Genomic DNA, 42,339 nt, shown 5'->3' with positions numbered 1-42,339 from the left:
CCTTCAGATGGAATGGCTTTTATCTCACAATGCTTAACCCGAACTCAGGTTATTTTAGGCTTGGGTGTATTTAAGAATATCGTGAGAGTTGCGAGTTACCTAAAAATTGTGAATAAGGATAATTAGCTAAACAGCACCACTGTTTCTATTAAACAGAATAGCTATAGTTTTGAAAATTAGCTTTAAATCGTACACTAAACTCCAATTTTTTTGATACTGCAAATCCAGACGAATTACATCTTCAAAACTACGGACTGTAGAACGTCCATTTACTTGCCATTCGCCAGTCATGCCGGGTTTTACATCTAAACGTTGCCACTCCGGTACTTCATAGCGTTCCACTTCATCGGGTGTAGGTGGTCGAGTGCCTACTAAACTCATCTCTCCTTTGAGGACGTTCCAAAATTGGGGTAATTCATCAAGACTAGTTCGCCGTAAAAAGCGCCCTACCTTAGTAATTCTGGGGTCATTCTCATTCTTGAAAAAAGCACCTTGCACTTGGTTTTTAACTTCAGATTTCTTCGCTTCTGCATCCACACACATAGAGCGGAATTTCCAAATTTTAAACCGCTTACCCATCCAACCACAACGAATTTGACTAAAGAAAATGGGCCCGGGATCGTTAATTTGAATCGCGATCGCAATTGGAATAAATAAAATTCCTGTAATTAATAAACCAATCACTGACCCGACAATATCTAAGAACCGTTTCATCCAAGATGCCATAGAAGGGTGAGTAGTGGGTAACTGCTCTACTTTACGGGAAGTTGTCTTCCGATTATCTACTACGTCATCTTGTTCTATTAACGACCCATCCCCCAGAAGCTCTAAAGCAAAAACCTGATCCAACCCTGTGAGTTTTAGGACTGCCATGACTTGAGGTGTTACATTCCGCAGTGTTAATGTAATCCCCTTAGTCTGAGCGTATTTAAAATTACTTACCAGGGCACCTAAACCACTACTATCGATAAAAGTAGTTTGGTGAAAGTCAATGATGATTTGCTTAGGATGTGAATTGGGCCCAATTAAGCCTTGGCAGGTTTGCTTAAAGCCTAAAGCCTCCAGCACGCTCAACCGCGTCGGCACCTGCACTATAGCCATGTCGTTTAGGGAATTAACTGGAAAATCGACCTCTGTCGGTTGGCTAGTCATGAAGCTCTGCACTTTCGTTGCCATGTATAATGTAATATGCCAAACATTACTTTGTCCTACAAAATTACTTAACCTAATATCGGAATTAGTGGTAATCAGGACTAACTGCTATTTACCGGGGCTGAGATTGGAGATCGCTAGCGACGATTCACAATAGAACAAGAAGCCAAAAAACATCCTTGCTGTTGTGCCGACGCAGCGCGATCGCGTTGCTCTGATCAAATGATTGCTAAAAATACGGTTACACCTACCGCACGCCTGATTGAGGTCTTTTCTGCCATTCAAGGGGAAGGACTGAATGTAGGGACACGTCAGATATTTATTCGTTTTGCTTTGTGTGATTTGCGCTGTCACTTTTGTGATAGTGCCCACACTTGGAGTGCACCTACTACTTGTCGGATAGAGCGATCGCCTGGATTGCGCGACTTTAAAATCTACTCTAACCCCGTTCCATTACCCACATTAATCGAATGGGTGGAACAGCAAAATCTGCCTTCTCTACACGATAGCATTAGCTTAACTGGCGGCGAACCACTTCTTCATGCCTCATTTCTAACGCAGTTTCTACCACAAGTGCGAGCCATAACTGGTCTACCTATATACTTAGAAACTGGCGGACATCGCCCAGAACAACTAGCAATGATTATCCCATACTTAGACTCTGTAGGTATGGATTTCAAATTGCCCAGTGTTAGCGGCGAAAGTCATTGGCAAGAACATAGTAAATTTCTCCAGTTATGTCATGACTCATATTTAAATGTTTTTGTCAAGATAATTGTGTCTCAAAACACAGATCCCGCCGAGTTGGAACGTTCAGCTTCGTTGGTGGCAAAGGTTAGTCCAGATATCCCAGTATTTTTACAACCTGTTACGCCTTTGGCAGTATCAGAACAATTTTCTCCAATACCTGTACTTGCGCCTTCCAGCGATCAAGTTTTGACGTGGCAAGCTTTGATGAAGGGGTTTGTCAGGCACGTGCGCGTGATCCCCCAAACGCATAAAATGCTGAACCAGTTGTAAAATTTTAGTTTGATAAAGATGTAGTCAAGAAAAAAGTAAGATTTTATGAAATGGTAATTGGGCTGTTGCCGCTAATTAGGCAGGCAGCGGCCCCCTTAGTAGGCAGTCTCATGAGCCGAATCAAAAGACCCTAAGCAATACTTCTCGCTTTGTGCATTTTTAACTCGGAATCGGGTTTGGGGTAAAGGGTAAAGGGTAAGGGTTAAAGGTTTTTCTTTCCCTTTTCCCTTTCCCCTTTTCCCCAAAACCCGAGAAGTATTGAGACCCTAAGAGGTTTTATTACGTAAAATCTTGCCTCCCTGACTCGGAGAGAAACTTGAACTAAAGTTCAAGGCAGGGAGAGGTTCGTCAAACTCAAATTGATTTAGGTATTTCGGGGGTAGGCAATACCCACCCAACCTAATTTCTGGTTGCTATAGTGCGCCCTCATCTGGAGCTTTGGATTTAGCTTTTGCCTTATTGGCACTGCGTTTGAGGGCAGAGAGTCTTGCTTCGTATCTCGCTCGTTGGCGCTTACTAGGAGTATTATCAATCAGGGTTTTCAAGGCGCTACCAAGACTCTTGTAGGCATTGGGAAGGCTATAACCAAAACGAGTTGCTAAAGCGATCGCTTTCTCATCAGCATTGAGCAATTCTCTTAGTTGCTTTTCCCCATTATTCTTTTGGTAGAGTCGCCAGCCTGACACGCCACAAAGCGACAAAGCTAACACCAGCAGCAATCCATCTTGTACCCACAATTCCCCTACAGCACCACCTAAACCGATGGCTAGAGCTGCCATTTCCCAACCATCTTTAGGAATTGTGTCATTTTGAACGCGAGCAACCTCATGCCAGAACAGCAGATTACGCTGATCCATTGCGAGGGCATCCCATTTCACTAAATCAATTTGAATTTCTACCTGGTCTTTCCCAATTTCTTCGCAGCGAACCAGGGGTGGATTGACCTCAGTTGTGCCTTCTACCGTAACCCAGCTTTGCAGTTCTGGTGGTAGTAAGGTTTTCAACCGCCGGAGTTCGCTCATTTCCGCTTTGGCAGAGGAGGTTGCATAGGATGTCATAATATCCAGCCCCAGAAAATTTCAGTATATAGTGAGGGTATCACTTTGGAGTATAGCTATTTAAGTGATGATCCGTCTCACTCACTAGGAAAACTTCCTCGCTTTTTTCGTGCTTCCATTGCTTTTTCTAGTAAATCTAACAATCCTGGGGCTTCTTCTTGAATACTGAGTAACAGTCTTTCCCCAAGTTCTATATTCCCCGGATCGAGACCTGTTGCCATCACTTCTGTCAAGCGAGGTATTGCTATGCCATCCACAATCTGAATTAATCCACTCAGACAACGGTGAAATTGTTTTTCTGTAAGAATCGAGTCTTCTAAAGGAAACTCAATAATGGCACGAATTTCACCATCGGATGGGTCATACTCCCATTGCAACATTTTGGTTTCCCAGGAAATGGCAAGCATTGTCTGAAGGATAGCTGCCTTGTGAGGATGGTCTTGGATTCCTCCCAGAACTTGAGGGGCAAATACCCGAAAAAATTTTCCTTCTTCATCCAGTTGGACAACTATTAGGAAATCTTCTAGGTTATCAGCCTCTACACCTGTTATAATTCGGTCTTCTTCATCATCAAAACGGTAGTCCCAACCAAGGTTGTCTAAATAGTTGGCAATCTGTTTGAGGTTAGCTCCCATAAAAGCCTCATAAGGAACGTGGAGCAGTTGTTACCAGACCTAGTTTAACCTGGTAGGGGTATTTGTTTGGGTTGGTGTGGATACTTCTAATCCCATAGAAGTATGCAATTAAGGTATTGAGCATAGGTTATGGGGCATAGGGCATTGAAGATGAGAAAAATAGAAGATTGTTCGGCGCTATGAATGATATTTTTTGAATGACTCTTACTCATTATTTAAGAAGCAATAATTACTATTTTTCAAATCTTAGCCAGTGAAATATATAGCACTAACTTGGATAAAGTTTAATTTTTTATAATTTAAATGAATGTATTGCTAGAGCAAGCATAGTGGCAGGATTTGTAGGCAAATTGAAATATAAAGCTAAGTTTAAATAATTTATACATAATATCTGAGTTTTTTAAAATATCCATAAAACCCTCAATTACTACTTTTAAAAGTGAATAATATAGCATATTAAATGATACATTTTTATATTATAATTAACAAATTATTTCCACATAATTATTGTAGCTAGCAATACTTTTTTTAGTATGAATATCAAGAAATTTTATGCGTAAATCAGCATTAATAATAGCGATTGCACCTCTAGTTTTTGTTACAAATTCTCTAAAACCTCTGCGCTACCTTGCGCCTCTCTGCGTTTATATATTTATAGATAATTGAAACTTATAAAATATCAAAAAGATGGAACTGCGACATCTGCGCTACTTTATTGCTGTCGCTGAAGAACTGCACTTCAGTAGAGCCGCCGAGCGATTGCACATTGCTCAACCGCCCTTAAGCCAGCAAATTCAGCAATTAGAGAAGCAATTGGGAGTAGAACTGTTTCACCGTAAAACCAAACGACAAGTACAACTAACAGAAGCAGGGGAAGTTTTTTTGCAAGAGTCTTATCAACTTTTAGCTCAACTCCAAAAAGCAATTGAGCTAACCCAAAAAACGGGAAGAGGTGAAAAGGGACAATTACGAATTGGGTTTACCAGTTTGGTAACTTACGATTTGCTTCCTGTGATTTTGCGGCGGTTTAGAGAACAGTTTCCAGAAGTAGAGTTGGTATTGCAAGAATTAACCACAACTCAGCAGGAGCAAGCGCTACAGAATCGGCACATTCATGTAGGTTTTGCCCATCCGCCCTTAGAAGACAAGACACTCAATCAAGAGTGCATTCAGCAAGAAGCGTTAATTGTCGCTATGTTGGAAACTCATTCTTTAGCTGAACAAGAAAAGATTTCAGTGCGATCGCTAGTAAACGAAAACTTTATCATGTTCCCTCGCCATTTGGGCCCCGGACTTTACGACCAAATCGTAAGCCTTTGTCAGCAAGGAGACTTCAGCCCAAAAGTAACTCAAGAAGCGATTCAGATGCAGACGATTATCGGATTGGTTTCAGCAGGAATGGGGATTGCGATCGCACCGTCTTCATTGCAAAATCTTCAGAGAACTGGTGTAGTTTATCGTACTCTGGAGGAGAAAACACCATTAGTAGAAACGGCCATAGTCTGGCGGGAAGAAGATATAACACCTGTGCTAAGGGAATTTCTACAAATTGCGTTTTTAAAATAGCAAAATATTATAAGTTATACAGATTTTTAAACCATATTAAAAAGGTCTGCACCTTTGGATGTTGAGAATTCAAAATTTCATACTTTATTGCTTGATGCAGTTGTCTTCCTGGCTCTTCTTGCCATGCTAGCCAAGTGTAAATTTTAGCTTTATCAAGATAAGAATCTTTGAATGATGCTCCTTTGCTTTTTGCTTCTTGTGCTACTTCCTGAGCATATTGCCAAATAGTTTCGCTTTCATCTCTAATCATATAACCTAAAAAGCTCTCTAACATACCTCTCATTTGGTTATCTGGCATAATCCAGATACCAAACTTAATTCCATTTTTTGTAACGTGAATAAGTCCTGCCTCTGATATTTCTTCAGGAATGTCGGGGATACTTGGCAAACAAGCATTTCTTATGCTTGTCCAACGTGCAGGCAAATCTTCATCTGCGTCTATTATCACGCCTAAATGGGTGAGTCCTGATGCTTGTAATTCAGTAGATATAAGGTTTGCATCAATGTTTTCGTAACCTTCGCAATCTTGTATTGATACAATTGCTTCCCTTTTATTCTCACCCCAACGAATTCCGTTTTTTTCTATTAATTCTGGTATAACTCGTAAATCTTCTTGTCCTTCTACTAACAGTTTCTTGGGTTTATAAGCTTTTGCCATTACTAACGTACCTCAATTTCTCTTTCGGCAGCAATGACAATTTGAGGTTCAGTGAAGACTACACTTGTTTCTTTACCTTTCTCAATTCTGTGAATTCTAATACCATCCTCATTTGCGTTTTCCTGCTCTGCAATAGTAGCTAAACTTGTCCAACAATCACTATTGTGTGTAGTTGCGAAAACTTGCACATTTAATCTTTTGGCTGTTTCCCAAATCAGTTTCCACATATCAGACATAGCTGTAAAATGGAGTCCGGTATCAATCTCATCAACAAATAAGTATCCATCTTTAGCACACACTGTAGCGAGTGCGAGTCCTAAGATACGCCAAATACCATCACCCATACTACCAATTGGTACACGCTGATTACTATCAGAAAGAAGTACAAAAAAACCGCCCCTCGAATCTAAGGAATACCTGGACTTTCGAGAACTAACTGGAGCAATCCGTTGAATTTTAGAGTCTATTCTATGAAGTGCCTGCTCTACAAGTTTTTCTTCAGGCGTTAGTACTATCTGATCAAATAGTTCTATCATCTTCTCGGTTTCTAAAGAAGATGATGTTATAAATTGTATTTTTGGTACTGAATTTTTAGTATATTTACGCAATTGGCGAGGATAATCCTCTATAGGAAGTCCACCATTAGCTGATAGCGGTAATCTCCAAGGCTTTTCTTCTCGCCCATAATTCCAGTTAATACTGAAGTCTAGTTCCCTTAATGCATCTGACACTTCATCATATAGAAACTCAGGCAATAAGCTAAGTTGCTCTGTTGAAGAAATTTTGCGTTCTTCTATTGATACAACAAGCTCCTCTTGAATATTGCCATTAGTACCTGTTATTGAAAATTTGCTCCCCAGTTCAATTTCGTGACCATAAAAAAGGTGGCGAACATCAAGGTCTTGATCTGACCTTAACCTACGTTCACTACGCTCATCATCAAAAAAATATTCACTCCGGTTAGTCATTGTCTTACGTAGTGGATCAAGATTATTCCGTGAGCATAAAAGTTGAATTGCTTCTAGTATTGATGTTTTACCGATATTATTTTTACCAACGAGCAGGTTTACTCTACCAAGCTGCTGAAGCTCGAAAGATTGAAAACTACGGAAATTCTCTATTTTTATCGTCTTCAACATAATTTTGCTAGCCGCAGACAACAAAGATTTAATGACTAGTATTTAGTATAAGCACTCTTAACACTTCTCACTTGAGCAAAAACAAGCGATCGCCTTTGTCAATTGAGATAAATTAAGCGATATCTTCGATGGGCTACGCCTACGCACTTTACCCCAATCCCTCAACATCAGCACTTTCGCCTTCTGGCTCAACAGCCTCAAACTTCACCTTATTGTATAAATCTTGTAGAGAAATCTCAAATGGTACAGTTACAAGTGCGATCGCTTCATCTTCTTCATCATATTCACGAAGCGCCCATTGCTTTTTCCCAGTTTTGGAAAATTGATCTACATGAATTCGTGTTTGGTCAATTAATAGATATTCTTGGAAAGTGGAAATAGTTCGGTAAGCCTGAAATTTATCTTCGCGATCGTAGTTTTTAGTAGATTTAGACAAAACCTCAACAATAACTTGGGGATTTGTAATAATATCTGTACGGTTGTTAAAAAATTCTGGTTCACCGACTATTACTGTCACATCTGGATACGTGTAGATACGCTTTTGGTGTATCCACAGACGCATATCGCTATTAAACACTTCGTATTCTTCTTGTCTGAACGCGAAGTTTAACACAGCATAGAAATTACCAGCTATACGATTGTGATTTGCTGTTCCACCCGCCATAGGAATTATTTGCCCATCAATGTATTCACTTTTGTAGTCAGCAGATTCTTCTAGCTCTAAATATTCCTCTGGGGTATAGTATCGCTGTTTTGTTATTTGCATAATTTTATCGGGTAGCAATGTTTAACGATATGGATTGTCTAATGAGCCATATTTACTGAACAGTTTAACGTGGTTAGATAAAGATGTTATGTGCTTTTTACAAAGTGAGCGTAGGCGCAGCCGACTGTAGGCATCGCTATCTCAATTCACATAGTCTTTTAACTTCTTTTCCTATTGATAACCGGCGGCTTGTAAGAGAAACAATTTGGCATAACGTCCTCCTAGCTGTAACAATTCTTCGTGAGTTCCCTGTTCTATAACTTCGCCGTTTTCTATAACTAGAATTTTGTCAGCCATTCGTACCGTCGAGAAGCGATGGGAAATCAAAAGTACCATCTGATTTTGAGTAATAGCGCGAAAATGATTGAAAATCTCAAACTCAGCTTGGGCATCTATTGCTGATGTTGGTTCATCTAAGACCAAGATATCTGCTTGCGATCGCATAAAAGCACGAGAAAGAGCAATTTTTTGCCACTGTCCCCCAGAAAGTTCTTGTCCTCCTTTAAACCAACGACCAAGTTGAGTCTGAAAGCTTTGGGGTAATTGGTCAATAAAAGATTGGGCCATGCCTTTTTCAGCAGCAGTTTTCCACTGTATTTTGTTTTCAAGATGTTCTACATCGCCCACGCCAATATTCTCCCCCACAGTAAACTGGTAGCGGACAAAGTTCTGAAAAATCACACCAACACGACGCCGCAACACATCCACATCCCATTCCTGCAAATCCAAGCCATCTAAGAAAATTCGCCCTGAGTCTGGCGTGTAAAGTCGGGTAAGTAGTTTAATTAAAGTAGTCTTACCGGAACCGTTTTCACCCACAATTGCCAGTTTTTCTCTGGGTTTGAGATGCAGCGAAATATTTCTCAATGCTGGCTTGGAACTTCCCGGATAAGTAAATGAGACATTCTCAAAACGGATACCATCTTGGGGATTTAAACCAATGGTTGCCTTTCCCCAAGATTTTGGTACTTCTTCTTCCAGAAAATCGTAGAGATTTGATAGATATAGGTTATCTTCATACATCCCTCCAATAGAGGTGAGGGCATTGGAAAAAGTAGATTGTCCTTGGCGAAAAACGGTGAGATACATTGTCATATCTCCCAAGGAAATCTTACCTAACACTGTTTCCAGCACAATCCAAGCATAAGCTAAGTAAAAAGCACCAGTACTGACCAAACTCAAGAGATATCCCCACAATCCTCGCCGGAGAGTTAAATCACGGTCTTCACCATATAGTTGTTCAAATAGGCTGCGATAACGTCCTAGCAGCATCTCTCCCAACTGGTAAAGTTTGACTTCTGTGACAAAATCTTCTCTTGCTAATAGATTTTCTAAGTAGTGCTGTTGTCGGGTTTCTGCCGCACGCCAACTAAATAAGCGAAAGGCTTCTCCAGCAAATTTTGTTTCGGCAATAAATACAGGCATAGCTGCCAGAATCAGTACCACCACTGCCCAAACTGAGAAATTTACTAGCAAAATACCGTAAGTAATCAGGGAAAGGGCATTTTGCACCAATCCAAAGGTGCGGTTTACTAGGGAAAGGGGACGAACCGATGCTTCTCGTCGGGCATTGGTCAATTTGTCATAAAATTCTGAGTCTTCAAACTGCCTAAGATCCAGTGTCAGCGCCTTTTCTAAAATGAGTACATTTACTCGCTGACCCATTAGCGCCCGCAATAACGACTGACAAATGATGATTCCTCGCTGACTGCCTGCTAGTAAAATTACAGCGATCGCTTCTAATCCTACATAAAACAACGAGGGATAAATATTGACAAAACCATCGCTTTGTAGATTAGGTTGAGATGCAAATACCACTGCATCAACAATTAACTTACTAATGTAGGATATTGCCGCCGGTAAAAGACCAGCCATTAAAGTTAAACTAGCCAGAAAAATAGTAAGCGATCGGCTAGTAGTCCATATCAAGCTTACAGCCCGTCCACTGTAGCGGAAAACCGTTAGTGATTGGCGTAGAATATTTCTTTTTTTTTAATTTTCATCTTTTTTTCCGCGAGATACCCCAGGTGCAGCGGATCTTCCTGACTTTATTTAATCTTTATAAATTTTACCAAAAAAGAACTCAGAATTCAGGAGCTAAAATGACGGTGTGCGACTGAGTGGTTACTTCCATACTTAAGTTAACCGATATTCAGAATTCTGAATTCTGACTCCTGTTTACATTTTTATCCCCACAATCTCCTACCTGCTTTCCCATTTAATTTTTGGTGAGTATCTTTTAACAAAGCTGGAATATCTAACTTTTCTGGACAGCGAGGCAAGCAATCACCGCATTCTGTACAACGGTTGCCTTTCATTCCAGGGAACCAATGGCCTGCATTTTCAAACATTCCGTAACGATATTGGCCATAGTCTTTCATCTCGTATGCCACGGCAAGATTACGTAACCGCAATACCTCTGGAATATTGATATTTTCTGGACAAGGCAAACAAGCATAACACTGGCTACAATTATCAGTTTCCAAAGCAAGTTTTTGGTGATTTTCTAACCGTTGGAAAGCGGAAATTTCTGCTGATGTTAACTCTCTATCATGGTCAGCAACTTGCAAAGGTTCTCTTAATTCACCTGGGTTAGCTGGTCCTATACTCAAAGTAGTAATACGGTGATGGGAAAGTAAAAATCGATAACTCAATTCTAAGGGTAAATACGGAGAACACAGGTCTTTTAGAGTTTGTGGTGGTGTGTAGAGGCGTCCTCCTTTATCAGCAGGGGAAATAATGAAAATGCCCATATCCTTTTCGGCAGCTAGTTGAATTGCTGGTGCGTGCCGTTGGAAGAAATAGTAATAATGCAGATTGACAAATTCAAATAAATCTGTGTTGATTGCTGCCTGAATTACCTCTAATGGTCCGTGGGTGGAAAAACCAACGTGTCGTACTCGGCCATCAGCAACAGCTTCCTCTACTGCTTGCATACAGCCATTTTTGGCTTGCACCCACTCTAAATGTTGCCAAGTGTTCAAACCATGAACACCCAAGCAATCTAAATAATCAAGCTGTAATCGTTCTAGGGATTCGTCGATGCACCGACGCATGGTGTCAGCATCTGCTGTGGCTGAGATTTTGGTAGTGACATAAAGCTTCGTTCGGGGTACTGACAACCCAGCTTTTAGCGCTCTACCAAGATACTCCTCGCTTTTGCCGTAACCTCTGGCGGTTTCTAGATGATTAATTCCTAGCGCTAAAGCTTGTTCTATGGTCTGGTGAGCATTTTCAAAATCAGCCAGGTAGCGCATTGTTCCCAAGGAAAAAACTGAGAGGCGCAGATTCGTTTTTCCAAAGCGTCGATATTGCATAAATTCAGTTCTGAGTAGTGAGTGCTGAGTGCTGAGTATAAATACGATTAATATTGTCTGTACAAGAGTGAAAAAGAAAGAATAAAGAAATTTATTTTATTCTCTAGATTCTCTATTCTTTCTCAGCACTCCCCACTCAGCACTCAGAACTCTCCTAGCTGTCGTCATTACCAAACCGCTTGATCAAATCTTCAGGACGGAGATTAGAAATAAATTCACGGAAGGCTTGCTGTTCGGCTTCATCTGCATCGCGATCTACAGGGATAGAAGCATCGGCAATAACTTCTTCCATTACCCAAATGGGAGTATTTGTACGGAGGGCAATAGCGATCGCATCGCTAGGACGCGCATCAATTTCTTTTTTGACCTCGCCTTGCTGGACAATTAAAGCTGCATAAAATGTATCCTTTTGCAGGGAATGAATGATCACCTTTTCTAGAGTCATATTCCAAGTCTCTAGAAGATTCACAATCAGGTCGTGGGTTAAGGGTCTGGGAGGCTTTTGATTCTCCAGCGCACCCATAATTGCCCTAGCCTGTTCCTGACCAATGTAAATTGGCAAAGCCCGCCGATCTGAAGAATCTTTCAAAAGGACAATCGGGCTACGGGTTATGGCATCTAATGCTATGCCAGCGACTTTCATTTCAATCATTGCCTAAGCCTCTACAATGCTTCGAGAGTCTTGGATGCCGTGTAATAAATAGCACCCATTTTTAGGCGGTTTGGTGACAGTAATAAACATAAGCATTCGTTCTCTATAATTGCTTCTATTAAACTCCGAACTTGTGGTGAAAACCAGAGTAAGTCAAATTGGTCTTCTTAGACAATAACCTTCTTACCCAAGTATGCCCTGTGAAGGATGCTAATGTGTTAATATTCCTATGCGAAAAAAAGTCAGAAAATATACTTGGATATTCGAGATTTCTGTGACAATTACCAATTGATTTCAGGCAAAATTAGGCAATAAATAGAGTTAGTTTGACAAAAAAGCCGTGTTTACAGGATTAATCCAGGCATTAGGAACGATGGAACCCTTGGGGGGTGATTCTTGGCAAATTACTTGTGTAAGCCAGTCGGGTGAAGTAATTATGCAAGATTTGGCTTATGGTGACAGTGTTGCTGTAGATGGTGTTTGCCTGACAGTAGAACAAGTTTTAAAAGACGGGTTTATTGCCACGGCTTCACCGGAAACTCTACGCCGGACAACCTTGGGAGGTGAGCAAACCCAAAGGAGATATGTCAATTTAGAAGCGTCGCTCAAGGTAGGCAGCAAAGTTGGCGGTCATTTTGTGATGGGTCATGTAGATGGCATCGGTCGATTGCTAGTGGCACAACAAACGGCTAGTTCTTGGGAAATGACCTTTATTGCTTCCGTTGCGATCGCACGCTACATTGTCCCCAAAGGTAGCATTGCCGTCAATGGCATCAGTCTCACAGTCGCCGATTATGAACCAGAACTTTCCCAATTCAAAGTAGCGGTAATTCCCCTGACATATAGCGAGACAAATCTTCGCTATTTGGTTGCTGGGAGTTTGGTGAATCTAGAAGGGGATATTCTCGGCAAATACGTGGAAAAATTCCTTTATTCTGGCAATCCCCACACTAGAGCCACTGATGACAATAGTATAGATGGCATTACACCCGCATTCTTAGCAGAACACGGGTATTTGTAACTCAAGAAGTTAGGAGTTAAGAGTTAGGAGTTAGGAGTTTTAAATTCATAACTCTTCACTCTTCACTCCTCATTCCTAACTTTCTTCTAACTGCCTGGTTCTTGGCTTACCTGAGCGGTTTGCAAACCTCGCACTAACTGACTGAGGGCACTTTGTAAATGCACACCTGGGTCAGTAGCAACCCACCCGTTTGGTGACAGGTGACGGACTTCAAAGTGCAGGTGAGGGCCTGTGGAGTTACCAGTACTGCCAACTTGACCGATGACAGTTCCAGGTTCTACCCACTGACCGGGTTTAACAAAGATTTCTGACATGTGACCGTAGAGGGTTTGTTGAGCCGATTTGTGATTCAGGGTAACGGTTAAACCATAACCGCCCAACCAGCTAGCAGTTTCTACTTGACCAGCAGCAACTGCCAAAACTGGCGTACCCGTAGGCGCACCTATGTCTGTACCAGCATGGAAGCGTTGATTACCTGTGATTGGATGAACTCGCCAACCAAATACAGAAGTGATGGAAGCGGGAATAGACAGAGGATACATCATTCCCGTACCACTATATGCAACTCTCCCCATGTAGGGGATTTGCGGCAATACTGATGCCAGCGAGAAGTCGTAAGTTACGTTGCTGGGGCGGGGTGCAATGTTACCATCTGCCATTGGTGGCGGTAAAGTCCCACCACTTGGTGCAATGGGAGTTGCACTCACTCTTGTAGGGCTAAACTCGCTGGGAGTCGGGATAAACCGATTCGAGCGAAATGCGCTCTTGGTGACACTGCTAGAACCACTTTGAGCAGCACCCCATTTACTGGTGTTGCCAGTAGTTGCAATTTTCCGCGCTGGTGAAACTACTGCTAATTGGGCGTTTTGACTTCTTCTGAGCCAATTAGGTGCTGGTTTACCATTAGAATCAGCTACACTCCTCTGCGGTACTTTGGCGCAAACGCCGCCTAATACGCTTTGCCCTGACGGCAAAATGGCTCGACAACCACTGGAGCGTTCTGTAACAATTACAGAGTTTGGTGCTTGATAAGTACCTGTTGCACCACTGTCATAACTATTAGGATCGATATAAGCGTTATTATAATCCTTGGTTTTTTCCGCCGTTGCACTGACAGGGTTGTTAGAGTTATTTGATGGTTGAGCAACTACTGGAAGTTTTTCAGGTGCATAGCGGGCAGGGGTATTGGGTTTTTCCTGTCTCACCCTTACAGGAGTAACCTGGGAGGCTTCTACTTTGGGCTTTGACTGTCTGATAATCACCACAGGTTCAGCAGCTTCGATTTTGGGTGTAGACTGCCTAACTGGCTCTTTTGATTGAGCAACCTCCGGCTTGCCTAGTCTCTGTCTGAGTCTGGCTCGTCGTTGGGAAAATTCCGGTTGCGCTTGAGGCGTTTCCAGTGCAACAGCCTGTTTTTTAACACTTCGGCTTCTCTGCGAGACGCTGCGCGAACGCTCAGTGTTAACTGGATTTGTAACTGCTGTTGGTTGAGAACTTTCAACAGTGGGAACGATGTTGTCTATTTGTGTTTCCGTTTGGGCAAACACAAAGCCGCCGCTAAGGAGGCTAACGCTACTCAGCCAACAGAGGCTTTGAGCTGGTAATGTTGAAGCAAAACGTTTTTTTGTTAGACCTTGCTGCCATAAGTAATGCAAACGATGATGGGCAGAATTATTGCGCTGCGTCATTTGTTCTCTCAGTTGTGTGTAATTAGCCTAAAGAGATGATGCTAGTGGTTTGTCTTGCCCAAAGAGCGGAATTTTGAACAAACCTCAAATTGAAACGGAAGATTTATGGTACCCCAAACTGATTGTACCGGGTTGAATATAAATTTCCGGTGTAATTAGTCCCTTTGGATGATGTGTTTCTAAATAAACTCGTAAATTTCCTTGAGGAGTTACCCCAACTACTGTACCTGAAAGATTATTAACATACACGCGATCGCCCATGTTTGTAAGCAAATCTAAATAGCGAGACAAGAGTATGCTTACTCCTTCTTGAAAAAGGCACTCTATACCGGATTCTATTCCCAGCAAGACTCTAGAGGTGAGCATTTCCAGACAAGAAATTGGTCTAATATCTTGGGAAGCTTGCCACGATTCCAGATTGATTCCAGTTTCTGGGACTGGGTTCGTCCAGTTAATACCAACACCGATTACTGCTTGGGTAATTTGTCCTTTGTTTACTTTGGTTTCTGTCAAAATGCCGCCTAGTTTGCGACCATTTAAAACTAAATCATTGGGCCATTTTATCCCAACATCTATACCGCATTGGCGCAATTGCGACGCAATTCCCCAAGCAGTAGCGAAAGTTAGCTGATAGCTGTCAGTAGCTTCTATTTTGTGGTCGAAAGAAATCGCCACGGAAACATATAATCCGCCAACCGGAGAAATCCACTGGCGGCCCCATTGTCCCCGCCCAGCAGATTGCACAGTTGCGATTACTACTGTTCCTGAAATAGCCCCTTGGTTGAGTAAGTTCCAAAGAGTTTGGTTGGTTGAGGAGACGTTTTCAAAAAAATGAAGAGAAAATGGTAAATATGTATGCTTACGCCCTGCTTGCAAGGCTGCTTCCAAGTTTTGCAGATTAAATTCCACAGCAGTTAACCCAAATTCCGTTGTTCAAGTTAGCATTGATTGGCTGATGAGTGATTTCTGTTTAGGTTTGGTTGAAGATGCACACTTGGCACTGGCGCAATTGGGAAGGACTGCCCTATCTAACTTGTAGTATTCTGGAACGTTGGCATCACGGCTTCTTTACCCAGCAGTTTTGGCCGCGATCGCCACAAGTTATCACAGAAGTATTGCAACCAGAGGCATCAGTCTATCGCTTAAAGCAGGTTCATGGCAATACTGTTCTCACCCCCCAAGAAGTTGAAAGTTTCTTAAGCTCTGCTGAGGAGGATTTAGCGTCAGCGGATGGTTTAATGAGCGAGCAGCCTCTACAAGCCGTTTGGGTAGCTAGTGCAGATTGTACACCCGTGTTGATTGGGGATGTACGAACTGGACGGGTGGCGGCATTACACGCGGGTTGGCGGGGGACTGCTAAAAAGATTGTTCCCTTGGCGATCGCTCGATTACAATCTCAAGGCAGTAAACTCGATGATTTACGCATTGCGATGGGCCCAGCGATCGCTGGTGAGGTTTACCAAGTCTCAACCGAAGTGGCTGCCGAAATTGGGGCTAGTATTATATCACATAATGATGAAGAAAAAATTGTCACTGCACTACGTGAACTACCAAATTCACCTTTGCGAGAAGATCCAGATCCAGGAAAAGTAAGGTTGGATGTGCGGCGAGTGAATACCTTACAACTGGAAAACATGGGGATTAGTGCAGAACAAATTGCGATCGCACCTTATTGTACTTTCCAAACTCCAGAGCATTTCTTTTCTTATCGTCGCGAAAAAGAGAAAAAAGTACAGTGGTCAGGGATTGTCAGCAAGAAAACGAGTTACTAGCCTATATTCTCATTACAGGATAGTTAGGATGTTTTAGATGGGAGCATCTCAATGAGTGTAAAAACACCTGCCCTGGCGAATTGAATAGAGCCTCCGGCACGCTGACGCGAATGCGGCTATACAGACAAAAGCTACCGATCCTGGGTTTCAAATTCTTTAAGTTTGCGTATGCGGACTTCTCTGCGAGACGCACTTGCGTTCGTTTGTGTAGCTGCGATTTCTAATCGCCTGGTATATTTGCTTTTCCTAAGTTTTGACTGAATTTTGTAAGTAGATTAATTCCTATCTACCATTTCAAGGGTTAATATTCCTTTTGGTTTATTAACGACCAACTGCATAATGTCCAGCCACAACGAACCTATTATGGTATCAGGAATGTCATCTCCGACATGGACGGGAATTATAACTTCAGTTCCATCAATAATAAGTTTGCCTTCATAGATATCGAATCGTGCTTCCCCTCGTGCTGTCCGCATTTCAATTTGTGCGGTCATCAATGACCACTCCAATACTTCCAAGTCTTGAGTATTGATAGCTAACCAACCATCTGTAAACCCAGTATCTAGTAAAGCTTCAACAGAAAATTTGTCATTATTAGCAGCAACAAGCTGAATTTCAAATAATAGTTCGCCATTATCGCCAAACGAACCTGAAATCATAACCTGCCGCAGGTTCCTGTATCGTTGAGTCGGAATATAGTAAGTTTTACTTCGTTAGTATTGCCATAAGCATCATGAATTTTTTGCATTATCCCCAAGAGTGTTGGATCGATGAGATACTGTTCTGTTTCAGGGTCGATAGCAATATGCCAGTTATAATACGTTTCGATCAAAGTTGGACGTAAACGCTCGAAAACAGCACGACACCGCATAGCAAGAGCATCACGTTGTTCCTGACGCTGGTGTACTTCTTCAGAGAGTAAGGTTGATGCTGGTAAAATGCGGGTGCGTCTTGGCTGGGATATCTGTGTCATATCATTCCCTATTCATATCGAGACAAAAACTTAACTTAAGGCTTCACTCAACAACTCGCAGTGCAGTAAAGCACCATCCACCAAAGATTGGATTTTCTCTGATGATAAAGGATCGCCATTGGCATAATGCTCTATCCAAGTCAGACCAATCAAATTGGGGTCATCGGGTAAACTTGCTAAATCCCACCCAGGCATTTCTAAGTCTTCCATGAGACGATTTACTTTGGGGTCATAACTGAGAGCAAAGCAACGACAACCAACAGCCGCAGCCATAATTAAACTGTGCAAACGCATCCCAATTGCCATTTCAACGCCGCGAAACACACCTTTTAAAAGTTGCGGATCTTCCAGACACACAATCTTGCTAACATCTTTAAGATGTGGTTGAATAGCTTCGGCAATACTTAAATCTTCACTTTTTTGAAACGGCAGTAATAAAATAAAAGCCTGTGTAGCTTTTTGAAAGTCAACCAAAGCACGAGTTAAGTTTGCTAAACGTATTTCCGTAAGTTGGGGATGCGATCGCAACGTTACCGCAACCCTTGGCGCAGGTAAATCCCAAAGTCCTGGTACTGGTTGAGATTCCAACGCCCAAACCGGGTCAGGAGCTATAATACAAGGAATTTGCCAATCAGATAATAAAGCCGCACTGGCGCGATCGCGGACACTGATTTTGGTACAATTACCAAAGGTTTGCCGTGCCAACCAACGAGTTTGTGGACGCACTAAAGGGCCAATACCCTGCGCCCAAGCAACAGTTTTCAAACCCATTTTCTGCGCCAATGCCATCAGTCCCCCATAATAAAATGGGCTGATGGTACTGGTAACATCTTGAATGAGACTCCCGCCACCCCAAATCAAGGCATCACAAGAACGTAAAGCTTGTAGTACAGCTAAGGGAGCCATGCGATCGTAGGTTTCTACATTGTAGCGATCGCGGGTTTCTTCTGGATTACCAGAAAGCACCACAGGCGTTACGTGAGATGGTAACATTTGCAAAAGCGTTGCCAATAAAGCTTCGTCACCACCATTACCTTTACCATAATACCCAGACAATAATGCCCGTATGTTGACCATTTTGGATTTTAGATTTTGGATTAATAGCTATTGTTAAATGAATCTCTGTCTCCCATATAGATGGTAAACTCATTCCCAAGTTCTATAGCAATGGTCAAACAACTTAGGACAATTTATTATTGCCAAATCGTCAGAGAGCTACTGTCACAGTTATCCATAGCAGACTTGTTCTAACCAGGATAGCAGGCGCTATAGTTACTTACATTTTTTCGACTCCGAAATGTTCACTTCCGGTTTCATTGACACAAATCTTGCTACTCTGCGGTTTCTTGGTCTGTGCTTGGATACTTCGATACTTGGATAAAGGTTGCGATCGCTTCTGTTTAAAACTAGCTAATACAATAGACATTTAGTGAAAAATCCTTGTAGAAACTCGAAATTTCGCGTCTCTACAAGGATTTAAATTTTCAAAAGATGGGTTTTGTTACACAAAAAGTAGGAGTAGAGTTCTAATGTGGAACTTGAAAACTGGTATTATGCTACTCACGTTGAGTTGCATAATTGCAACTGGTATAACCATATATCTTCTTGGCGGCATTGAACCAGTACAAATTCAAGCTTTGCTGAAATCTTCTGGTATCTGGGCACCTATTATTTATATTGCTTTGTACGTTGTGGCAACCATGTTAGTTTTGCCCTCAACGGTACTAAATTTGACTGGAGGTGCTATTTTTGGCCCTTGGCTGGGTACTGTCTGGACTAGTGTTGGAGCAGTCATTGCGGCAATAATTGCCTTTGTTTTTACTCGAACTATTGGACGCAAAGCAGTTGCAAAACGACTAGCAGGACGCTGGCAAGCTATGGATGCTGAGGTGCGTCGTGGAGGGCTTTTTTATATGTTTGCCATCCGATTAGTACCAATCATGCCTTATGGCTTGGTCAACTTTGTCGCGGGACTGACTTCAATCAGTTTTAAAGATTATGTTCTCGGTACAACACTTGGTACTGTTCCTAGTGTCTTACCTTTTGTACTACTAGGTAGTTCTGGTCTGAAGGCAGTGAATACAGGCGATTTTTTGCCGCTAATACTTGCATTAGGCTTAACTGGAACGCTCGTAGCCGGGTCTACTTGGTATCGCCATCGTCAAACTTTTCCCAAAAAAGCTGTAGAAAGGCTGAAAAAATCAGACTCTTCAGATGACTCAACCTAAAGAATAAATAAACTATAACAATCTGACTTAAGTCTTATTAGGTATGGTGAGAAGCAAATCTTTATAATTACAAGCAGTCTATCAGCTGTTAAAAAATTAAACAATATTTTTAGATGTTACCAAAGTATTCATTCATTGTTCCAATCTATAACGAAGAAGAAATTATTCCAGAACTGTACCGCAGACTGAGTGCAGTCATGAATCGGATGGATGGGCTTGTCGAATTAATTTTAATCAATGATGGTAGCCGCGATCGCTCCCTACAATTACTACGAGAACTTCATCAAAAAGACCCGCGCATTTGCTATCTGAGCTTTGCTCGTAACTTTGGTCATCAAATTGCTGTAACTGCTGGTCTTAATTTTGTCCGGGGTCAAGTTATTGTCATCCTTGATGCTGACTTACAAGACCCACCAGAACTAATCCCCGACATGGTTGAAAAATGGCGACAGGGCTATCAAGTCGTCTACGCTCAACGCACTCAACGCCAAAAAGAAGGATGGTTTAAGCGTTTTACTGCCTATTTCTTTTATCGCATCCTTAAGAAGCTTGCAGATGTAGAGATTCCTACTGATACTGGTGATTTTTGTCTAATGGATCGGCAGATTGTAGATATTCTCAATTCTATGCCAGAACGTAACCGTTATATTCGTGGTTTGCGTTCTTGGGTTGGCTTTCAGCAAACAGCAATTCGGTTCGAGCGCAACCCCCGCTTTGCTGGGGAAGTTAAATACACTTTTAGCAAATCCTTAGCCCTTGCTATCAATGGTTTAGTGTCTTTTTCAATAGTGCCACTGCGGTTATCAACCTACTTAGGCTTAATAGCAGCAGCGGCCGCCATCTTCATGGCTTTATTAGTCTTATATTGGCGTCTTTTTGTCCCCCATTCCCCTTTAACTGGGTTTACGATTATTTTGATGGCAATTTTCTTTCTCGGATCTGTGCAGTTAGTCAGTGTTGGCATCTTAGGCGAATATATAGGGCGGATCTACGAAGAAGTTAAAGCCAGACCCCTCTATACTTTGGCAGAAGTAGGTGGTTTTGCGCGCAAAACCTCCAACTCAACGAGCAATTCTGACAAACTAGATAATTTAGAAGACGCTTACAAATAAAAATCTTTATTTGGCGTTGCATAATAAAGGTTTGTTTAAACAAATATAAAATTCAAGCTACATATCACCTTGACAGTGCTACTGTCCACTCCAAATCCCTAACTCCGAACTCCTAACTTTCTTATGCACACCCTTTCGATTCCCACCTGGATTATTCATGTTTCTAGCGTTATAGAGTGGATTGTCGCCATTTGGTTAATCTGGACTTACGGCGAACTGACTAATAACCGCAGCTGGTGGGGATTATCCCTGGCGATGTTACCAGCTTTAGTCAGCGCTATGTGTGCCTGTACCTGGCATTATTTCGACAACGCCGAATCTTTGGAATGGCTGGTAACGCTTCAAGCTACTATGACTTTAGTTGGTAATTTTACGCTTTGGGCGGCGGCGTTTTTGATTTGGCGTTCTACCAAATCTGTTAACACTGTTGAACCAAAACCTATCAAATCAGAGCAATGATTTCTAAAGAAACCCTATTTGCACTTTCACTGTTTCCCTATTTGGGTTTCTTGTGGTTTATCAGCCGCAGTCCGCAAATGCCGCGTTTAGCGTTGTATGGATTTTACGGCACTCTCGTCTTTGTTGCCATTACCATCCCGGCAGGAATTTATGCTGTATTGCATTATGGCGAGTCTTTAGCCAATGTGGATTGGTTGCACGGTAGTGCAGAACTATTTTTAACGCTTTCTAACATCTTGCTTGTGCTAGGTTTTGGGCAAGCTGTAAGGCAATTACAAATGAAAAATGAAAAATAGTAAATTCAGCGATAGATAGCGTTTTGATTGCAATGAGGAAGAGTTAAATGGACGTAATTCCAGCGATTGATTTACTAGAAGGCCACTGTGTGCGGCTGTATCAGGGAGACTACGATCGCTCCCAAGTTTTTAGCGAAAATCCTGGTGATGTTGCCAAACAGTGGGTAGATCAAGGTGCTACCAGATTGCATATAGTTGATTTAGATGGTGCTAAAGCAGGTAAAGTAGTAAATTTGGGGGCAATTGAAGCGATCGCTCAAGCAGTGTCAGTACCCATTGAAATTGGTGGAGGATTGCGCGATCGCACCAGTGTACAACAAGTATTTAATCTAGGCATACAGTGGGCAATTCTCGGAACCATTGCCGTAGAACAACCCCAGTTAGTGCAAGAACTCTGCCAAGAATTTCCTGAACAGATTATTATCGGTATTGATGCCCGTAACGGCAAAGTAGCAACTCGCGGCTGGTTAGAAACCTCGGAAGTTTTAGCAACTCAACTAGCTGTACAAATGCAAGAATTGGGCGCAGCCGCCATAATTTACACAGATATCCACCGGGATGGTACACTTACAGGCCCAAATTTAGAAGCTTTGCGAGAACTTGTAGCAGCAATTTCCATCCCAATAATTGCTTCTGGCGGGGTAAGTTCTGTCACCGACTTGTTGAGTTTGTTGGCGTTAGAACCTCAAGGCGTGACTGGCGTAATTGTCGGACGTGCCTTATATACTGGGGATATTTTACTCAAAGAAGCATTACGAGCGATCGGGCCTGGGCGAATTCAGGATATTCCACCCAATCTCGGTTTTTCTACTTTTGCTTGACAATTTTTGTGGCAAGTTCGACAAATAGACCATCTTGTAGAGACGCGATTGATCGCGTCTTTACCCAAGAATGTATTGCAATCATTAATTGAATTGATATTAGTTTAATTATTTTAACAACTATCTTTAGATAGATAAGGTAAACACTACATTATTCCTCATTACAAATCTCTTGCTAATTGCGAAAAATCTACATTTCATATTTAATTTATTTTGTCAAGATGTAATCCCTTGTATGATTTAAAAAATCAGCAAGGCCTTCTTTGGACTGAATTTATATTCATGCTTTCAGTAGATGTAGTTATGACTTTGCAAATGCAATGATATATATGTTCTCAAACAATAAATAGTTGCTGTGGTTCAGATAAAAAACTCAGATTTTATCAGACTCTAGTAACTTAAATTTTTAGAAAATTGTTTGATGTTTTGAGAAGGTAACACAATGAATAAAATCCTAAAACGCGCACTTTTACCCAGCCTCATGGCTGCAAGTTTAGCTGGTGTAACCTTAGTTCCCGCCAAACCCGCTGCTGCTGATGATCAAGTACTAAGAGATGCAGGTATTGGGGCTGTTACCAACGTTGTAACCGGAGCTGTTAGGGGAAATGGCAGTGTATTAGGGAATGCTGTTAAGGGTGGTGTCACTGGTGCAGCCGTCAATGGTGCAAATGGTTTGAGAAATACTCGCAATCGCCGTCACCGGAACGCTGCTCAAGATGTCGGAGTTGGTGCAGGAGCTAGCGCAGTAACAGGCGTAGTTACTGGCGATAAAAGAGATACTCTTGGCAATGCTGTTGATGGTGCCGCTGTAGGTGCAGCAATTCATCTATTAACCAATGGTAAATAATTCGTAAATTCATCAGTTGAAATATTTGCTAACGATTTACGAACTTATCTCCCCTAATTCCTCTGCTTCGTAAAAAGAGCAAACCTAACCTCGCTTCCCTACCAGGGAAGCGAGGTTAGGTTAAATTTATTTGAGATATATACCACCGTCAGGATTAAATGACGTTAGGTTTAATAGTAATCCCTAGCCCTTCAACGCCTTTCTAAAGTTTCGACGATAAGACTGATTTGTAATAAACAAAGCTGGCCATAGCAAAGATAAACCAATGCGATTGGTCAAATTTGGATTAAAATTAGTCCGTTCAAACCCCTTCCAAAACTTCCAAACGCCGCCTCCGTAAACTCCTATCAAGCCAATAAAAATTAAGGTACTCATTCCCATCAACTCCGTTAGTAACTGACAGAATTTAAGTTAAGTTTTACCACACGAGGTAATCACCTCATGAGCAACACCGAGAAGGTATGACAAAACTCCTCAGTTTTGATATCTAAGTCAGTTAAACACACATTCTCTTATTCCAGTGTAGATTAGCCTCACGCATCCCAGCTAGTTATCAGCGGTGGTAAGCTAGTCAAATGATGCAAAAGCGTTATTTTTGACGTGTTTTGGCGACACATTTAAATGTATTTCCTGATCCTCTAGTACAAAAAAGTCTATACTATATTAAACTACAAAGTTCTATGGCGCATTATTCTTATACTTCATCTACCCAATAAAGATAATATCTTTCATTATCCACCCAGCCTCTCTGAAAATCTTTGATCGGAACAATTTTCAAATCATTGCGGTTGACATTCAGTTTTTTATTTAAAATCAGCAAAACTTTCGTTGGCCCATTTTGATTTTCAAGTAGAGAATTAATTTGACTTAATATCTCAGTTAGTTCCACTTCTTGACGACCTTTTTTAAATAAAGTAAAGCTTCCCATTTTTTCAATCTCTGGATAGTAAAACTTTCGATTGAGATAACCCGATAAAGGAGCCATATTCGCATCTCGACTGGCAACAATAAACTCATTATCTAATCCAGATTTTTGAATATATTGGGCTGTTTCGCGACTAGCAGAAAATGGTATAACTAAATCTCTTGAAAAACTATAAATTCCTCCCCCAAACTGGACATAAAAAATGAGCATCAAAACGATATAATGCCATTTATAAATAAATGTAATTGAACGTGGAAGAATAGAAATTTTATTGAGTAAAACTATAGATTTTTGATAATAACTTCCCAGCCATAAAGCTGCTATCAGAACTAAATAAAAATGTCCAAAATGCCGTGGCATACCTATAAATCTCAAGTATGTAAAGGCAAATAATATACAATTGCCTATCATGTAGAAAAAGAAAATAACTGGCTTTTCAGATAATTTTATTAAAGTTAAAATTACAATAAATAAAGCAATTGTCGCACAAACAATTAAATCTAACCATCTTTTATGTGTAGGAATAATTAATAAATAACTACCAAATACTCTGCCGACGCTTCTCAACAAATGACGGATATCTAATTCTATTAGCCAACCATTATTTAATCCACCGTGAAGATAACTATCTGTCGGAGGAGTAATAATATAAATGGATAAAATAAAACATAATGTGATAATTAAAATACTTAAAAATAAGTCATACTTTTTGGTTTGACTAAAATACTGCTGCCGATGTTCACTATCAAAACAAAATTCAACCAGCAGAGTCAATAATAAAGAAAATGATACTAGTAAACCATAAGCACTACTATTTGCTAGTAAACCCAATAGAATTGCCAAATAAGTATAAGTTATTTTTCTAGATGCAAAAACTGTACAGAATGCAAAAACAAATAACATACTAAAGGCATAGTTTCGAGAAATTAAAAGATATTCGTAAAAAGGAAAGAAGCCAAAGGAAAATAGAAGTTTTTGTTGATAGTTAAAAGGGCTATATAGGCAAAAAAGTGAAACTGAAACAACAGTAATTGCCAAATGGAAAATTTGCATGATAATAGGATCATCGACTATTTTTCTCAGAATTGCCAGAGAAAAATACCATAGAACAGGATGACCTTCATAACGAATATTTGCAATTAAATCCCCCAATGAGCCACTATCTCTGACAATCAGCCAGGGATTTAGTTCATCTCGCCACATTGAATGGTTAAGAATACCTATTAAACCAATAAAAGAAAAAAGAATAATAATAAACCAAGGAGAATTCAAAGGTAATTTTGAAGTATATTTGCTAATTTTATTGTTTAACATTGTTAGTTCAGAATCCAAGTTGTTTGGATCATCAAGATTGCTATAAATGCGATTATCTTCAGATAATATTCTGATTCTTTAACTATTCAGACAGATGGATTCTGACTTATGAATTATTACTCATTTTTACTTATAACTTTCTGGTATACCCACTGTGATAAACCTGCGATCGCTCGTAAGTTTTGGCAACGAATCAACTCAGTAAAATTGAAACTGGAACGCCCTTCAATTTTGGCTACGGCTTCAATTGCTGATAACAGATGCTGGGCTGCTTCAACTTCTGAATAACCACGCCGCTGCGCTATTTTAATTGCGGCTGCATCGGCATTTAACTCTGACTCTTGAGATTTATTAGTGCGCCAAATCCGAAAAGCAGCGATCGCACTTAATCCTCCAGCTACAGCAACGCCCACTACATCTGACTGTGCTGCTTCCAAGAATCCGCCAAACAGCCCAGCCAACACCACACCTTGATAGATGTCGGGTTTAAACCACTTTACCCCCGTTAACCAGCTAACCATCTGCAACAGCAGCAAGTCTCGTTGCGGCTTTGTCAGGCGACGCCACAAATCAAAATTAATATATATCGGTCGCGCTTGGTTCCAGGGTTGGGGAAAGGAAGCGTCAATTACTTTTGCTTGCTCTGGCTTACTGACGATTTTTGTCGTCATCCGACCAGAAGCAGGCATCACATCTAACAAACGGCGAATTTCAACATTTGGCTCCATAAATTTAATTATTAGCCATAATGTGCATAGTAACTAGATGTGTAAAAAATAAAGTTTTCATGTTAATCTTTGATTGATGAGATGCTCTCGCAGTCTTGAATAGATTCAGATCGAGTCATAAAAATATTGATTAAGCAGTTTGTATAGTATGGTGGGATTCTATAGTATTCGTTTGCCGCCAAATTCCAAACCTCAAAATTTTGGCTTGCCATTAAGACTATATTTGTAACTACATGGACGCTTTTGCTCCCCTCCCACCTGAATGGACGAATAAGGCAATACACGCTTATGATTTTTGCTGTCCTAACTGCCACTCAAGTAGCCTAGAAGCTGAAAAAGTTTGGCTAAATCGGCGATCGCCTGTTCTTATGGAAGACCGTCGTCGCAAATGGCAAGAGTTTTATTACTGTCACTGTAATTCTGTGTGGTGGGCTTGGAGTAGCGATCGCCTCCCAAAAGATATATCCGATCAGCCAGATTACAATCCTACATAGCTAATTTTCTTTCTAAACAAAACCCCACCGAAAAGTGGGGTTTTGTTTATCTAATTCTCAGTTTTATATTTCATCACCAATTTTAGAAGGTGAAGGTAGTACGTAAAGTACCTACGTATTCAGTGTCGTTAGCGTCGTTGTGCTCTGGATTGAAGATTACCAACAAACCAGGTGTTACCTGAATATTATCGGAAATCTTGTACTTGTAAAGACCCTCTAAGTGATAAGAAGTACTGTCGTCGAAGGTAGTATTGCCAGCGACATTTTTGATACTACCACCAGTAACTTTGGGTGGTTGACCAAAGATCACACCTAAAACGTTGCCTTCGCCACCAAAGTCTTTCAAAGCAAGCGCTCCAGCCCAGTACCAAATATCTGCGTCCGCACCTGCATTAGCACCAGTCCTAGCATCAGCAGTTGTATAACCTCCCCAACCACTAATAGCCAACTGAGGACTAAATTGGAAGGTAGCTTCTACACCGTAGTTATTGGCTTCGGTACGAGTGTTAGCCCCAAAAGGAGTGTTGGCAAAAATACTACCCGTACCTTGGAAAAGGGTATTGGCAGCAGCATCAGTTTGATAAGTGCGAGCGTAACTTAGACCAATATTAAACGCTTTGGTGGGTTGGAAAGATAACTGACCAAAGATAGCGTTATCACCATCAAACAACCCATTATTAAGGGTAGGGTCGTTAGCAGTCCTAGCTAGATAAGCACCGCTGAAGCTGATGGCGCCTTTAGGATTGAAGGTAACAGTTACACCAGCGCCACCTTGACCTTGGCGATATATGGGGCTGAAACGTCCATACCGTGAGAGCGCACCTCTAGCAGAGCTTGCAAAGTCTGGATTGAAAGTATTAACATTCTCGTATAATTCACCACCAGTAGCATCAATTTTGACACGTACTGCGTCAGTCAAGTTGAAAGCATAGTTGATTTTATCGATTACAATAGCGTTGTTGTTATCTCCATCAAAACCCAAGCGGGTCATGTTGGTACCAGTACCAGTACCCAATGCATCATTACCCCGATTGGAGACGATATTTCCAGCATTCAAACGAATTTGCAACTGGTCTGTACCAGTGAAACTGCTCAACAAGTTTAAACGAACGCGATCGCTAAAAGTGGTATTATAATCCAAGTCTTGAGTAGGAGCGCCACCACGGGCTGCTCTAGTGTCACCAAAAACATCAGACACGGCGAAAATTGCTTCTCCAACCAACTTGGTGGTAGTGGAGAACTGATTAGCTTCCAACTCAGAAGTGCGGGCTTCTAATCCATCAACGCGACCGCGCAGAGTTGCTAGTTCAGCAGAATATTCTTCTTGTAAACGCTGTAAAGTAGCTAAATCTTGTTTGCTGACCAAATCGGCAGTAGCTGTAGCAATCAGTTCGTTAACCCGATCTAAACAGGCATTTAAACCTGCGGCAAATTCATAACGGGTTAAAGCACGGTTCCCACGATAAGTACTGTTAGGATAACCTGCAATACAGCCGTAGCGCTCAACTAAAGATTGTAAAGCTTGGAACGCCCAATCTGTCGGCTGCACATCCGAAAACTGAGAAACTGATGTTACCTGACTCATTTCGTTAGACTCTTGAGTTTCAGATAACTCGCCAACATTTGTTACCTGTTCGTTGACTTCAGCAGCTAAGGCACTATTAGCAACGAAAAATGTAGCAGCTAATACAACCGGACTAACTTTAAAAAGATTCCAGAATCGTTTTGTCATGTTTTTACTTTCACTCACACCTACAACAATCCAGCCATGATAAAATGCTTTAAACACTTTTCTTTCGTGGATTTCACACACAATCACAGCGACTATTATACATTAATTCTGTGATTATTACAAGCAAGTCAGTTAATATACTGCTGAACTATATATAGTTTTTAATTAGTTTATTTGGTAGGCGCAAAATAATACGGCGTTTGTGACGTAAAACTGTTCCTTCTTCCTCTAACTGCTGTAAGAGTCGCGTAACTGTTACTCGCGTAGTATTTAACACTTCAGCAATATCTTGATGGGTAACATTTAAATCAATTAGCTTGCCCTTATCTACGTCACGGCCAAATTTTTCACTTAACCATACTAAAAACTGCCATAAGCGTAGCGAAATTGGTTTTCGATGCACAATGCTTAGTAAATCCTCTGCTTGTTGAATATGAGACAACAAAGCATTAATATCCTGATACCACAAATGAGGTGGAACAATGCTTACTTCCACGCCTGTGAGACATTCAATCTGGTAGGGCTTCACCTTAGACAAAGGATAGCCGATCAAATCCCCTAGCCCCCAATAACCGAGAGTGATGAATGTTCCATCTTCACTCCATGTTAAGGTACGAACTGCACCGTATTCAATACGCCAAAGTACGTCATTTTGAGGTGGAATTACTTCCCGACGGGTAAATATCTGCTGGGGTAATTGTCTGTTGAAAGTACAGCTATTTGACGCAGCAGAAGAGTTTAAAGTGGCACTTGTGGAATACATCATTAACCGTAATTACATAATTATCAGGGAATCTCGCTATTTATAATGATTAAGAAACTCTAATAATTTGTATCAAAATTTACCTATATATCGGAAAGTCTATTCTTCTCAATCAGAGCTAGAGACTAACTCAAAATTTTCTGATGGTAACAACTTTTACTGAAGGTATCTATCTGTGAGATAGAGCCAAAATTTTTAGTTGTTTATCCGCTACTTTAATTGTGTAAGTTTAAGAATAGGTAAGCTTTTAGTAAAATATTTAGTTAACTTATTTTTAAGTATTTAGTATTTTTTGAAGACTAAGTAAAGATGTAGGCGCAAATAATTATGAAAATACTAGGATGGAATGGCGCTTACTAAATCGCTGGATTTAGATCCCCGACTTCTTGCAGATACCTGGAGCGTAGAAGTCGGGGATCTGGGCAGCATATCAATTAGGAGCGTTGACCTGTGACAATATATGCTACCCTTTGACCGATATTTGTAGCATGATCTGCCATACGTTCCAGACAACGAATTGCCAGTGCCAGCAGTATAATTGGCTCGACTACACCAGGCACATCTCGTTGTTGGGCTAAAGTCTGATAAACGCGATCGTAGGCATCGTCTACAGTATCATCCAGATGTTTTAAACGGCGTCCACTGGCTTCATCGAAATCTCCCAAGGCCTTTAAGCTAGTTGCTAACATCGACTGCGCATGAAGGGACATAGCTTCAATGTCGGGCAAAGATGTATGAGGCGCGTAAGGAAAAATTTTAATCGCAATTTCAGCTAAATCCTCAGCATAATCGCCAATACGCTCTAAATCTCGCACCAGCTGCATAAAGGCACTCAAGCAGCGCAAATCGGGAGCTGTAGGCGCTTGTAGCGTCATAATCGCCGTACAGTCTGATTCGATTTGACGATAAAAGCGATCGATCTTTTTATCTAATCGGGGGAGTTCCTCGGCTGCTGTTAAGTTACGAGCAAATAACGCTTGGTGGCTGAGGCGAAATGATTGTTCTACCAAGGCACCCATGCGTAATACATCCCGTTCTAAGCGCCTAATGGCGCGTGCGAGTTGTGGTCTTTGCGGATTGGGAGTATAATCGACTGCTTTCACACTTGTTGTCTCAAAGGTGAAGATATTACTAACTATAGTCTTGGCTTAGGGAGTTTGTCATAACTTCAGGAAATTGGAGTTGCATCCACGCACCGCCAGTTTCTGGATGGTTCATCGCTTTGATTGAACCACCGTGGGCAATTAAAATTTGCTCAACGATCGCTAAACCTAATCCATTGCCAACGATTGCCCCTATGGAGTTACTATCTTGGGGGGAATGAGTTCGCGCTTTATCTCCTCGATAAAATCGCTCAAAAACGTGGGGTAAATCTGCCTCAGAAAAGCCGGCTCCAGAATCAATAAGATTTATTTCCAAGATTGAGGAAACAGGATAATTATCTTTTGTTGATAAGATTTTCGCTTCAACATGAATACTTGTACCAGCAGGACTGTATTTAATGCTGTTGTCTAGCAAGTTGAGAAAAACTTGGTAAATCCGGGCTTTATCTGCCTTAATCCACAGATTTTCGGGGCCAGAATAAGAAAAAGACAGATGTTGGCGCTGTGCTAAGGGTTCTAGTGTTTCCCAAACAGATGTAATTAGTGATCGCAATTCTACAGCTTTGGCTTGCAATTGCACGTTTGGGTTTGCTTCCATTTGGGTAAGTTCTAACCAGCTTTGCACTAAGTTAATCAGCCGATCAACTTCTTGCATAAGGCGGTTAACCCAGCGATTTAAAGGTGGTTCCAAGCGGGTTTGTAAAGTTTCCGCAACCAAGCGAATCGAAGTTAGTGGCGTTCTGAGTTCGTGTGCTAGATCAGAAAAAGAGCGATCGCGTACTTGATTTATATCTAATAGGGGTTGACGATTTTCTAAAAACACTCCCACTTGTCCATTGGGTAAAGGCAAGCTAGAAGCCCGCAAAGCTAGAGATTTGATTGTTGCCATCTCTGCTGCATCATCACAAGATGGATGAAATATCCATTCTGCTGTCTGTGGTTTTTGCAAATCGCGAGTTTGCTCAATTAAATGGTCGAGTTCATAAGACCTGACCAACTCCAATAACAAGCGCACCTGGTCTGGTTGCCACCTTTGCAGATACAAAATTTCCTGCGCCTGTCGATTACACCACAGCAGTTGATTTTCCTCATCCACCTGCAAATATCCCACTGGGGCAAAGTCTAACAGGTCTTGGTAAGTTTGCAACGACTGCTGCAAATCTTGTCGCTGCTGCTTCACCATTGCTATTTCTTGCCGCAACCCAGGAATCAGCAGCAGTCCTATCTTGTCAGAATGCAAGGTTAACGGTCGAAGCAAGCGCCCCAGGTAGCGGTTAAGTTGAACCTGCTGCCAAATCCAAAACCCAATGCCTACCGCTAAACCCAGAAAAAATCCCAATAAAAGCATTTGAGTTGTTAGTTTTTTGGTGACTACTAAAAACTAACAACTATCCCAACTAATTATCCAAACCTATAGCCAAAACCTCTTACAGTCACAATATATTCGGGATGACTGGGGTCTTGCTCTAATTTTTCGCGCAACCACCGAATGTGAACATCTACGGTTTTACTATCGCCAACAAAATCCGGCCCCCAAACCTGATCGAGCAATTGTTCCCGTGACCATACCCGGCGGGCGTAACTCATAAACAGTTCCAGCAAACGAAACTCTTTGGGAGAAAGACTCACTTCTTGACCGCGAACTAGCACGCGACATTCTTGGGGATTTAAGGAGACATCCTTAAATTTTAATACTGGTATTGGTGGTAAATTACTTAAGCGTTGGCGGCGGAGTAAAGCGCGACAACGAGCCACTAACTCGCGCATACTAAAGGGTTTGGTCAGGTAGTCATCTGCACCCACCTCTAACCCCAAAACACGGTCAGTTTCACTACCCTTAGCACTGAGCATTAAAATAGGTACTGGGTTGCCTTGATGACGCAGCAAACGGCAAATATCTAGCCCATTGATTTGCGGTAGCATCAAATCAAGAATGACCAGATCAAAGGGAAGTTCCCCTGAATTGGTTTCAAAACTTTTCAGATACTCTATAGCAGACCGCCCATCGGGAGCAGTTATCACCCCATAACCTTCTTCTTCCAGAGCTACAGCTAGCATTTCCTGGATTAATTCTTCATCTTCTACTACTAGAATACGGCTGGTTTGTCCAATGTCCGTTCTGGCAGAATACTTGGTCGATTCACTGGTATACATTGATATCACAAAAGTCTAGGACTGTGCTTGTATCAATTAGGATGATTAAGTCTATTATCTCGCCTTACTGCAACTGCGCTTCTACTAGGGTTAATTCTTTTAGATTTTATTTACATAAAGTAACATACACCACAGCAGTCTTCTAAATCATAAATCACTGTGCCTGCAAGCTTCTAAATAGTTTTTAATTAAAGACTTTGAATTTTCGATTCTGTCTTCACACATTATTGCATGAAGAATTATCTTGACAGAGGAGATTAGGTTAGGTATATTTATTTTAGTACAAAAGTACTATAAAAATCAAAAGGGAAAACTACACCTAAAAAACAGAAAGACATATATGTGGAAAATTCGTACCCACTAAGTGTCAGATGTGGATCATTTCAGTATTTCCACTGCGTTAAAAATGTTGATTAAAAAGCTACTCTGATGTCTGCATAGGGTAGTCATTGGTATGGCTTGCTACCCAATAAATCATTTGCCTATTGAAGGGAGTTGGAAGATGACTACAGTTGGAGTCAAAGACAGCAAACAACAACTAATGCAAGCATTTCAACAAATTATTATCCAAAGAAAAAAACTTGAATCTAAAATAGCAACCAAACAAGAGGAAGCAGAAAAGGCAAAAAGTCAAGAAATTCTGCAAGCAGCTTCTGCATATACAGTTGATAGTATTGTCAAAGGTTTAGCTGATTTACAACTGGAATTTGGCAGTATTCTCAATGGGTTATCTGAAAAACTAGCTCAGGAAAATTCCAAGTTAGATGAATTGAACCGAGCTATAGAAATTGAAACTCAACGTCTACAAGAACTGCAACAAATTAGAGTTGTAGCCGATACTCTAGACGTTTTAAGTCAAGAACACCAAGAAAAATTAAAAATTCTCGAACAAGATACTATTAGTAAAAAGGAAGCACTAGAGAAAGAAATTACAATCAGACGGAAAGACTGGCAAAAAGAGCAAGCAGAGTATGAAGAAAAATTTCAAGCATATAACGATTTATTAGCTAAATCTCGCCAGCAAGAACAAGAAGAATTTCAGTATAAGTTAGAAACTAATCGTAAACTCAATACAGACAGCTACGAAGGGATAAAGCGCCAACAACAAAGGGAAATACAAGAAAACTCTCAAAAGAAAGAGAAAGATTGGGCAGAACGAGAAAAAATATTCACTGAACGCCAACCACTCTTTGCAGATTATGAACAAAAGGTAACTACATTTCCTAGCGAACTGGAAGAAGCCGTTAAGAAGGCTAGAGAAGAAGCAATTAAAGAAACAAGCCAAAAAGCTAAAATCGAGGCTGATTTATCTGAAAGAGAATGGGAATCTAACAAACAGAGCTATGAACAAAAAATTCAATCTCTGGAAGAAACAATTAAGAAACAATCAGAGCAAATAGAAGGCATTTCTGCTCAATTGCAAACTGCATTAAAACAAGCACAAGACTTAGCTATGAGGGCTTTTGGTAGTTCTAACCCTAAATAGTTGTGAGTTCGTAGCATCTTAATTATTTTGAATTCCTGAAGAGGAGGTTTGTTGTGGTGGGGAAAAAACCGACTGATAAGAATACTAAAGTAGAAATTCTTCAGGCGTATGAGGAGTTGGCAAAAGAAAAAGCAGCACTTAAATCAGAACTTGATAAAGTTGCCCAAGAAAACCAGTCTGGAACTAAAGAACAGCCTAAATTAGAACAAAAAATAGCTATGAATCAGCTTTCTAGTGTCCAACAGAAGATGAACAATACAATTGAAAGCTTGGCAAAGATTCAATTAGGTTTTGGCAGTGCTGCTAATGAATTATCGGAACAGCTAACCACAAAAGCCTCGAAATTAGAAGAAATTAGGCGAACTTTAGAAGAAGAAATCCAACAATTAACACAGCTGCATAATTTAGAAATTTCTGATAATATCTTGGATACTCTCATCCAAGCCTATGAAGATAATACTAAAGCTTATCAGGAAGAATATAGCCAACGTTCGGAAGTGTTATTCCAAGAAATACTAGAGCAAAGAAATACTTGGGGAAAAGAACAAGAGGAACAGCAACGGGCGATAAAAGAACGGAATGAAAACTTGAATAAAACTCGGCAACGCGATGCAGCAGAGTATAAGTATAATCTAGAACTCCAGCGGCAACTGCAAAATGATGAATACGAACAAGAGCAGAAAGCGCTATATAAGCAACTTGAAGAATTACTACAAGAAACAGAAAAGCAGTGGGCTGAACGAGAGAAAGCAATTTCTGAGAGAGAGAAACAATTTGAAGAGTTAAAAGCCAAGGTAGAGGCTTTTCCAAAAGATAAAGAAGCAGCCATCAAAAAAGCTACAGAAGAAGGCAAAGGCATCGCCCACTACCAAGCTAAAATAAAATCAGATTTATATTCTAAGGAAGTAGAAGGGCAAAAGCGTTTCTATGAACAAAGACTGCAATCTCTAGAACAAACTATTACTAATCAAGAGACACGGATTCAAAATCTTTCTAAACAACTTGAATCTGCTCTCAAACAAGTTCAGGATTTGGCAGTGAAAGCTATTGAAGGTACTTCAAATGTTAATTCATATCAGGCAATTAAAGAAATAGCTTTAGAACAGGCAAAGACTCAAGCGAAAAATAAATAAGCTTATTTATTTTTGATGAAAATTGTAGAGACTTAAATTCAATTAAGTCTCTACAAGTAACTCTAATGCTTTTTATTCAGTTTTCTTTGGTTTTTTGAGGTCTGGGGGAGGTTGTATTTTCTTCTTCTTTATTGGGCTAGCCTGCGTTTGCTTCAATGCTTTGTTGGAATTTTGTTCTTGACTAGACATAATACTAAATTTTAATATTTACTACAATATTATTTAGATTACAAGTATCATTGATGACATCAATATATCATACGAGAATTGAAGTTTTACTAAAACAAGTTAGTAAATAATATTACCTCTGTAGAAACCTTCACTTTTAACAAGATAAATACAAATCTCAATAGATATGTGATGCAAAAGAGACTTAGCACTGCTACGAGTCTACAAGGGTTCTGGATAATCCATATTTAATTTATGGATATGTTTAATAGCGGGGCTACGATCGCCTCAGCTAACTACAGTAGATTGAATTTCTATCGGTGGTTCAATCTCTATTTCAACTTGAGCCTCGACAATTGACGTATAAATTGGAATATCAACTTGTATAGCTTCAAAGCTCACAACTAGAGAGTATGGAACACTAGCTTCTGGATCATTGTTCCAACCTTCATGTCCAACAACTGCAATAGAAAATGCTTCTGTGAGTTCAAATGAATCTACAACAGCCCAATCTTTTTCAAGGGTTCCTGCACTTCTGGATACATCTTTAATTATTCCGTGATTATTTTGTTTTCCTAGCATCCATTTAAAAATACCCTCTCCCTTTTCAGCATCCTCTGGAGCATCATACTCTTTCAAAATCCTTTTCAGAAAGCGTTCTGGATCTTCTCCTTTTTTACTACATTCCCAATCTAGCCAAGTTGAAAGATATTTTCGGCGATTTCTACGGGTTCGACGTGGTTGGGCTTTATACGATAAAGTAACCTCCAGAAGAATCTTAAATCGCTCTCCTTGAGAACGTAATTTTTCTGGTAGTTTTACTTGGTAAACATGAGCTTGTTTAGCTACAATACGGCACTCTCCTGTTGTCATCAGAGTGATTCTATTGGGAGCATTACCCAAAGCACGATCAACATTGGGAAGACCATAACCAATTTGACGAAGAACGTGCAATTTATTAACATCATCTGCCGTTGTCCATTCAGGCCACCTTGCTGATTGAACTATTAATGCACGGTAAAGAAGGCAATTCTCATTGGGTAAATCAGCAGCTAGACGTGCAGCAATATGACTTACTTTTGGTACTGCAAATGATGTTCCCACTTTGTCAGCAGCAAGTGCAGGCCCACCATTCAATGTTGAACGCACTAATTCAGGACAAACATTTTGAGGATATGTAATGTTAGGTGGTGTACCTTCGTCTATGACAAAATCCCCACCATATTCAACTACTTCTGGCTTAATCGTCTTCCAAATTCCCAATCCAAAGCATGAAAAGGCTGAAGGCTTATCCTTCTGTGAGATAGAAGAATAGGGAAATTGATGGTAATAACTTAGAGCAATTGAACCAACTGTTAAAGCTTGAAAGCTTTGTGCAGGGTTAGCAATTCTACATGAATTTTCTAATAGATAATCTGGATATGGTCGATTGTCTGCCAGATGTTCTTTCACAGATAATCTTGTATAGCCTATTTTCCCGCCTTCGGAAGGTAAATTACCAGCTGCGACAATAAACAGGATATCCTTTGTCCATGTCAGATTATCAATAGTTGCTGCCCAAGAACTCATATACTGGGTTCGGCAGGGAACAGACCCAGCAATACAATGATTAAAAATTCTTGTTTTTGTTTGATCGTAGTAAATTTTTACAATTTCACATAGAAAAATTGGGGGAAATAGCTGTTTAGGCAGTTCGCAGTTAGCATCTAGAACTCTTGCATTTTGAATCCAGCAAATAGATTTTTCCTTGCCACTGCGGGGTATAGTCCTGGGGTAAAGAACCGCACCAGCTACTCTAGTTCCATGTCCACCGTTGCCATAATAGTCAGCAGTTGTATGAGTTTCTCCTGGAACCCAAGACCTTGAACTTTGTGAATCAATCGCTGCTTTTAAAAGAAAATGACTTTCTTGAATACCACTATCAATAATACATACATTAGGAGCATTTGATTCTGGTGGCTCTAGTTGAAAATCGATATTCTCAACATCTGATAAAGTTTCAGATTTAACAAATTCAGTTATATCATCAGGCAAACTGACATCAAAAATATACGGAAAATTTAAAACTAAATCTTTTAATCCCTTACCAGAAATTTCAATTCTGCAAGAAAAACTATCTGGTAGTTGAGCAGAATTAGGAATATGTCCATCAATAATATTGAAAATTTCTCCTTGATATCCTTGAACAAAATCTGTAAAATCATCTTCTCTTTCTGACTTGATATCATCCCATTGTTGGTATGTTGAATCACGTTTATTTATCCATTCCCTAACTCGTCTAGTATATCTTTCATCAGTTTCGTTAGGCTTTTGTTCTGGATAATCAGAAAATTGAGACTTAGTTCCTATACAGGAAATCCCCACATCTACTATAAAAATTTTATCGTCAGTGATTTGTTCCCATTCATTAAGCAATTCTGGTGATAAAATGTATTCTGGTCTTCTAGTTCCATTCAAAATTTCCCATATTTCGGCAATTTTATTACCACCTCGTTCTGCTTTAATAAATTGTTCTATCTTTGTTTGTAGTTTACTAAGTTCTGGATCATTCGCAGAAGCCCCAATAATATATCCATCTTCTAATTCAGCAATGACCTCAATACCATACTTTCTTAGATCCTCTACATCGAAGGCAATAGGATCTATCTTTAAAATGATAGGTTTAGATTTTTCAGGAAGTGGCGGCTTTCCTTCTTGCTCACGTTTTTCTTGGGTATCTTGCCAATCAAAGATTAAGGATTCAACCGAACCTTTGAGTTTACTTCCATGTCCCTGGCGATTCCCCAGATTAACGACTGTGATGGGATTCTTTTTTCCTCCTCCTGTTGGTGGGACAGCGCTTCCTTGTTTTGTCAACCTAAGCGTGATATGCGGAAAATCCTGAAAACTTTCAACCATTTATTTATCCAGACACCAAAAATTAATACTAGGAAACTTTGATTTCTGCGATCGCTTCTTCTAGGTGTTCTTGAATCACTAGCTCCTCTCGCTCAAGGATTGCTCTTTTAGCTACATCTTGTGCAACCCTCACAGCTTGAGCCGCAGAAAAATCTCTCATCTGCTCAATGATCCTTGGCCAGTTGATAGATCCCACTTCAATTGCAGATAATGTTTCCTTTAGTATAAATTCTAGCTCTTGTTCTCCGGGTTTGGGTACTGCAATCAAGTCATCAAATCTTCTCCAAAGAGCAGTATCTAGAGATTTATTTAGGTTTGTAGCTGCTACTAAAAGCCCAGAAGAGGGTTGATACTCATCCAAAATTTGAAGAAATGTATTGACCACTCGCTTAATTTCTCCTACTTCTTGAGAGTCTTCTCGTGTCTTAGCAATTGAGTCACATTCATCAAGAAACAATAAACATGGATTTTTTGAGGCATCCTCAAATACAAGTCTTAAATTGCTCGCAGTTTCGCCTAAAAAAGACGACACCATTGCATCAAACCGAACTTTCAAGAGTGGTAATCCTGTATTCCAAGCTAAACGTTCTGCTCCTAATGTCTTTCCACACCCAGGAGGCCCATATAAAAGAATTTTTTGTCTGTAACGCAATCCATGATGAGCAAGCCTATCTCTAGCCGCATACTCGCGTTCGATTCGACAGAAACGTTTTTCAATATTTATTGGCAACACCATGTGATGCCGCAAATTATCCCTTGGTATGATAGTTACTAAGGGAAGATTAAATCGCTTACTGGTTGATAATTCAGTTAATGTCTGTAATTTTTCTGGTATTGAAGAAGCAGGTTTGCTAATGTTAGTAGGCTTCTCTTTCTGGCTTTTTTTAGTGATATTCTCTAACTGGTCAGCTAAGAGGGTATGTCCCTTACTGCGTTCTTCCTCAATCACTAAATATGTCAGCTTATCAATCGCTTCTTGATCTGAACTAGCGATCGCTCTAAAAAATCTTTTGAGAAGCTCTGCTTTCATACTGCCTCTCAGTATAAATAGTAATTTTGGACTTAATTAGTACTATTGTACTATAAAAGTACTAGTGCGTTATAAATTATAACGCGATCAGCTTGTTTCTAATCTTTATATTAAGTTATGTAACAAAAAATTATTCTTCTGCTTAGGAATTTACTATATCTAAACATAAGACATTGCTTTAAGGTCTATATCATCTTCCCCTTCAATCAATAACAAAGTCATCATATCTCCCTCAACAAACCCTGTTAATCTGAAATCAGACATAGCTTTTAGTTCCTCCATAGAAACTTTCTCAGAATAGTATTTAAATATCATTTTTATTGCTTTATCTTTATCTAGATAATACTGATAGCTACTATCCTTTTGCATCAAATGTTCTACAATTTTTGTTATCCGGGCTAGAAGTACGTCTCTTTCCTCAGAAACTTCCTGCATAACTTCCTTGCAATTAGTAACTTATTACTCCAATTATAGCTAATCTTTCTTTACATAAAAAAGGCGGGCCTTTCAGCCCACCCTACACTATTTTGAGAATATTCTGTTGCTATTAACCCAACAATTGTTTAGCCTTAGCTAATACATTATCAACGCTAAAACCAAACTTCTCTAAACAAACACCACCTGGAGCTGAAGCACCAAAGCGATCAATACTAACAGTATCGCCTTCAGTACCCACATATTTGTGCCAACCGAAACTAGCGCCAGCTTCTACAGATAAACGCTTGGTGACAGCTTTTGGCAGAATCGACTCTTTATAAGCCGCATCCTGTGCTTCAAACAGTTCCCATGAAGGTAGCGAAACAACACGGACTTTCTTGCCTTCAGCCTTGAGTTTTTCAGCTGCGCCGACGGCGAGGCTCAGTTCTGAACCAGTGGCAATCAGGATGAGATCAGGTGTGCCTTCGCTATCCACCACGGTGTATCCACCCTTAGCTACGCCCTCAATCGATGTACCTGCCAAGTTGGGGACGTTTTGACGGGTGAACGCCAACAGAGACGGAGCATTTTCCTTCGCTTTCTCGATCGCTATTTTATAAGCGCCAGAGGTTTCGTTACCGTCTGCGGGACGAAACACTAATAAATTAGGAATAGCTCGCAAGGAAGCCAGAGTTTCAATGGGTTGGTGCGTGGGGCCATCTTCACCTTGTCCAATGGAATCGTGAGTCATCACCCAAATCACGCCAGCTTGGGAAAGGGCGGATAAACGGATGGCAGCACGCATATAGTCTGTGAAGATTAAGAAGGTAGCACCGTAGGGAATTAATCCTGAACTGTGCAGTGCTATACCATTACAGATTGCGCCCATACCATGTTCCCGCACACCAAAGTGGATGTTGGGGTTTTGGTATTCTCCTTTTTGGAAGTCGCCCTTACCCTTGATTTCGGTCAGGTTGGAGTGGGTTAAGTCAGCTGAACCACCAATCAATTCAGGTAAAACCGCCGCTAGTTTGTTAAGGCAGGTTTCTGAGTGTTTACGGGTAGGTAGTCCTTTGTCTTCTGGGGTGTAAGTGGGTAGTACCTTATCCCAACCGTCGGGTAGCTTACCGTTTAGGTAACGTTCAAATTCAGCAGCTTCTTGAGCATACTTAGCTTTGTAGTCGGCAAAGGTTTTGTTCCAGTCGCTTTCGTAACCTGCGCCGCGCTCAACTGCTTTGCGTGTGTGGTTGAGGGCTTCTTCGGGTATTACGAAAGGCTCATATTCCCAACCCAAATTTTTCCGAGTCAATGCTATTTCGTCTCCACCAAGGGCAGCGCCGTGAACGCCAGCAGTGTTTGCTTTATTGGGAGAACCGTAACCAATAATGGTTGTTACCTTGATGAAAGAAGGCTTATCGGTGACAGCTTTAGCCGCTTCAATTGCTTTGGCGATCGCTTCTAGGTCTGTATTACCGTCCTCGACGTGTTGAACGTGCCAACCGTAAGCTTCAAAACGCTTGGAAACATCTTCGGTGAATGCCACATCTGTGGAACCGTCGATGGAAATGTGGTTGTCGTCGTACAGAGCGATGAGTTTGCCTAATCCCAAGTGTCCTGCAAAAGAACAAGCCTCACCAGAAATTCCTTCCATGTTGCAACCGTCACCTAAAATTACGTAGGTGTAATGGTCAACAATCTTGCTATCGGGTTTGTTAAATTTAGCGGCAAGGTGCGCTTCAGCGATCGCTAAACCGACTCCATTAGCAATTCCTTGACCTAGTGGGCCAGTGGTGACTTCTACACCTGGGGTCATGAAGTTTTCCGGGTGTCCAGGGGTTTTGGATTCCCATTGACGGAATTGTTTGATATCTTCAATGGTGACGCTATCGTAGCCTGTCAGGTACAGTAGGGCGTACTGCAACATCGAGCCATGACCGGCAGATAAGACAAAGCGATCGCGATTAAACCATTTAGGATTCTTGGGATTAAACTTCAAAAAGCGATCCCAGAGGACAAAAGCCATCGGAGCCGCACCCATTGGTAGTCCTGGGTGTCCCGATTTTGCTTTTTCTACGGCATCAATAGCCAAGAAGCGGATCGAGTTAATAGCCAGTTCTTCGACGGACAATTCTTTGGCGGATTGGGTTGCAACAGTCATAATCTCTTGTTTTTAACGACGGGTTAGCACTCTTCGTAGCTTCTCTTGCTGGGGTTATTTTAGATTCCCCACAGTATCCTCATCATCCCACTCCCGCTTGTCGATGGACAAGCGGGATCTCCTGAGTTTCTGGTGATAAATCAAGCTGATAATTGGGTCATGCTGAACGCTTAAGTTATATCGGAATGATATTTCTGATACTTTGGGCATGGAGCATGGGGCATTGGGCAAACGAGCAGAGTTGGATTAAACTATTGAATTCTGACTCCTGACTCCTGTCTTCTGTCTCCTGCCTCCTGCCTCTTTTAAACGTATTTCTTAAAGGCCAGTGTGACATTATGACCGCCAAACCCAAAAGAATTGGATATTGCTATCTCGACTTTTTGAGCGCGGCTAGAGTTAGGCACGTAATCTAAGTCACACTCTGGATCGGGATTTTCCAGATTGATTGTTGGTGGAATTTGGTCATTAGCGATCGCTAGTACTGTTGCGACTGCTTCAATACCTCCAGAACCGCCTAATAAATGACCTGTCATCGATTTGGTGGAGCTAATTGCCACCTTATAAGCATGTTCTCCCAAGGCTTTTTTGATTGCTGAGGTTTCAGTTGAATCATTAGCTGGGGTACTAGTACCGTGGGCATTAATATAGCTAAT

General features: G+C 40.8%; 40 protein-coding genes and 1 pseudogene (1 of these 41 running past the window's edge). 13 read left to right on the top strand and 28 right to left on the bottom strand.

Annotation, left to right across the window (positions count from 1 at the left end; translation table 11 throughout):
* Positions 1-126 precede the first annotated feature (126 nt).
* Positions 127-1,176 carry a sugar transferase gene (locus tag RMY16_RS07425; RefSeq protein WP_322672252.1) on the bottom strand — a complete coding sequence of 350 codons (1,050 nt, stop codon included), beginning with the start codon at positions 1,174-1,176 and terminating at the stop codon, positions 127-129.
* A 198-nt stretch (positions 1,177-1,374) separates the two neighbouring features.
* Between RMY16_RS07425 and RMY16_RS07420 the strand changes: the two genes are divergently transcribed.
* Positions 1,375-2,172: a 7-carboxy-7-deazaguanine synthase QueE gene (locus tag RMY16_RS07420; RefSeq protein ID WP_322667289.1), complete on the top strand. Its 798-nt coding sequence runs from the start codon at positions 1,375-1,377 to the stop codon at positions 2,170-2,172.
* Positions 2,173-2,585: 413 nt separating this feature from the next.
* On the opposite strand, the gene RMY16_RS07415 is transcribed toward RMY16_RS07420, so the two are convergent.
* Together RMY16_RS07415 and RMY16_RS07410 are read right to left on the bottom strand one after the other, a co-directional pair.
* Positions 2,586-3,230: a DUF3318 domain-containing protein gene (locus tag RMY16_RS07415; RefSeq protein WP_322667291.1), complete on the bottom strand. Its 645-nt coding sequence runs from the start codon at positions 3,228-3,230 to the stop codon at positions 2,586-2,588.
* Positions 3,231-3,307: 77 nt separating this feature from the next.
* Positions 3,308-3,865, bottom strand: coding sequence for a hypothetical protein (locus tag RMY16_RS07410; protein ID WP_292774879.1), 558 nt, complete (start codon positions 3,863-3,865; stop codon positions 3,308-3,310).
* Positions 3,866-4,552: 687 nt separating this feature from the next.
* Here RMY16_RS07410 and RMY16_RS07405 point away from each other — a divergent pair.
* A complete protein-coding gene (locus tag RMY16_RS07405; RefSeq protein WP_322735830.1) occupies positions 4,553-5,431 on the top strand; it encodes a LysR family transcriptional regulator in 879 nt (292 codons plus the stop codon).
* A 7-nt stretch (positions 5,432-5,438) separates the two neighbouring features.
* Here RMY16_RS07405 and RMY16_RS07400 read toward each other — a convergent pair whose 3' ends face one another.
* The 6 genes from RMY16_RS07400 to RMY16_RS07375 form a co-directional block, all read right to left on the bottom strand.
* Positions 5,439-6,089, bottom strand: coding sequence for a DUF3226 domain-containing protein (locus tag RMY16_RS07400; protein WP_322735829.1), 651 nt, complete (start codon positions 6,087-6,089; stop codon positions 5,439-5,441).
* A 2-nt stretch (positions 6,090-6,091) separates the two neighbouring features.
* Positions 6,092-7,228 (bottom strand): AAA family ATPase, encoded by a 1,137-nt coding sequence (locus RMY16_RS07395; protein WP_322735828.1) that lies wholly within the window; start codon positions 7,226-7,228, stop codon positions 6,092-6,094.
* A 148-nt stretch (positions 7,229-7,376) separates the two neighbouring features.
* Positions 7,377-7,994 carry a Uma2 family endonuclease gene (locus RMY16_RS07390; RefSeq protein WP_322735827.1) on the bottom strand — a complete coding sequence of 206 codons (618 nt, stop codon included), beginning with the start codon at positions 7,992-7,994 and terminating at the stop codon, positions 7,377-7,379.
* Positions 7,995-8,165: 171 nt separating this feature from the next.
* Positions 8,166-9,869 (bottom strand): ABC transporter ATP-binding protein, encoded by a 1,704-nt coding sequence (locus tag RMY16_RS07385; RefSeq protein WP_322735826.1) that lies wholly within the window; start codon positions 9,867-9,869, stop codon positions 8,166-8,168.
* Positions 9,870-10,180: 311 nt separating this feature from the next.
* Complete coding sequence (locus RMY16_RS07380) at positions 10,181-11,311, bottom strand: aldo/keto reductase (RefSeq protein WP_322735825.1); 1,131 nt, start codon at positions 11,309-11,311, stop codon at positions 10,181-10,183.
* 154 nt (positions 11,312-11,465) lie between these two features.
* A complete protein-coding gene (locus RMY16_RS07375; protein ID WP_100901288.1) occupies positions 11,466-11,963 on the bottom strand; it encodes a bifunctional nuclease family protein in 498 nt (165 codons plus the stop codon).
* A gap of 340 nt (positions 11,964-12,303) precedes the next feature.
* On the opposite strand from RMY16_RS07375, the gene RMY16_RS07370 reads away from it, so the two are divergent.
* Positions 12,304-12,984: a riboflavin synthase gene (locus tag RMY16_RS07370; RefSeq protein ID WP_322735824.1), complete on the top strand. Its 681-nt coding sequence runs from the start codon at positions 12,304-12,306 to the stop codon at positions 12,982-12,984.
* Between the two features lie 86 nt (positions 12,985-13,070).
* Here the strand turns inward: RMY16_RS07370 and RMY16_RS07365 are convergent, their stop codons facing one another.
* Complete coding sequence (locus tag RMY16_RS07365) at positions 13,071-14,672, bottom strand: M23 family metallopeptidase (RefSeq protein WP_322735823.1); 1,602 nt, start codon at positions 14,670-14,672, stop codon at positions 13,071-13,073.
* A gap of 84 nt (positions 14,673-14,756) precedes the next feature.
* A complete protein-coding gene (locus RMY16_RS07360; RefSeq protein WP_322735821.1) occupies positions 14,757-15,581 on the bottom strand; it encodes a biotin--[acetyl-CoA-carboxylase] ligase in 825 nt (274 codons plus the stop codon).
* A 77-nt stretch (positions 15,582-15,658) separates the two neighbouring features.
* Here RMY16_RS07360 and pgeF point away from each other — a divergent pair, with 77 nt between their 5' ends.
* Positions 15,659-16,444, top strand: a complete 786-nt coding sequence (gene pgeF / locus RMY16_RS07355) for a peptidoglycan editing factor PgeF (RefSeq protein ID WP_322735819.1) — start codon at positions 15,659-15,661, stop codon at positions 16,442-16,444.
* Between the two features lie 275 nt (positions 16,445-16,719).
* Here pgeF and RMY16_RS07350 read toward each other — a convergent pair whose 3' ends face one another.
* The 4 genes from RMY16_RS07350 to RMY16_RS07335 form a co-directional block, all read right to left on the bottom strand.
* On the bottom strand, positions 16,720-17,103 hold the full coding sequence (locus tag RMY16_RS07350; protein WP_322735818.1) for an aspartyl protease: 384 nt from the start codon (positions 17,101-17,103) through the stop codon (positions 16,720-16,722).
* On the bottom strand, positions 17,100-17,417 hold the full coding sequence (locus RMY16_RS07345; RefSeq protein ID WP_322735817.1) for a hypothetical protein: 318 nt from the start codon (positions 17,415-17,417) through the stop codon (positions 17,100-17,102). The genes RMY16_RS07350 and RMY16_RS07345 overlap by 4 nt, the downstream gene beginning before the upstream one ends.
* A 30-nt stretch (positions 17,418-17,447) precedes the next feature.
* Complete coding sequence (gene csaB / locus RMY16_RS07340; RefSeq protein ID WP_322735815.1) at positions 17,448-18,494, bottom strand: polysaccharide pyruvyl transferase CsaB; 1,047 nt, start codon at positions 18,492-18,494, stop codon at positions 17,448-17,450.
* A 199-nt stretch (positions 18,495-18,693) separates the two neighbouring features.
* Positions 18,694-18,843, bottom strand: coding sequence for a hypothetical protein (locus tag RMY16_RS07335; protein WP_322667316.1), 150 nt, complete (start codon positions 18,841-18,843; stop codon positions 18,694-18,696).
* 103 nt (positions 18,844-18,946) lie between these two features.
* On the opposite strand from RMY16_RS07335, the gene RMY16_RS07330 reads away from it, so the two are divergent.
* The 6 genes from RMY16_RS07330 to RMY16_RS07305 all read left to right on the top strand — a co-directional run bounded on the left by RMY16_RS07330 (position 18,947) and on the right by RMY16_RS07305 (position 23,180).
* Positions 18,947-19,645, top strand: coding sequence for a TVP38/TMEM64 family protein (locus tag RMY16_RS07330; protein ID WP_322735814.1), 699 nt, complete (start codon positions 18,947-18,949; stop codon positions 19,643-19,645).
* A gap of 113 nt (positions 19,646-19,758) precedes the next feature.
* On the top strand, positions 19,759-20,757 hold the full coding sequence (locus RMY16_RS07325; protein ID WP_322735813.1) for a glycosyltransferase family 2 protein: 999 nt from the start codon (positions 19,759-19,761) through the stop codon (positions 20,755-20,757).
* 123 nt (positions 20,758-20,880) lie between these two features.
* Positions 20,881-21,216 carry a DUF2499 domain-containing protein gene (locus RMY16_RS07320; RefSeq protein WP_322667319.1) on the top strand — a complete coding sequence of 112 codons (336 nt, stop codon included), beginning with the start codon at positions 20,881-20,883 and terminating at the stop codon, positions 21,214-21,216.
* Positions 21,213-21,512 (top strand): DUF3593 domain-containing protein, encoded by a 300-nt coding sequence (locus RMY16_RS07315; RefSeq protein WP_099099640.1) that lies wholly within the window; start codon positions 21,213-21,215, stop codon positions 21,510-21,512. Before RMY16_RS07320 ends, RMY16_RS07315 begins: the two co-directional genes overlap by 4 nt.
* A 47-nt stretch (positions 21,513-21,559) precedes the next feature.
* Positions 21,560-22,333: a 1-(5-phosphoribosyl)-5-[(5-phosphoribosylamino)methylideneamino]imidazole-4-carboxamide isomerase gene (hisA, locus tag RMY16_RS07310; RefSeq protein WP_322735812.1), complete on the top strand. Its 774-nt coding sequence runs from the start codon at positions 21,560-21,562 to the stop codon at positions 22,331-22,333.
* Positions 22,334-22,775: 442 nt separating this feature from the next.
* Positions 22,776-23,180 (top strand): hypothetical protein, encoded by a 405-nt coding sequence (locus RMY16_RS07305; protein ID WP_322667321.1) that lies wholly within the window; start codon positions 22,776-22,778, stop codon positions 23,178-23,180.
* A 183-nt stretch (positions 23,181-23,363) separates the two neighbouring features.
* Here RMY16_RS07305 and RMY16_RS07300 read toward each other — a convergent pair whose 3' ends face one another.
* The 3 genes and pseudogenes from RMY16_RS07300 to RMY16_RS07290 all read right to left on the bottom strand — a co-directional run bounded on the left by RMY16_RS07300 (position 23,364) and on the right by RMY16_RS07290 (position 26,147).
* The gene (locus tag RMY16_RS07300; protein ID WP_322667322.1) at positions 23,364-23,555 is read right to left on the bottom strand and encodes a hypothetical protein; all 192 of its coding nucleotides are present in this window, start codon (positions 23,553-23,555) and stop codon (positions 23,364-23,366) included.
* Positions 23,556-23,874: 319 nt separating this feature from the next.
* The gene (locus RMY16_RS07295) at positions 23,875-25,437 is read right to left on the bottom strand and encodes a hypothetical protein (protein ID WP_322735811.1); all 1,563 of its coding nucleotides are present in this window, start codon (positions 25,435-25,437) and stop codon (positions 23,875-23,877) included.
* Positions 25,438-25,545: 108 nt separating this feature from the next.
* A pseudogene (locus RMY16_RS07290) lies at positions 25,546-26,147 on the bottom strand (DUF3318 domain-containing protein).
* A 233-nt stretch (positions 26,148-26,380) separates the two neighbouring features.
* Between RMY16_RS07290 and RMY16_RS07285 the strand changes: the two are divergent.
* Positions 26,381-26,641, top strand: a complete 261-nt coding sequence (locus RMY16_RS07285; protein ID WP_322735810.1) for a hypothetical protein — start codon at positions 26,381-26,383, stop codon at positions 26,639-26,641.
* Positions 26,642-26,723: 82 nt separating this feature from the next.
* Here the strand turns inward: RMY16_RS07285 and RMY16_RS07280 are convergent, their stop codons facing one another.
* The 5 genes from RMY16_RS07280 to RMY16_RS07260 all read right to left on the bottom strand — a co-directional run bounded on the left by RMY16_RS07280 (position 26,724) and on the right by RMY16_RS07260 (position 32,393).
* Positions 26,724-28,373, bottom strand: a complete 1,650-nt coding sequence (locus tag RMY16_RS07280; RefSeq protein ID WP_322735836.1) for an iron uptake porin — start codon at positions 28,371-28,373, stop codon at positions 26,724-26,726.
* Positions 28,374-28,521: 148 nt separating this feature from the next.
* A complete protein-coding gene (locus RMY16_RS07275; RefSeq protein ID WP_322667327.1) occupies positions 28,522-29,139 on the bottom strand; it encodes a Crp/Fnr family transcriptional regulator in 618 nt (205 codons plus the stop codon).
* A gap of 431 nt (positions 29,140-29,570) precedes the next feature.
* Positions 29,571-30,239, bottom strand: a complete 669-nt coding sequence (phoU, locus tag RMY16_RS07270; protein ID WP_322735809.1) for a phosphate signaling complex protein PhoU — start codon at positions 30,237-30,239, stop codon at positions 29,571-29,573.
* Between the two features lie 28 nt (positions 30,240-30,267).
* Positions 30,268-31,587, bottom strand: coding sequence for a sensor histidine kinase (locus tag RMY16_RS07265; RefSeq protein WP_322735808.1), 1,320 nt, complete (start codon positions 31,585-31,587; stop codon positions 30,268-30,270).
* 53 nt (positions 31,588-31,640) lie between these two features.
* On the bottom strand, positions 31,641-32,393 hold the full coding sequence (locus tag RMY16_RS07260) for a winged helix-turn-helix domain-containing protein (RefSeq protein ID WP_094349166.1): 753 nt from the start codon (positions 32,391-32,393) through the stop codon (positions 31,641-31,643).
* Positions 32,394-32,895: 502 nt separating this feature from the next.
* Between RMY16_RS07260 and RMY16_RS07255 the strand changes: the two genes are divergently transcribed.
* Complete coding sequence (locus RMY16_RS07255; RefSeq protein ID WP_322735807.1) at positions 32,896-33,879, top strand: hypothetical protein; 984 nt, start codon at positions 32,896-32,898, stop codon at positions 33,877-33,879.
* A 53-nt stretch (positions 33,880-33,932) separates the two neighbouring features.
* Entirely contained in the window at positions 33,933-35,012 is a 1,080-nt protein-coding gene (locus tag RMY16_RS07250; protein ID WP_322735806.1) for a hypothetical protein, read from the top strand.
* Between the two features lie 456 nt (positions 35,013-35,468).
* Here RMY16_RS07250 and RMY16_RS07245 read toward each other — a convergent pair whose 3' ends face one another.
* From RMY16_RS07245 to fabF, 5 genes are all read right to left on the bottom strand, one after another.
* Complete coding sequence (locus RMY16_RS07245; RefSeq protein ID WP_322735805.1) at positions 35,469-38,078, bottom strand: S8 family peptidase; 2,610 nt, start codon at positions 38,076-38,078, stop codon at positions 35,469-35,471.
* A gap of 28 nt (positions 38,079-38,106) precedes the next feature.
* A complete protein-coding gene (locus tag RMY16_RS07240; RefSeq protein ID WP_322735804.1) occupies positions 38,107-39,108 on the bottom strand; it encodes an ATP-binding protein in 1,002 nt (333 codons plus the stop codon).
* Positions 39,109-39,267: 159 nt separating this feature from the next.
* The gene (locus RMY16_RS07235; protein WP_322735803.1) at positions 39,268-39,543 is read right to left on the bottom strand and encodes a hypothetical protein; all 276 of its coding nucleotides are present in this window, start codon (positions 39,541-39,543) and stop codon (positions 39,268-39,270) included.
* A gap of 112 nt (positions 39,544-39,655) precedes the next feature.
* On the bottom strand, positions 39,656-41,683 hold the full coding sequence (tkt, locus tag RMY16_RS07230) for a transketolase (protein ID WP_322735802.1): 2,028 nt from the start codon (positions 41,681-41,683) through the stop codon (positions 39,656-39,658).
* 305 nt (positions 41,684-41,988) lie between these two features.
* Positions 41,989-42,339, bottom strand: partial view of a beta-ketoacyl-ACP synthase II gene (gene fabF, locus RMY16_RS07225; RefSeq protein ID WP_322735801.1) — the 3' portion only. Its footprint extends 900 nt past the window's final position; the window shows 351 of its 1,251 coding nt (coding positions 901-1,251); its start codon lies off the right edge, out of view; its stop codon occupies positions 41,989-41,991.

The sequence above is a fragment of the Nostoc sp. DedQUE12b genome (assembly GCF_034530835.1).
Taxonomy (GTDB): domain Bacteria; phylum Cyanobacteriota; class Cyanobacteriia; order Cyanobacteriales; family Nostocaceae; genus Nostoc.
This window is presented reverse-complemented; position numbering and strand designations above follow the sequence as displayed.

Bases quoted from the DNA above. Each gene is read 5' to 3' on its own strand.
- RMY16_RS07320 (WP_322667319.1), top strand. From the start codon at position 20,881: ATGCACACCCTTTCGATTCCCACCTGGATTATTCATGTTTCTAGCGTT.
- RMY16_RS07420 (WP_322667289.1), top strand. From the start codon at position 1,375: ATGATTGCTAAAAATACGGTTACACCTACCGCACGCCTGATTGAGGTC.
- RMY16_RS07330 (WP_322735814.1), top strand. From the start codon at position 18,947: ATGTGGAACTTGAAAACTGGTATTATGCTACTCACGTTGAGTTGCATA.
- RMY16_RS07365 (WP_322735823.1), bottom strand. From the start codon at position 14,672: ATGACGCAGCGCAATAATTCTGCCCATCATCGTTTGCATTACTTATGG.
- RMY16_RS07255 (WP_322735807.1), top strand. From the start codon at position 32,896: ATGACTACAGTTGGAGTCAAAGACAGCAAACAACAACTAATGCAAGCA.
- csaB (WP_322735815.1), bottom strand. From the start codon at position 18,494: ATGGTCAACATACGGGCATTATTGTCTGGGTATTATGGTAAAGGTAAT.
- RMY16_RS07385 (WP_322735826.1), bottom strand. From the start codon at position 9,869: ATGGCTGGTCTTTTACCGGCGGCAATATCCTACATTAGTAAGTTAATT.
- RMY16_RS07315 (WP_099099640.1), top strand. From the start codon at position 21,213: ATGATTTCTAAAGAAACCCTATTTGCACTTTCACTGTTTCCCTATTTG.
- RMY16_RS07375 (WP_100901288.1), bottom strand. From the start codon at position 11,963: ATGATTGAAATGAAAGTCGCTGGCATAGCATTAGATGCCATAACCCGT.
- RMY16_RS07285 (WP_322735810.1), top strand. From the start codon at position 26,381: ATGGACGCTTTTGCTCCCCTCCCACCTGAATGGACGAATAAGGCAATA.
- RMY16_RS07350 (WP_322735818.1), bottom strand. From the start codon at position 17,103: ATGATTTCAGGTTCGTTTGGCGATAATGGCGAACTATTATTTGAAATT.
- RMY16_RS07405 (WP_322735830.1), top strand. From the start codon at position 4,553: ATGGAACTGCGACATCTGCGCTACTTTATTGCTGTCGCTGAAGAACTG.
- RMY16_RS07345 (WP_322735817.1), bottom strand. From the start codon at position 17,417: ATGACACAGATATCCCAGCCAAGACGCACCCGCATTTTACCAGCATCA.
- RMY16_RS07260 (WP_094349166.1), bottom strand. From the start codon at position 32,393: ATGTATACCAGTGAATCGACCAAGTATTCTGCCAGAACGGACATTGGA.
- hisA (WP_322735812.1), top strand. From the start codon at position 21,560: ATGGACGTAATTCCAGCGATTGATTTACTAGAAGGCCACTGTGTGCGG.
- RMY16_RS07335 (WP_322667316.1), bottom strand. From the start codon at position 18,843: ATGTCTATTGTATTAGCTAGTTTTAAACAGAAGCGATCGCAACCTTTA.
- RMY16_RS07300 (WP_322667322.1), bottom strand. From the start codon at position 23,555: ATGAGTACCTTAATTTTTATTGGCTTGATAGGAGTTTACGGAGGCGGC.
- RMY16_RS07265 (WP_322735808.1), bottom strand. From the start codon at position 31,587: ATGCTTTTATTGGGATTTTTTCTGGGTTTAGCGGTAGGCATTGGGTTT.
- RMY16_RS07240 (WP_322735804.1), bottom strand. From the start codon at position 39,108: ATGAAAGCAGAGCTTCTCAAAAGATTTTTTAGAGCGATCGCTAGTTCA.
- RMY16_RS07305 (WP_322667321.1), top strand. From the start codon at position 22,776: ATGAATAAAATCCTAAAACGCGCACTTTTACCCAGCCTCATGGCTGCA.
- RMY16_RS07425 (WP_322672252.1), bottom strand. From the start codon at position 1,176: ATGGCAACGAAAGTGCAGAGCTTCATGACTAGCCAACCGACAGAGGTC.
- RMY16_RS07235 (WP_322735803.1), bottom strand. From the start codon at position 39,543: ATGCAGGAAGTTTCTGAGGAAAGAGACGTACTTCTAGCCCGGATAACA.
- RMY16_RS07275 (WP_322667327.1), bottom strand. From the start codon at position 29,139: ATGATGTATTCCACAAGTGCCACTTTAAACTCTTCTGCTGCGTCAAAT.
- RMY16_RS07245 (WP_322735805.1), bottom strand. From the start codon at position 38,078: ATGGTTGAAAGTTTTCAGGATTTTCCGCATATCACGCTTAGGTTGACA.
- RMY16_RS07390 (WP_322735827.1), bottom strand. From the start codon at position 7,994: ATGCAAATAACAAAACAGCGATACTATACCCCAGAGGAATATTTAGAG.
- RMY16_RS07280 (WP_322735836.1), bottom strand. From the start codon at position 28,373: ATGACAAAACGATTCTGGAATCTTTTTAAAGTTAGTCCGGTTGTATTA.
- RMY16_RS07415 (WP_322667291.1), bottom strand. From the start codon at position 3,230: ATGACATCCTATGCAACCTCCTCTGCCAAAGCGGAAATGAGCGAACTC.
- RMY16_RS07395 (WP_322735828.1), bottom strand. From the start codon at position 7,228: ATGTTGAAGACGATAAAAATAGAGAATTTCCGTAGTTTTCAATCTTTC.
- RMY16_RS07380 (WP_322735825.1), bottom strand. From the start codon at position 11,311: ATGCAATATCGACGCTTTGGAAAAACGAATCTGCGCCTCTCAGTTTTT.
- RMY16_RS07410 (WP_292774879.1), bottom strand. From the start codon at position 3,865: ATGGGAGCTAACCTCAAACAGATTGCCAACTATTTAGACAACCTTGGT.
- RMY16_RS07325 (WP_322735813.1), top strand. From the start codon at position 19,759: ATGTTACCAAAGTATTCATTCATTGTTCCAATCTATAACGAAGAAGAA.
- pgeF (WP_322735819.1), top strand. From the start codon at position 15,659: ATGCACACTTGGCACTGGCGCAATTGGGAAGGACTGCCCTATCTAACT.
- tkt (WP_322735802.1), bottom strand. From the start codon at position 41,683: ATGACTGTTGCAACCCAATCCGCCAAAGAATTGTCCGTCGAAGAACTG.
- RMY16_RS07400 (WP_322735829.1), bottom strand. From the start codon at position 6,089: ATGGCAAAAGCTTATAAACCCAAGAAACTGTTAGTAGAAGGACAAGAA.